At 43.7% G+C, this 57671-nt stretch carries 55 protein-coding genes and 2 tRNA genes (2 of these 57 only partly in view); 36 read left to right on the forward strand and 21 right to left on the reverse strand.

The genetic code is table 11. The features are described from left to right. From HXT44_RS02030 to HXT44_RS02050, 5 genes are all read left to right on the forward strand, one after another. A protein-coding gene (locus HXT44_RS02030) for a cell division protein SepF (RefSeq protein ID WP_004105139.1) crosses the window boundary here: on the forward strand, positions 1 to 299 show its 3' portion. Its footprint begins 160 nt before the window's first position; the window shows 299 of its 459 coding nt (coding positions 161–459); its start codon lies off the left edge, out of view; it ends in the stop codon at positions 297 to 299. A gap of 159 nt (positions 300 to 458) precedes the next feature. Next, complete coding sequence (trmB, locus tag HXT44_RS02035) at positions 459 to 1277, forward strand: tRNA (guanosine(46)-N7)-methyltransferase TrmB (protein WP_064621740.1); 819 nt, start codon at positions 459 to 461, stop codon at positions 1275 to 1277. A gap of 107 nt (positions 1278 to 1384) precedes the next feature. Further along, positions 1385 to 1456, forward strand: a tRNA-Glu gene (locus HXT44_RS02040). A gap of 296 nt (positions 1457 to 1752) precedes the next feature. Further along, complete coding sequence (locus HXT44_RS02045; protein WP_064621671.1) at positions 1753 to 2433, forward strand: ECF transporter S component; 681 nt, start codon at positions 1753 to 1755, stop codon at positions 2431 to 2433. A gap of 287 nt (positions 2434 to 2720) precedes the next feature. Further along, positions 2721 to 2794: transfer RNA gene (locus HXT44_RS02050), tRNA-Ile, on the forward strand. On the opposite strand, the gene HXT44_RS02055 is transcribed toward HXT44_RS02050, so the two are convergent. After that, positions 2754 to 3059, reverse strand: a complete 306-nt coding sequence (locus HXT44_RS02055) for a helix-turn-helix domain-containing protein (protein ID WP_004110512.1) — start codon at positions 3057 to 3059, stop codon at positions 2754 to 2756. The genes HXT44_RS02050 and HXT44_RS02055 overlap by 41 nt on opposite strands. A 59-nt stretch (positions 3060 to 3118) precedes the next feature. Between HXT44_RS02055 and HXT44_RS02060 the strand changes: the two genes are divergently transcribed. The 16 genes from HXT44_RS02060 to HXT44_RS02135 all read left to right on the forward strand — a co-directional run bounded on the left by HXT44_RS02060 (position 3119) and on the right by HXT44_RS02135 (position 22912). Continuing rightward, a complete protein-coding gene (locus HXT44_RS02060) occupies positions 3119 to 3400 on the forward strand; it encodes a helix-turn-helix domain-containing protein (RefSeq protein WP_004110509.1) in 282 nt (93 codons plus the stop codon). Positions 3401 to 3638: 238 nt separating this feature from the next. Continuing rightward, complete coding sequence (locus HXT44_RS02065) at positions 3639 to 5033, forward strand: helix-turn-helix domain-containing protein (protein ID WP_415693303.1); 1395 nt, start codon at positions 3639 to 3641, stop codon at positions 5031 to 5033. Beyond that, positions 5033 to 5551 carry a hypothetical protein gene (locus tag HXT44_RS02070; RefSeq protein WP_004110505.1) on the forward strand — a complete coding sequence of 173 codons (519 nt, stop codon included), beginning with the start codon at positions 5033 to 5035 and terminating at the stop codon, positions 5549 to 5551. The genes HXT44_RS02065 and HXT44_RS02070 overlap by 1 nt, the downstream gene beginning before the upstream one ends. A gap of 141 nt (positions 5552 to 5692) precedes the next feature. Then, on the forward strand, positions 5693 to 6229 hold the full coding sequence (locus HXT44_RS02075) for a ParA family protein (protein ID WP_241760006.1): 537 nt from the start codon (positions 5693 to 5695) through the stop codon (positions 6227 to 6229). Further along, complete coding sequence (locus tag HXT44_RS02080) at positions 6226 to 6450, forward strand: hypothetical protein (RefSeq protein ID WP_157754330.1); 225 nt, start codon at positions 6226 to 6228, stop codon at positions 6448 to 6450. Before HXT44_RS02075 ends, HXT44_RS02080 begins: the two co-directional genes overlap by 4 nt. A 140-nt stretch (positions 6451 to 6590) precedes the next feature. Then, positions 6591 to 7568, forward strand: a complete 978-nt coding sequence (locus HXT44_RS02085) for a hypothetical protein (RefSeq protein ID WP_004110499.1) — start codon at positions 6591 to 6593, stop codon at positions 7566 to 7568. 303 nt (positions 7569 to 7871) lie between these two features. Further along, entirely contained in the window at positions 7872 to 8621 is a 750-nt protein-coding gene (locus HXT44_RS02090) for a YfbU family protein (RefSeq protein WP_004110497.1), read from the forward strand. A 203-nt stretch (positions 8622 to 8824) separates the two neighbouring features. Continuing rightward, positions 8825 to 9520, forward strand: coding sequence for a DUF3800 domain-containing protein (locus HXT44_RS02095; RefSeq protein WP_004110495.1), 696 nt, complete (start codon positions 8825 to 8827; stop codon positions 9518 to 9520). 269 nt (positions 9521 to 9789) lie between these two features. Next, complete coding sequence (locus tag HXT44_RS02100; RefSeq protein ID WP_421783043.1) at positions 9790 to 15144, forward strand: LPXTG cell wall anchor domain-containing protein; 5355 nt, start codon at positions 9790 to 9792, stop codon at positions 15142 to 15144. A gap of 322 nt (positions 15145 to 15466) precedes the next feature. Next, the gene (locus tag HXT44_RS02105; RefSeq protein WP_050770727.1) at positions 15467 to 15733 is read left to right on the forward strand and encodes a hypothetical protein; all 267 of its coding nucleotides are present in this window, start codon (positions 15467 to 15469) and stop codon (positions 15731 to 15733) included. Between the two features lie 11 nt (positions 15734 to 15744). Further along, the gene (locus tag HXT44_RS02110) at positions 15745 to 16584 is read left to right on the forward strand and encodes a type IV secretion system protein (RefSeq protein WP_100066725.1); all 840 of its coding nucleotides are present in this window, start codon (positions 15745 to 15747) and stop codon (positions 16582 to 16584) included. A gap of 11 nt (positions 16585 to 16595) precedes the next feature. After that, complete coding sequence (locus tag HXT44_RS02115) at positions 16596 to 16943, forward strand: PrgI family protein (RefSeq protein WP_033888606.1); 348 nt, start codon at positions 16596 to 16598, stop codon at positions 16941 to 16943. Positions 16944 to 16945: 2 nt separating this feature from the next. Further along, complete coding sequence (locus tag HXT44_RS02120; protein ID WP_004110478.1) at positions 16946 to 19318, forward strand: VirB4-like conjugal transfer ATPase, CD1110 family; 2373 nt, start codon at positions 16946 to 16948, stop codon at positions 19316 to 19318. Then, entirely contained in the window at positions 19315 to 20979 is a 1665-nt protein-coding gene (locus HXT44_RS02125) for a CHAP domain-containing protein (protein ID WP_410311011.1), read from the forward strand. The genes HXT44_RS02120 and HXT44_RS02125 overlap by 4 nt, the downstream gene beginning before the upstream one ends. Positions 20980 to 21138: 159 nt before the next feature. Next, on the forward strand, positions 21139 to 21552 hold the full coding sequence (locus HXT44_RS02130) for a hypothetical protein (RefSeq protein WP_421783046.1): 414 nt from the start codon (positions 21139 to 21141) through the stop codon (positions 21550 to 21552). Positions 21553 to 21559: 7 nt separating this feature from the next. Next, positions 21560 to 22912, forward strand: a complete 1353-nt coding sequence (locus HXT44_RS02135) for a hypothetical protein (RefSeq protein WP_157754331.1) — start codon at positions 21560 to 21562, stop codon at positions 22910 to 22912. On the opposite strand, the gene HXT44_RS02140 is transcribed toward HXT44_RS02135, so the two are convergent. The 6 genes from HXT44_RS02140 to mobC all read right to left on the reverse strand — a co-directional run bounded on the left by HXT44_RS02140 (position 22890) and on the right by mobC (position 30130). Further along, positions 22890 to 24725: a VirD4-like conjugal transfer protein, CD1115 family gene (locus HXT44_RS02140; protein WP_421783048.1), complete on the reverse strand. Its 1836-nt coding sequence runs from the start codon at positions 24723 to 24725 to the stop codon at positions 22890 to 22892. The two genes, HXT44_RS02135 and HXT44_RS02140, sit on opposite strands and share 23 nt — an antisense overlap. 654 nt (positions 24726 to 25379) lie before the next feature. Then, positions 25380 to 26402 (reverse strand): ArdC-like ssDNA-binding domain-containing protein, encoded by a 1023-nt coding sequence (locus tag HXT44_RS02145; protein ID WP_004110469.1) that lies wholly within the window; start codon positions 26400 to 26402, stop codon positions 25380 to 25382. Between the two features lie 17 nt (positions 26403 to 26419). Further along, on the reverse strand, positions 26420 to 27436 hold the full coding sequence (locus HXT44_RS02150) for a hypothetical protein (protein WP_421783051.1): 1017 nt from the start codon (positions 27434 to 27436) through the stop codon (positions 26420 to 26422). Positions 27437 to 27646: 210 nt separating this feature from the next. Next, a complete protein-coding gene (locus HXT44_RS02155) occupies positions 27647 to 28219 on the reverse strand; it encodes a DUF3801 domain-containing protein (protein WP_033888608.1) in 573 nt (190 codons plus the stop codon). A gap of 15 nt (positions 28220 to 28234) precedes the next feature. Further along, complete coding sequence (locus HXT44_RS02160; protein ID WP_421783053.1) at positions 28235 to 29734, reverse strand: relaxase/mobilization nuclease domain-containing protein; 1500 nt, start codon at positions 29732 to 29734, stop codon at positions 28235 to 28237. A gap of 9 nt (positions 29735 to 29743) precedes the next feature. After that, on the reverse strand, positions 29744 to 30130 hold the full coding sequence (mobC, locus tag HXT44_RS02165) for a plasmid mobilization relaxosome protein MobC (protein WP_421783055.1): 387 nt from the start codon (positions 30128 to 30130) through the stop codon (positions 29744 to 29746). A 615-nt stretch (positions 30131 to 30745) separates the two neighbouring features. On the opposite strand from mobC, the gene HXT44_RS02170 reads away from it, so the two are divergent. From HXT44_RS02170 to HXT44_RS02180, 3 genes are read left to right on the forward strand one after another with little or no spacing between them, the layout of a single operon-like run. Continuing rightward, entirely contained in the window at positions 30746 to 31141 is a 396-nt protein-coding gene (locus HXT44_RS02170; RefSeq protein WP_157754332.1) for a hypothetical protein, read from the forward strand. A 55-nt stretch (positions 31142 to 31196) separates the two neighbouring features. Then, positions 31197 to 31436, forward strand: a complete 240-nt coding sequence (locus HXT44_RS02175; protein WP_033888610.1) for a hypothetical protein — start codon at positions 31197 to 31199, stop codon at positions 31434 to 31436. Between the two features lie 48 nt (positions 31437 to 31484). Next, the gene (locus HXT44_RS02180) at positions 31485 to 31940 is read left to right on the forward strand and encodes a hypothetical protein (RefSeq protein WP_421783058.1); all 456 of its coding nucleotides are present in this window, start codon (positions 31485 to 31487) and stop codon (positions 31938 to 31940) included. A gap of 135 nt (positions 31941 to 32075) precedes the next feature. Here HXT44_RS02180 and HXT44_RS02185 read toward each other — a convergent pair whose 3' ends face one another. From HXT44_RS02185 to HXT44_RS02210, 6 genes are all read right to left on the reverse strand, one after another. Then, positions 32076 to 32453 carry a hypothetical protein gene (locus HXT44_RS02185; RefSeq protein ID WP_033888656.1) on the reverse strand — a complete coding sequence of 126 codons (378 nt, stop codon included), beginning with the start codon at positions 32451 to 32453 and terminating at the stop codon, positions 32076 to 32078. Between the two features lie 22 nt (positions 32454 to 32475). Next, the gene (locus HXT44_RS02190; RefSeq protein WP_004110454.1) at positions 32476 to 32898 is read right to left on the reverse strand and encodes a type II toxin-antitoxin system HicB family antitoxin; all 423 of its coding nucleotides are present in this window, start codon (positions 32896 to 32898) and stop codon (positions 32476 to 32478) included. 3 nt (positions 32899 to 32901) lie between these two features. After that, positions 32902 to 33099, reverse strand: coding sequence for a type II toxin-antitoxin system HicA family toxin (locus tag HXT44_RS02195; RefSeq protein WP_004110451.1), 198 nt, complete (start codon positions 33097 to 33099; stop codon positions 32902 to 32904). A 61-nt stretch (positions 33100 to 33160) separates the two neighbouring features. Continuing rightward, positions 33161 to 33598, reverse strand: a complete 438-nt coding sequence (locus HXT44_RS02200) for a tyrosine-type recombinase/integrase (protein WP_421783061.1) — start codon at positions 33596 to 33598, stop codon at positions 33161 to 33163. Positions 33599 to 34176: 578 nt separating this feature from the next. After that, positions 34177 to 35079, reverse strand: coding sequence for a carbohydrate kinase family protein (locus HXT44_RS02205; RefSeq protein ID WP_064621670.1), 903 nt, complete (start codon positions 35077 to 35079; stop codon positions 34177 to 34179). Between the two features lie 285 nt (positions 35080 to 35364). Further along, positions 35365 to 36960, reverse strand: coding sequence for an aminopeptidase P family protein (locus HXT44_RS02210; RefSeq protein ID WP_103013940.1), 1596 nt, complete (start codon positions 36958 to 36960; stop codon positions 35365 to 35367). 278 nt (positions 36961 to 37238) lie between these two features. Here HXT44_RS02210 and HXT44_RS02215 point away from each other — a divergent pair, with 278 nt between their 5' ends. Continuing rightward, positions 37239 to 38696, forward strand: a complete 1458-nt coding sequence (locus HXT44_RS02215) for a bifunctional folylpolyglutamate synthase/dihydrofolate synthase (RefSeq protein ID WP_103013941.1) — start codon at positions 37239 to 37241, stop codon at positions 38694 to 38696. A 17-nt stretch (positions 38697 to 38713) separates the two neighbouring features. Here the strand turns inward: HXT44_RS02215 and HXT44_RS02220 are convergent, their stop codons facing one another. The 4 genes from HXT44_RS02220 to HXT44_RS02235 all read right to left on the reverse strand — a co-directional run bounded on the left by HXT44_RS02220 (position 38714) and on the right by HXT44_RS02235 (position 43455). Then, positions 38714 to 39442 carry an aspartate/glutamate racemase family protein gene (locus tag HXT44_RS02220; RefSeq protein WP_103013942.1) on the reverse strand — a complete coding sequence of 243 codons (729 nt, stop codon included), beginning with the start codon at positions 39440 to 39442 and terminating at the stop codon, positions 38714 to 38716. A gap of 35 nt (positions 39443 to 39477) precedes the next feature. Beyond that, positions 39478 to 40719: a carboxylate--amine ligase gene (locus HXT44_RS02225; RefSeq protein ID WP_421783064.1), complete on the reverse strand. Its 1242-nt coding sequence runs from the start codon at positions 40717 to 40719 to the stop codon at positions 39478 to 39480. A 134-nt stretch (positions 40720 to 40853) separates the two neighbouring features. Then, the gene (locus tag HXT44_RS02230) at positions 40854 to 42650 is read right to left on the reverse strand and encodes a UDP-N-acetylmuramoyl-L-alanyl-D-glutamate--2,6-diaminopimelate ligase (RefSeq protein WP_421783066.1); all 1797 of its coding nucleotides are present in this window, start codon (positions 42648 to 42650) and stop codon (positions 40854 to 40856) included. A 25-nt stretch (positions 42651 to 42675) separates the two neighbouring features. Continuing rightward, positions 42676 to 43455: an exonuclease domain-containing protein gene (locus HXT44_RS02235; protein ID WP_004573910.1), complete on the reverse strand. Its 780-nt coding sequence runs from the start codon at positions 43453 to 43455 to the stop codon at positions 42676 to 42678. 278 nt (positions 43456 to 43733) lie between these two features. On the opposite strand from HXT44_RS02235, the gene HXT44_RS02240 reads away from it, so the two are divergent. After that, positions 43734 to 44282 carry a sigma-70 family RNA polymerase sigma factor gene (locus HXT44_RS02240; protein WP_032835266.1) on the forward strand — a complete coding sequence of 183 codons (549 nt, stop codon included), beginning with the start codon at positions 43734 to 43736 and terminating at the stop codon, positions 44280 to 44282. 68 nt (positions 44283 to 44350) lie between these two features. Here HXT44_RS02240 and HXT44_RS02245 read toward each other — a convergent pair whose 3' ends face one another. From HXT44_RS02245 to HXT44_RS02260, 4 genes are all read right to left on the reverse strand, one after another. After that, positions 44351 to 44425 carry a 50S ribosomal protein bL37 gene (locus HXT44_RS02245; protein WP_369803150.1) on the reverse strand — a complete coding sequence of 25 codons (75 nt, stop codon included), beginning with the start codon at positions 44423 to 44425 and terminating at the stop codon, positions 44351 to 44353. Positions 44426 to 44562: 137 nt separating this feature from the next. After that, positions 44563 to 45063 (reverse strand): Cys-tRNA(Pro) deacylase, encoded by a 501-nt coding sequence (ybaK, locus tag HXT44_RS02250; RefSeq protein WP_004105119.1) that lies wholly within the window; start codon positions 45061 to 45063, stop codon positions 44563 to 44565. 167 nt (positions 45064 to 45230) lie between these two features. Further along, positions 45231 to 46286, reverse strand: a complete 1056-nt coding sequence (gap, locus tag HXT44_RS02255) for a type I glyceraldehyde-3-phosphate dehydrogenase (protein WP_004573912.1) — start codon at positions 46284 to 46286, stop codon at positions 45231 to 45233. A 372-nt stretch (positions 46287 to 46658) separates the two neighbouring features. Continuing rightward, on the reverse strand, positions 46659 to 47456 hold the full coding sequence (locus HXT44_RS02260; protein ID WP_064621400.1) for a thiamine diphosphokinase: 798 nt from the start codon (positions 47454 to 47456) through the stop codon (positions 46659 to 46661). Positions 47457 to 47755: 299 nt separating this feature from the next. Here HXT44_RS02260 and asnB point away from each other — a divergent pair, with 299 nt between their 5' ends. The 10 genes from asnB to HXT44_RS02310 form a co-directional block, all read left to right on the forward strand. After that, complete coding sequence (gene asnB, locus HXT44_RS02265; RefSeq protein WP_119504674.1) at positions 47756 to 49642, forward strand: asparagine synthase (glutamine-hydrolyzing); 1887 nt, start codon at positions 47756 to 47758, stop codon at positions 49640 to 49642. Between the two features lie 229 nt (positions 49643 to 49871). Further along, complete coding sequence (infC, locus tag HXT44_RS02270) at positions 49872 to 50633, forward strand: translation initiation factor IF-3 (RefSeq protein ID WP_012913964.1); 762 nt, start codon at positions 49872 to 49874, stop codon at positions 50631 to 50633. Beyond that, complete coding sequence (gene rpmI / locus HXT44_RS02275) at positions 50614 to 50808, forward strand: 50S ribosomal protein L35 (RefSeq protein ID WP_004128670.1); 195 nt, start codon at positions 50614 to 50616, stop codon at positions 50806 to 50808. The genes infC and rpmI overlap by 20 nt, the downstream gene beginning before the upstream one ends. A gap of 68 nt (positions 50809 to 50876) precedes the next feature. After that, the gene (rplT, locus tag HXT44_RS02280; RefSeq protein WP_004105106.1) at positions 50877 to 51260 is read left to right on the forward strand and encodes a 50S ribosomal protein L20; all 384 of its coding nucleotides are present in this window, start codon (positions 50877 to 50879) and stop codon (positions 51258 to 51260) included. A 94-nt stretch (positions 51261 to 51354) separates the two neighbouring features. After that, positions 51355 to 52314 (forward strand): site-specific tyrosine recombinase XerD, encoded by a 960-nt coding sequence (gene xerD / locus HXT44_RS02285; protein WP_076003142.1) that lies wholly within the window; start codon positions 51355 to 51357, stop codon positions 52312 to 52314. Positions 52315 to 52362: 48 nt separating this feature from the next. Beyond that, the gene (locus HXT44_RS02290; RefSeq protein WP_004110398.1) at positions 52363 to 53202 is read left to right on the forward strand and encodes a ParA family protein; all 840 of its coding nucleotides are present in this window, start codon (positions 52363 to 52365) and stop codon (positions 53200 to 53202) included. Between the two features lie 190 nt (positions 53203 to 53392). Next, positions 53393 to 55318 carry a translational GTPase TypA gene (gene typA / locus HXT44_RS02295; protein ID WP_064621387.1) on the forward strand — a complete coding sequence of 642 codons (1926 nt, stop codon included), beginning with the start codon at positions 53393 to 53395 and terminating at the stop codon, positions 55316 to 55318. 43 nt (positions 55319 to 55361) lie between these two features. Further along, positions 55362 to 55769 (forward strand): hypothetical protein, encoded by a 408-nt coding sequence (locus HXT44_RS02300; RefSeq protein WP_041160476.1) that lies wholly within the window; start codon positions 55362 to 55364, stop codon positions 55767 to 55769. A 137-nt stretch (positions 55770 to 55906) separates the two neighbouring features. Continuing rightward, the gene (locus HXT44_RS02305; protein ID WP_116440547.1) at positions 55907 to 56902 is read left to right on the forward strand and encodes a prephenate dehydratase domain-containing protein; all 996 of its coding nucleotides are present in this window, start codon (positions 55907 to 55909) and stop codon (positions 56900 to 56902) included. Beyond that, on the forward strand, positions 56896 to 57671 hold the 5' portion of the coding sequence (locus HXT44_RS02310) for a prephenate dehydrogenase (RefSeq protein ID WP_116440548.1). It continues 310 nt past the right edge of the window; the window shows 776 of its 1086 coding nt (coding positions 1–776); the start codon lies at positions 56896 to 56898; the stop codon falls past the right edge of the window. Before HXT44_RS02305 ends, HXT44_RS02310 begins: the two co-directional genes overlap by 7 nt.

Here is a 57671-nt window from a genome sequence, read left to right on the forward strand (position 1 = left end):
CTGCTCGTGCGAATGCTAGTCGTATGAGTCGTATTACTACAATTCATCCTAAGTCTTACGATGATGCGCAAATGGTAGGTCGTGCTTTGCGTGACGGTGTTCCAGTGGTTTTAAACCTTACTGGTGTAACTGAATCAGTTGCGTATCGTATTGTTGATTTTTCTGCTGGAGTTGTATTTGGTGTTCGCGGTTCTATTGAGCGTGTGACTCCTAGGGTATTTTTGCTAAGCCCAGCACAAGTGAATATCAAAGTAGAGGATGCTCCGAACGACAATACTGCGCGTGACTTGTTCTCCTAAAAATTGTATTTGCTAAAGAATTAATTGAGCAGCGTTTGTTTAACAACTTTCGCTGCTTTTTTATACTTTTTGGTAGCATAAAAGCGATGCGTACGAGCATGATTAAAATCATGCGAATTTAAACTAAAGGCATATAGCCCAAATAACGAAAGTAATCTCATGAGCATTGAAAATGAAAACGAAAACACTATGCAAGCCAAGCAACGCACTGTATTGTCGTTTGTGCGTCGTTCTGGGCGCTTAGATGCGCGTTTACAGCACGCTCAGGAGCGTTATGCAAGTCAGTACCTGCTAGACGTTACTGAAGCGCCTGGCTCATTTAGATTGCGCGAAAATTTGAACATTACGCATGATTGGATTAGTGATAAGTGGGGGAATGATAATCCGCTTATTGTTGAAATTGGTTCCGGGCAAGGCGAAAACATTGTTGCCGCAGCTGAACGTTTGCCGGAAACTAACTTTTTAGCGCTTGAAGTTTATGATCCAGGCGTTGCTCACACAATGCTTCTTGCTGGAAAGCAAGGTTTGACTAATCTTCGTATTGCGCAAATTAACGCTCCTGATTTCTTCGCTGCGTGCGACTGTGGAGTTTTAGAAGAAGTTTGGACTTTCTTCCCGGATCCATGGCCTAAAATGCGTCACCATAAGCGTCGTATTGTGCAACCAGAGCTTGCCTCTACAATCCATCAGGCGTTGCGTAAAGAGGGCGTTTGGCGCATTGCTACAGATATTGAGGACTATGCTTTGCATGTGCATGAGATTATGGATTCTCGCGAAGATTTTGCAAATATTGGCGAATTAAGCGTAAGTCTTCCAGTTGAGCACGTAGGAAAAGGTACAGCTGGCACCGCTGCAACTCTTCCACACGCAGATTTTAGCGAATCTGAGCGCTTTGCTGGTCGAGTTCTTACGAATTTTGAACGCAAAGGCTTGGAGGCTGGTCGCACGATTCACGACTTCACCTACATAACACAATAATGTTCTGCCGCCGCTGTTCTCGTAGCTTTGCAATTGTACTTAACCTCAACACGCCGTGAGTTGCGTACTGCTTTTTTGAGTGTTAATATCATATGGTTTGGTTCGAAGCCCCCTTCGTCTAACGGTTAGGACACCAGACTTTCAATCTGACAACAAGAGTTCGACTCTCTTAGGGGGTACAAATTACAACGCCGCTGGGTTTTCAGCGGCGTTTTTCGTTTTTTGTATTTCTGATGTTCGTATTTCTATTTTTGCTGCTTACCCTATTTTTCGTATTTTGCGCAGCAATTAGTTTTTCATATATTTTTTCTATAAATCGATATAAGATCTGACAATGTATTAAATATCACAAAAGGTATGTTGTGCTTTTTAGAGGTGATACACTTTCTCATTGGTACTTCTGCCCAGGCTGCGTAGGTCAGGAAGTATTCAATTCAGTAATTTACAATGCGCAGCAGCTTAAAAAGGATTTCCTATGAGCGATATTTTCAATACAAATAATAATGGGTTAGAATCATCTAATTGTGTAACGGATCAAGTGGATAGTAATGCTGCTTCTAGTATTAATAGGGTTGTAAGCATGCGTTGGCGTGTTGCAGATATCGCATTAGGTGCTGCTCTTGCTGCTGTTTTTGGCGTTATCTTGTATGGCTATGGCTTGGTGTTTATTCCTTTGATTCGTACTTTGAATGCAGCTGTTCTTCCTGGTTTTGCAAGCATCACGCATGGTGTTTGGTATTTGTCTGGAACTCTTGCAGTTTTGCTTATTCGTAAGCCAGGTTCTGCAGTGTATGTAAATGTTGTTGCAGCATTTGTACAGGTGCTTCTTGGAACTCCGTTTAATATGCGAGATACGCTTATTTCCGCACTTTTGCAGGGTGTGTTTGCGGAGATTCCGTTCTTAATTTTCCGTTTGCGAAAGTTTAATTTGACTTTAAGTGCTCTTTCTGGTTTGCTTGTGGCTTTTGAGTATGGTGTGTTCTTAAGCTTCACTAAGTATCAGGCTAAAGCTCCTACTTATATTACGATTCATATGATTACAGAGCTTATTAGTGGATTGTTGCTTTCTGGAGTGCTTGTGTGGTTTGTGTATTTGGCTTTGCGCAAAACTGGTGCTCTTGATAACTTCGCATCTGGACGTTCTGACCGAGCTTGAAATCATCGGGATTTCAAGCTCCTTCAGAACGTCGAGCTTGCTCAGGTTGAAAGCACGGTGTGCTTTCAACGCAAGCGAGGTCTGCCTTCGTCGTTATTGACGGAGGCAGATTTTGGTTGGTGTGGTTTTGTGTTGGGTTTTGTTTTTGTTTGTTGGGGTTTTGACCGAGTTTGAAATCATAGGGATTTCAAGCTCAGTAATCCTAAGCAAGGTCAAAAATTCGACTCACTGAGTTGGCGACGTTTATGGGTATGTGCTAATCTAGTCGTTGCTAACTTTGTTAGCGTGGGGCTTTAGCTCAGTCGGTTAGAGCAGCGGACTCATAATCCGTCGGTCCAGGGTTCAAGCCCCTGAGGCCCCACAAGTTGCGAAGAAACCAAGGCTTCAGGCTTCACTTTGAAATAGCTTGAAGCCTTTTCTATATCGTCCATATTCCAGCGTGTTCTACCTGTAAATTTTTGCGATAAGGTTGGAGCAGAAATTTTCATTGCTTCAGCAAGGCCTTTTTGTGTTCGCTGTCTAATCGCAAGCATGACGCGAACATTGTAAGTAACTATGTCCTGTAAGCTTTTTTTGCCATTAGTAAATTTACTCATGTGAAGAATATTAGCATATACCAAAGTCATTTTTCAATTTTTCAACACATAATTTGCAAATGACTAATTCTAGTGATATAACATTAACCATGAGCGAAAAAGATTTGCATCTTCCTAAAATTGCCATGAGGATAAAGGCACAAGCTGCGTTGCGTAATATGAAACAGCTTGATTTAGCGAAATATTTGAAAATAGCGCCAGCTACGATGTCTCAAAAACTTAATGGGAAAATCAGAATTTCTGCTGACGAACTCAATACACTCGCTGACTGTTTCAATGTATCTACCGATTACCTTCTAGGACGACAAACACATCCAGATATAATCCACAGCTCTAATAGTGACCTAATGAGTTTGCCGCTAAAAAATTAAAATGCTCAGTTCTCGACTGTTGTCAAGAACTGAGCGGTGCAAATAACCATGATATGCAACTGACAAAGATTTCCCGATCGCTAATCAGTTTCATATTCACCAAAATTATGAAAGGAGATTCGCACATGTTTTATTATACCAGTTTCTACTGCTATATGACCATGTTGATTCTTTCATCATACAAGAAGTTGAACAGAAAAACTTTAACGAATCAACAATCTTCCAATGATGGTGTCAGATGAGTGTTCAGGCTGTTTCTTGGGTTTTTAGTTTGAGTTTGGGTTCTGCTCCTCAGAAAGCAGTGTTATTGTATTTGGCTGAGCGTGCGCAGGATGATGGTTCTGGTGCGTATCCGAGTGTTCGCAAGATCATGGTTGCTACCGAGCTTTCTGAGCGCACGGTGCGTAAAGCGTTACATGATTTATATGAGCGAGGATTGATCACGCTTGGGGATCAAAGACGCGCGGCGTTAGGGAAGAAGCAGAGTGTTATCCCTCGTAATAGGCGCGCAAATGTATGGGATTTACAAGTCAACACGCCACTTTCTGAGTTGAAGAATGTTCAAGCGGCTAAGGATGTAGAAGCACGGTTGCGCGAGGCTGATGAAACAAAATATGTGGTGCAAGACCAGGGTGAAAAAACTTGGATGCAATCACATGTTCATCAGCAAACCAAGTCTAGTAATCAATCGAGTAGCCAAAACCTTGTGAGTAATGAGAATGAAGAGGTTTATGGTTCTCAACAGTCTCAACCGTGTGTAGTGTCTTCTGAGCAAACCGTAATGTCTACTGATGCTTGTGTTGTTGATGATGATCATGATACCACGAGTGGTTTAGAGGCTGTGGGGTGCAGTAGATGCACCCCAGAACACGTGACTGTGGGGTGCGATAAATGCACCCCAGAATCGGGCTTGGGGTGCAACACGTGCACCTCTAGGGGTGCAGCAGATGCACCCAAACCATCATGTATAACCATACCTCCTAATCCCCCTACGGGGGATATCCCCCCACAGGAATCCGAAACAACAACCGCAACTCCAGCGACAACGAGTGAGCGTGAACGTGTGCAAGGTTCCGCGTGTGATTTGCTCACGGCTTCTGTTGAGACTGATAGCGAAACTTCTGAGTGGATACCAGATGCTCCCATGATGAGTGTTCAAGCGGCTGATATGACACCAACTGGTATAGCGTCTCGTGCGATTGACGCGTTTCAGGCAATGCGGTTGCGTTTGGGATTACAGGCCGGAGGGGTGACAAAAATCGATGAGCGTCGGGTGGAAAAGCTTGTTAAAGGTTTGCTGATGGTGTATGGAGCCTCGCGTGCTGAATGCTTGGTTTTGAACGTGATTCAGTGGATTCCAAGCCAAGTGTTTTGGCTTCGTCGGCTTATGTTTCCTCGTGATTTGGCTGACATGTGGTTACGTGTGTTGAATGATTACCAAGTCGGATGTCTTACACGAAATAGTCAACAGACGTGTTCGACTTGTACGCCTACACCGCCGGTGTATCAGCGTGAAAAGCGTGAATTGTTTGACGTAGAAGCATTCAAGAAAGCGCATGAGGGGCGAACGCCTCGTGAACAAGCCGTGTATGAGGCTTCGTGTGATTCGGTGAGTGTGGTTGCTGGTGTGTGATGGGAAAGCAGGTAGTAGCACCATGTGTGCGTTTAGCGCAAACGAATCCTCGTCTTGCTGATCGCATGTTTTCTACCGTTGAAGACGAACGGGGTAAATACATGGTTGATGCGCTTGCGCGAGCAGAGGGGGTGAAAGTATGTGAATCATGTCCGCTTATATCCGCGTGTTTAGCGAGTTATTTGGTTGATGTGTGGGAGGATAACAATATTATTGGCGGGTTGAATTACGTACAACGATTGCATTTAGCTCACGCGATAGCTGAGGATTTTCACGTGAGTGTGCGACAGTTAGGATCGCTTCCGTTGTCTCGTGTAAAGGCTTGGCTTGAAACTCATCCGGGGTGGCGTGAACATGTCACGAAACGGGTTCGTACTACGTGGCGTGAAACCAAACGGTTACAGCGAGCAATCGGAACAAGCAAGCGTAAGAGTGTGAGCGAAGAAGATAAAACACGAGCGTATCAACCACAATATTTACCTCCAGTTCCTACTGCTGTGCAGTTGACACTTTTCTAACTCATGAACTGTTAAACCGAAAATAGATTTACCGATTTACCGAGAAACCGAAAAATTGGTGATAATCAAGTGAAAGGAATGATAAAGATGATTATTACGATAGCAAACGCGAAGGGAGGGGTCGCGAAAACCACGACCGCAATGTTTCTAGCGGTCGCGTACACGCGGCGTTTTCCTGATCGGTGTGCGCGTGTGTTAGATGCTGATCCTCAGGCTAGTGCGAGTTTGTGGCGTGACATGATTGAAGCAACTGGTGAAACATTGAATAATATCATGGTTGACCCAGCAAACATGTCAACACTACAGCATGTTGACCGTGTTGCTTCGGATGTAGTGATTGTGGACGCGCCACCACAAGGACGTTTACTTGAAATGAGTGTACGAGTAGCGGATATGGTGATTATTCCTACATCGGATAGTCCTCTTGATTTACAGCAAGCGTGGGCTACTTTATCGAGTTTGCCAGACCCAGCGCGTGGTGTGGTGTTATTGACGCGTGTAGAACGTGCAACACGCGCGTATCGGGAAACAGTTCATGCGTTAGACGCGCAGTGTACGCCACGGTTTAGCACGAGTGTAGTGAAACGACAGGAAGTGAAAACGAGTATGGGACATGCTCCCAGCAAACTGTACGAGTATGGGCAAGTGTTACAAGAAATCATGGAGGCAGTAGCGTGAAACACACGAGTATGAGCGCGTTTCAACCAGTAGCGTGCAAGCGTCAAAAGTCGAGTATGGTAAGCGTGTTTACTCAGGATAAACGAGATGTATCAGGTTGGGTGAAAACCAGTGTGAGTTTACGTGATACTACTCGCCGTCGTTTGAAACAGTACGCGCTTGATCATGATCAATGTTTACAAGAAGTCGTAGATGCCGCGCTTGACGCGTATTTACGATAGTGAGCAGATTGATGCTAGTTTTTCGGTAAAAACTAGAAAACTGTTATACCGAAAAACCGACAATTATAGTGAATCATAAAGTAAGTAACGAGTAAAGAAGTATACTAATAGTAAGTAGAAGATAAGAAAGAAGGCTTATCATGACAAGTGATCTTAATAATGATACGAGCATGGTTTCCTCTGAACAATTAGTGTCAGAAACACACAGCAAAGCTGCACAGCCTGTAAAACAGGGTCGTGTTCCACGTTGGCTACTGCCGGTAAGCGTCCTTGTGATTGTAGGTTTAATTCTTGGTGGTGGACTGTGGGCTGTGAGTGTTTTTCGGGAGAAACAAGCGCAAGAACAGTTAGTGTTTGCGCGTACTGAGTGTGTGAAAACACGCAAGCAAGTAGTTAAACTGTTTGATACGTTAAAGCCGTTTAACACGCGGGTTACGAGTATGTGTGAGCGTTTACAATCACTGGTAGAACAGCGTGATAAGAAAGCGGAAGTTTTGGTGAAACAGTTCACGAGTTTGCAACCTGTTCAAGAGACAATGGTTCCTGATTGCCCAGTGGTAAGTGGTAAGCATAAGCCGGGTACGGGAGAGTATCAAACAGTTACTCAAGCGCTTAAACGGCTTGTGAAGAAGTTTACTGAGCAAGGTAAGCAAGTAACCCATTTGTTAAAAGAATCGCAGACTGTGTTGGATGAGTATGCGCTTCGTGAGGCTCGTGAGCTTGCTGAGCAAGCGAAAGGCAAGGTAGCGGATCAGGCGACACTTGACATGTTAAACAAAGCAGTAGAGCGTAAGGATGTGAATAGTTTAACGAATCTTTCACGGAAGGTGCAGGAGAGTATGCAAGCCAAGGTTGAGTCTGATCGTCAGGCTCAAGAAGCCGCACGTCAAGCACAAGCGCGTGCGCGGTCGCAGCGTGTGTATCCGAGGTATCAGTCGTATCAAGGCGCGTATGGTCAAGGTACTACCCCAAGCCAACCATGGACGTTAGTTGATAAAAACGGTAATCCAGAGAAAGATCAGACAAATAGACAGCTTACTTTTGAAGAGATGCAAGCAATGTCGAAACATGGTGATCAATATGATTGTCAGCCTGGTCAGGGTTGTCCGATAGGTTAAACGTTTTTTCGTAGTTTTCTATGAGAAGGGGGTACTCATTCTAGTGGGTACCCCTTTCGGTTTCTTGATTTTTCGGTATGTCGGTAAAGACCGATGTGTTAAATCTAATAAGACCATAATTAATAAGAAATTGTGACTACATGAATCTATGGTCAATTGCTTATTGATGGCTAGTATGAGTGCTCTCATTATAGAAAAGTGGAAGAAAATCAAAACCAATTTGACAATTTTGTATTACAGTATTACAATTATATTCTATAAATACAAAAATCTTATGTGCATTTTGCATGAGAAGGGATTATTATGGCTGTTATTACTGTACGTCTGGATGATGAAATCAAGAGTCGTCTTGAAGATCTAGCGTTTGCGCGACAGGTGAGTGTAAGCTCATTGTTGAAATTGTGGATTGATGAACATATTTATCCGGAGTCTCGTGATAACGAAATTGTTCAACCACGTATGACTCCATTGTCAATAAATACTTTGATGCGCAAGCAATTGGCGCTGTCTCATCGTATTCTTGCGCGACTTGTAAATGAGAATATTGAAGATGGTGATAAAGAATATCAATTGAATTTAGCAAGGATTCTTGAAAAAGGATACACTTTAGAATACGATAATGAGTTTAGTGATATCGAACCTGAATTAACGCGTGATGATTGTCTATTTGTTATGAATATTTTTGACATGTTTCGACATGTTCTTTATTCAATACAATCGTTGAAAGAAAATGGGAAAACTATTGATGCTGGTTTAGCTTATAAGATAGAGTTTGTAGGTTTTGATTTTAACATTTCTCATGAAGCAGCTCTGGCTGATTTTGGTAGGTATCTTATTGATAATAATCGGTGGATTGAATTGAAAGCATTCTATAAAAAGCATGATAATGGTAATTCGCATGCTCCTATGAAACAGACGTACAATCGTATGTTGACACAATGGAACATTATCCGTGATTCCAAACGTCACTGTTCTATGTTAGAGCCTTTAACTATTGATGAATTGCAATTGATAGCAGATGCGTCGATGGGGATTTCTCCACAACACAACTAGTAGTATTGGATTGTTTTTATTTATGATAATTTATAGGCGACACGCGCTTGTGTAAACCATTACAAATGAGTATTCTAACTAGAACAGGCATTTGCGCTGTATACGTGAGCTATCGAATTAACGTTTAAGCGTCGTTTTCCGGCGTCGACCTCACGGCAATAAGGTCGCCTTGATGGCGACCTTATTTACCTTTAGGGATTGATATGGATATTTTCGTGTATGCTGACGAGTCTGGGGTATTTGACCGTTACCATAATGATTATTTTGTATTCGGCGGCGTTATCTTTCTAGGAAAAGAACAGCGCGATATAGCAAGAAGGCGTTATATATCTGTCGAACGGTTACAGCGTTCTCATGGTGCTGCTCAGGGACATAGCGAAATGAAAGCTATTTATCTTAAGAATTCTCAGAAATCTTCCATGTTTCGATCGCTTAACCCCTATCATCGTTTTGGTGTCATCGTTGATCAGAAAATGGTGATATCTCAAATCTTTCAGAATAAAAAAAGTAAGCAGCGGTATCTTGATTTTGCATTTAAACTAGGATTACGTTCTGCATTGGAACAATTGATTCGTGATGGGTTGGTGAACCAATCTGGTGTGAATAATATCTACGTGTTCATGGATGAGCATAGTACGGCTACTGATGGTCGTTATGAGTTGCGGGAAGCACTGGAAGCTGAATTTAAGATCGGGACCTATAACGATAAATGGTCTAAATTCTTTCCTCCGCTTTTTGACAATTTGTGTTCCGTGGAGTTTTGTCTAAAGGATTCAGCTCAAGATGCTTTGATTCGTGCTGCTGACATTACTGCTAATCGATTGTATTATGCAGTTGTGTCAAATCAATTGAATCTTATAGAGAAGAAAATAATTTATCGTCGGCTACCTCATCAGTAATATATTTCTATTACCGTAGAGCCTAGCATGATTTTATATTGAACAATTCTTCATGTTAACCAGTCGATGTCAATTGGTTTTTCGGTAAATACCGATATATTGATATACCGAAAGAGTCGCGCGTTTGCTTGGTTTTATGAGTGTTATTAGCTTCTTTGCGTGTTGTGGATAACTATTTTTTTGTCCAAATTGGGTTCGTGAAAACTGTGCTTATACTCACCATGATTCAACAAATGGTTGAATTGTGTGGTGAGTGAAAGGATAGTATTTTGCGTAATAATACTCATCGTAAACCGCGTGTGAGGAAGTGTGGTGTAAAAACGATTGCGTTGCTTTCTGCAAGCGCGTGTTTACTGTCGTCTACCCCAGTGTTTGCTGATGGTGGTGCGGGAAGCGGCTCGGGTTCTACTTGGGGTGGTGGCTATCATGGTAGTGGTGGTCGCGTTTCCTGGGTGTATCAGGATTCGTTTGGTGGTGCCTCACGTCAGAGTGTGCTTGCTGCTATGGGGTCAATTGGTGTGAAAAGTCTTAATAGTAATGCTGCGTATGCGCCGATTGATCAAGCAGTGAATGAGGCGAATAGTGAGTGTGTGAGTCGTGCATCCTCGCATGGGAATAATAATCCTCAATGTCGTCTGGTAGCCGTTGGTATGGTACATACTCCTGGCAGGACAGGGGATTGGTATACGGGAGCTAACGGCGCATTCAATTCAGGTACGTGGTTTAATGCTTGGAATGCTTCAGGCATCCCCAACGCAACTTATTCACATAATGGAGTTAATTACACGACAGCTACGAAATTTGAAGATGGTCAAACTGATTTGAATAGTTTGGCAAATCGTGAGATGAGTCGTGCTCCGCGTGCGGTGATTGCGATTGTGTTAGCGAATGATGAGCCGCGTGTTTCTCCGGGGGATACTCCGCCTGCGCCTCCTGAGTATACGGTCAGTGCGGTGACAGAAGCGTCGAAGAACACGACGACGGCTGGAGATCAGGAGAGTGTGTCTGATGTGATTAGTTTGACGCGTCAGGGTGATGATGTTGATGAGGATGTTACGGGTACTTCTACGTTGCATTGGCAGGGTGTGGATGGAAGTACGCGTCAAGCGCGTCAATCGTTTACGGTAGCGAATACTGGTAGCACGCGTACGCGTTTTTCTTATACGGATTTGGATTCGTCGTGGAAGAGTTGGCCGTCTGGCCGGTATTGGTTTGATGTGGTTATTCCTTCTCAAGGGTATATGACGAACACGGTTGTGTTAGATGGTCAGTCTGATAGTGCGGAGAAGTGGCATGCTCCTCGTATTCCACTACCGGTGAAACAGTTAACGAATTATGAGGGTAAGCGTGTGGTGTCTCCTGATGATCAGATCGCGTCGGGTAGTTTGTATACGGCTCATGTGCGTGCGCATTCGAGTGCGAGTGAGCATTTCTGGCTGTATGAGACTATTGATGTAAGCCAGCAGAAGGTTGTGATTGGTGGGGTGGATCGTGATGATTTATCGAGGGTTACGGTTACTGATGAGTCAGGAGGCGCGGTTCGCGCTACAGTGAGTGTGGATGATTCGCAGCCTGGTAAAAGGATTGTTAAAGCGCATGTGGTGCATCCTGCTAGTGGTTATTACACGTTGAATGTGCCACAGTCAGCAACTCCTACTGGTAGTGATTATTTGATTCCTGACGGGTCGAAAGCTTGTTATGATGGTGATGGGGATAATTGTCAGACTGGTAATAGTAAACAGGTTGGTAAAGTCACGCCACGACCGGATAAGGTTTGGGTGTTAAACGAGGCTGGTGGTTTGAAAGCCGAGGATCCTACGCATTCTAATAAGCAAGGTTCGGATGATCGCACGTTCGTGACTGGGGATGCTATTGGCGTGGTAGTGAATGGGCGTATTCCAGCGCACTTGTTGAACCCGTTTACTTCGTATTTGCTTACGGATGATTGGACAGATAGTGCGAAGTGGATTGATTGGAATCATCTTGAGCAGGTGAAAGTGTTCGTGGATGGTAAGGATGAAACAAGGAATTTCACAGTTAGTATTGATACTAAGCGTCATACTACTACGGTGAGTGCGAAACCTGGTTTTCTTACTGCTACTGCTTTTGGCGTGTCTGATAGGAAAGTGAAACTCATCATGGGTGGTATTGTTCATTTAACACCAAGCCCGGATGTGGCGTATGTTCCACAGCAGTTAACGAATAAAGCAACAGAAACGTGGAATAATGAGACCAGGCCGACGAATAAGCCGCCAGTGTTTGTCAGGAATCCGAAACCTAATAAGATTTGGAGTAAGAGTCAAACGGATGCTGATAGTGCTGTGGATACTGGTTGGTCGAACACGGTGCATGCTGACAAGCACACGTTTGTGCAACGTGATGATTTCGCGGTCACGGTTAATGGTGTGCTGCCGAAGAATCTCGCGGATAATCTTACTGTGTATGAGTTGGGTGATGATTATCATGAATCTGCGCGTTACGTGGATTTGGATGAGAAAAGTGTAAAAGTCACGATTGATGGGAAGTCTGCTACTGATCTTTTCCAAGTGCATAAAGCTCAGGGGCGTGTTTGGGTCAGTGCAAAACCAGAGTTACTGGCTACTACAGTGAATCGTTCCCAGGATCGTCAGGTACGTCTGACGGCGCGTGGCGTGTTTTTGAAAAACGTGTTGAAGCCAGGGCAGAAAGTAAGCGTGCCTAACTCTGGTTGGGAGACGTGGAATAAACAAACCGTGCCATCGAATACGCCGAAGGTAAAAGAGTGGACACCAAAACCAGATAAATCCTGGATACGGTTAGACAAGCATGGTCAATGGCAGATGGTGATTGACCCAGCGTGGTCGAATACAACTGGTGCTGATACGATGCATGTGCTTGACCATGACAGGCTTGCTAGCGTGGTCAACGGTGTAATCGCGAATGATCTAGTGAAAGTGACGAACATTACGCTTACGGATGATTATAAGAATGCTGATTACATGTGGGATCCTACTAGTAACCTGGGTGAGATCCGCGTATACGAGGCAGACGCGATAACTGATGCTAAGACGAGTGTGGCTGATATTGCACGTTCGGGTAGTGATGTGACTGACCAGTTTACGGTTACTCGTAAGGGCACGGTAATTCAAGCTGAGGCGAAACCAGCGTATGTAGCGAAGCAAGTATTGCTTGCAAAACCAAAACAGTTGACGCTACTGGTTCCAGGTGTAGTTAATTACGCGTATGGTAAAGGTTCTGCGCGTGTTCGCAAGGATTTTGGTAAACAGCCTGGTAGTGAGGTGAGTTTCTGCACAAACCCAGGCAGTAATAAAAAACTCACTAATCGTGCAAGTCAGCGGGTGAATAACGAAACCCAGAAAACCAATGAGCCATACGTGTGCGGGTACGTGCCACCGGTGAAGAAACAAGTGATCGCGGAAGGCTCCCAAGGGGGCGCGAACCAGGACGTGAACCAGAAGGTTGTGTATCGTGGGCAGAAAGTTGAATACCGTTTAATCACGGAGCCTAAACTTCCAGCGGATCTCGTGTATGATATTACGCGTGTTCAAGCCGTGGACGTGTTTGATCAGTATCTTACCCCGGATGAGCAGACGCTCGAGGTTACTGATTTGACAACTGGTAAACAGATGGTGATGCCTGACCCGCAAATGGGTGTGAAAGGCGACTATAGTGTGTCCTGGGATAAGAAGGCTCACTCGTTCACAATCGTGTTTGCTTCTGAGTATGTCGCGAAAAATTGGAAGCGTGCAGTAAAGCCTCGCATACAAATCAGGTTCGAAGGAACTGTTTCGAAGAAAGCTCCTGTGAATAAAATGGTGGATAACCAGTGGACACTGCGATTGAATAACATGCTGACCCCGTCGAACAAGGTAGCGAACAGGCCTCCGAAACACGAGCCGAAGAAGCGTGTTACGCAATCGCGTAAGCAAGGGGATCCTAAGATTACGATTGATGGGAAAATCTTGTTGCAAGGAGACACTGGCTATTATCAAGTATTACTTGATTTGAAGCAGAAGGATAACGCGTACCGCGTGTATAAGGCTGGTATTACGGATGATTACGATGAACGCTACCTGGACGTGAACAGTAAAGATATTCAAGTGTTTGATGATCATGGTAGTGATGTGACCGCTAGGTTTAATGTTCAGGTCAAGGATGGTGTCGCGTACGTGTATGCCAAGACTGTTGACACGTTTATTCCTAAACTTGCTAAGAGTGTGAAGGGGGATCCGCAGCCAGTGGATCTCGCATCGTATGCTGCTTTAGATAAGCATGATCCTTTGAAGGATCCTGCTATTGATCAACAGCTTCTTGGACACGCGTATACGATTATTCTGCCGTTTACGGTTAAAGCGGTGAAGAATCATACAGTCGTGAAGAACACGGCAATTCAGGTGACGAATAATACGCGGAAATCTACGAATCAAGTATCGAATCCGCTTGACCCGTTGAACCCGGCGAAAGACGTAGTGATCAATGTGGGAGATAAGAGTATTAACGCTCGTAGCGTGTACTTGAATTCCACGTTCCTCTATCAGCTTGACTCATCCGTGCTTCCAGCAAACCGCGCGTATTTGAAAGCGGAACATTGGCGGATTGTTGACCCGTTGAACACCACGTATGATAAGTACACGGGACAGTGGGCAGTGTATGCGGCAAGTGACTTATATCAGCATGGTAAACTTTTTGCGCGCAAGGGTAGTATGCTTGCTTCTAACATGTACACGTCACCAGCCGGACGTTTGTTTACGGTAAGCCAGGATGAGCATGGTGTGGTGAGTGTTGAAGCATCGCTTGCATATTTGAAGCTCGTGAGCGCGGAAAATACGCGTCCAGTAGCGTGGCGTGCTTACATTCAATGCCAGCGTGTTAAGGTAGCGGATCGTGTAGAAAACCAGTTTATTGAAGAATATAACGGGAAACGTATTCCGTCGAATAAGGTATACACGCGTACGCCTGATCTTGCTCCAAGTATTCATATTGTTAAGTATGATGTGAAAAGTGGTGAGAAACTGGGGGATCGTAACAAGGTCGTGGAAGCATTAAAGATGCGTGATGATCATATTAAGATCGCGTTTAAAATCACGAACACGAGCAAAGTAGATCCAGAATCCAAGGTTGGTGCCTGGTATCAGGCAAGCAAGCTTAAACTGGATGACGAGACGATTGCCGGCGTGGGCAAGGTTACAGATTTCCAGTATCCAAAGAATTGGGATAGGCTTATTTTGAAACCTGGAGAGTCAGTAATTGTTACTGGCATACTCGCTGGAGTTACACCACAGGCTAAGCATACGAACCGCGCACAGGTTACTGGAATACCATTAGTACCGTGCCCGGTAGTAGACACCACACCATTTGCAGTTAATAAGAAAGCGTTAAAAGCTTCCCAAGGTTTGAATGCTGCTGCACGTCAAAATGTGGTGGAAGTTAAGGATGGTGACAAGACTGTCCGCCTGTGTGTGGATACGCGTGTGAAGAGTAATAAGGATGATTGGAACGCGTATCGTGTGCAAGAATTGACAGCAACCGGTGTAGCAATCATGACCATACTCGTCTGTGCGTTTACTATTGGCGTCACGGGTGTGATAGTCATGCTGGTTAAAAGGCGCAAACTGCGCGTGTGAAGCATAAGCAACTACTAGTTGAGTAGTCTCATTGAATAAGAAAAAGCGAGCAGTTCATTATGTTGAACTGCTCGCCTTTTCTTTGAGCTGGGATAGTTTTGCCTGTAGCACGTGGTTCGTTGTTGGCTTTAGCGGAGACTTGTTGGAGTTTTGTTGGAGTTTTGTTGGAGATCTTCAAAATTTTATGTACCTAGTTATTCGCATGGTGTTTTTCGCATGTGGATAACTATTTTTTTGTCCAAATCGGGTTCGTGAAAACTGTGCTTATACTCACCATGATTCAACAAACGGTTGAATTATGGATGAGTGAAAGGAATTAAGCATGGTAGGAAGTGAATTGTTTACACGGTTGCTTACGCGTCCGGTTGTTCTTGCTGCGCAGGGCGGTGAGGTGATTACACAAGTGTTAGATTTGTTTAGCCGGTTCGCGATGATTGGTGGCGGACTGTGGACTGTGTGGGGGTGTGTTATGTTGGCTGGTGGTTTGAAAGATCAGAATGGGCCGCAGACTCAGTCAGGCGTCTGGCAGGTGGTGGGTGGCGGCCTTATTATTGCTGCCGCTGCATTGTTTAAGACGTTTGCTGTTTAAGGTGGCGTCTATTGGAGCAGTGGCTTGTTGATATGCTCAATCAGATCGGTCAGGGTGTTGCTTTTAAGCAGGTTACCGATCTGTTAACGATGCCTGCTGAATATAATTCAAGACTCTATCAGCTCGCGTTGAATGTTGCGCAAACCGCGGTGAAACCAATCGCGTCGATCGTGCTTGCAGTAATTTTTACGTTAGAGCTTGCGCGTATTAGCAGCAAGGTTGACGGGGATCGTGAGCTTGGTACGAAAATGATTGCCACGCTTATGATTAAATGCGCGTTGATTCTTACTGCAGCACAGCATACGCCACTTTTGTTGCAATGTATTGAACAGTTGGGTGGTCGCGTGTTGAACGGTGTTCTCGTGTCGCATAGTGTGCAGAGCGTGGTTGGAACAACGGGTATTGGTGACCAGTTGCGTCAGCAGATTCATGATAGTGGGATCCCGGGGCAGGCAGCTTGTTGCTTGCTGGTTATTCTCCCGTTTCTGCTTTCGCATGTGGTTTCAATCATGGTAATCGTGGTAATGATGCTTAGGTTTGTGCAAGTGTATTTGTTGGCGGCGTTTAACCCGCTACCGATCGCGTTTTTAGCGCATGAGGAAACGAAGTCGTGGGGTGTGAATTATTTCAAACAGTATGCGATTTACATTTTTCAAGGCGCGAGTATTCTGATCGCGTTACTCATGTATCGAAGTCTTGCACAGGACACGTTAAAGCCTCCAGGTGAGGGTGTGCAGTTAACGGATTGGGTGTTTGGAAATTTTGGCGGTCTGTTTATGAACTCAGTGCTTTTGGGCATGCTGGTGATTGTGGCGAACGGGGTTGCGAAACGCTTGTTCGGTGGAGAATAAGGAGTGTTGCTATGGCGTTGCAAATGCCGGTGTATCGTGAATTGACCACGATTGAGTCGCGCGTGTTTATGGGGATGAGCTGGCGGCAGCTGTTGGCCGCAATCATGCTCACGATTGTGTGTGGAGGAACTTTTATGCTGTTGTGGCTTGAGTTTCAAGTTTCCACGGATCTGGCTATGTATGTGGTGTTTCCTCTGGGTGTTCCTATCGCCTGCTGGGGGTGGGTGCGTCCGAAGGGGTTGAAACCAGAAGAGTATTTACAATACGTGTATCGTCATTACACGCAGCGCAATGTGTATCTTCTTGATGGTCAAGCAAAACCATTGGTGAAAACTAGTAAGCCGAGTGTGAAGGAGTGAGTATGAAAAGAACACGGCAACCGCAGCAAGTAAATAAAGAGCATGCTGGACAGCTAAAGCGTAAGCATACGTTTGCTAAGAGTGTGAAGCAGATGATTGGTTACGATAGTATGCTTAAAAATGGTATCGCTTATCTTGGTGATAATAAGTGGAGTGCTTCCATCATGTTTACTGATATTAACTATCAGTTAAGCGCTGAAAATCATCAAATGGAGCTGGTTGACCGGTGGGCTAAGCTCATCAGCTCGTTTGACGCTGAGCAAATGCTGCAAATTTCCTCGTATACACGTACTCGCGGCATAAGTCAGTTAATGCACGAGATTATGATGCGTGAAGCCTGTGATGGTTTGGACGCGTATCGCAAGGATTACAATCAACTTGCGTCAGCTAAATTGGAAACTGTTTCTCGTAATACGGATACGGTGAAAACGTTGACAGTGACGATTCTTGAATCGGATAAGGACGCGGCTCAAGCGAAGCTTAACGCTCTTATGAACTCGCTGATCGCGCAAATGCGCAGTATTGATGAATGTCATGCGACGCGTCTTGACCGTGTGCACCGTCTGCAGTTGTTGGCGGAAGTGCTCCGTCCTGGTGAACCATTCACGTTTAGTGAAACCCATTTTGCGCGTCAGCCAGGCCGACATAGTACGAAGGATTATGTGTGTCCGTGGAGTATTGATGCGAGGGATGCTTCTCATCTTGTGGTGGAGAGTTTAGACTCGAAGTTTTATCATCGTACCCTGTGGGTCAGTGAGTTTCCGCCAGAATTGTCTGATCAGCTCGTTAATGAGTTAACATTGATACGCGCGCGCGTAAACGTTGCGATCCATTTAGCGCCGATTGACCGTAGTGAAAGCATTAAGATTGTGCGTCGTAAAGCCGCGGAAATTAAAATGCAGACCATGGAAATCGCGCGTAAAAACCGTAAACAGGGATTGGATTCGGATGATCTTCCAGATGATCTTGCTGACCAGCAGGATCAGATAGCAAGTTTGCGTGATGAGCTGATGCAAACGAATCAAAAACTTATACGATCAATTATGGTGATTGGTGTGAGTGCGACTACTTTAGAAGCGTTGGATCTTGCGTGTCAAACGGTGAAGTCAAAAGTGGCCGCGCAATCGTGTAAAGCGGAGAGTTTGAAATTCATGCAGTTGGAAGGGTTAACTGCGGAACTAGCGTTGGGTAATAATCCTCTTCCGATGACGCGAACGCTTACGACAAACTCGGCTGCAATTCTGGTACCGTTTACTACGCAGGAAATATTCGAAGCACATGGCTTGTTCTACGGATCAAACGCGAGGAGTGGTAATCCGATAGTTGCTGACCGGCGCGCACACATGAACTCGAACGGGTTCGTGCTCGGCACGTCTGGTGGTGGCAAAAGTTTCACGGTGAAGCAGGAGATTGCTGGCATGTTCCTGAATAGGGATGATGAAGTGATTATTATTGACCCGGAGCATGAGTATATTCCACTCGCGGAAGCGTTTCATGGTGAGATTATTCGCGTGTCTGCTGGTACGGGTACGCGTATCAACCCGTTAGATATCGTATTGGATGATCAGGATGCGGATCCAGTAAAAGAGAAAACCAATAACGTGGTTGCGATGATTGGTAGTCTCATTGGTGGTAATAGTGGATTGACTGCTATTGAAAAAAGCTTGGTTGACCGTGCAACGATGCAACTGTATGCACAGTATAGGAATACGGGTGGGTTAACACAACCGACGCTTGCTGATTTACAGCAAGCTTTGGAAGATTCTGGTGAAAAAGTAGGGCATAATCTAGCGTTAGCGTTGAACTCGTACACGGCTGGTAGTCTTTCCGGATTCAACGGGCAGACAAACGTGGATTTAACGAACCGGTTTACCGTATTCGATGTGAGTGCCTTGTCGGGTGAGCTACGCACGTTTGGCATGATGGTTGTGATTGACCAGGTGTGGAACAGGGTAGCGAGGAATAAGAAACACGGCAGACGTACCTGGTTGTATGTGGACGAGTTTCACCGGTTTTTTGGTAACCAGTATTCTTCCGCGTGTTTCCGTGATATTTACAAGCGTGCGCGCAAGTATGGGCTTGGTATTACTGGTATTACCCAGAATATTGAAGAACTCCTTCGTGATGAGGATGCGAGCCTGATGCTTGCGAATAGTGATTTTCTGATGCTTTTGAGCCAGAATCCGACAGACGCAGACGCGTTATGTGACTTGTTGAAACTCTCGGATGAGCAACGCCAGTATTTCACAGGCGTGCTTCCTGGACAAGGATTGATGAAAATTGGTCAAGCGTTTATCCCGTTTGACTCGCGTATCCCTCAGGGTGGTTTACTGTATCAACTGTTTACTACCGCTTTTAGTGACCGCTCCTCATGACTCGCGCACATCCATCATCAACTGGTGTCTCCTCTCAGCATATTTATGCAACGCACGCGAGTGTTACGAGTAGACGAGTGAACGTGCAGGGGAATGTAGTTGCGCGTGAGAATCAGCAGTTAAAACAGAAGAATAATCATGCGACGGGTCGTGCACGGAATCAAGCATCGTCTCGTGTAAAGGCTTCTCAGCATACGAGCTTGACGGGTTTACGCTCACCAAGCTTGTTTGCGCGATCGAAACATGGTAGGTTGCATGCTCGGCAGTTCGCAAGGAGCCTGGTGTGTCACAGTGGAAACATAGTAAAACAGGTTGTGCCACGTGTATCGCGCTCTACGTTGTTGGACTTGTTTGACCAGGATGATGAAGATCAGGAAAACACGCTGAGTACACGGCTTGAAGCAGATGTAATGCGCGCGACCAGGTTGACTAGTCGAGTGAGCACGCGTGGCGTGACTAGTAGTGCCCGCTTCCTGTTCCGGCATCGTCATGCGCCGAAAAAACTCATAAAAACTAGTGTGCGTGCTGCTAAGCAGAGTGTTCGTGTGGCGCGCGTGTCTGCACAAATCATACGGCGTATGATTCAAGCGGTAGTGAGTGCTATTGTCAGCGCGGTCAGTGCGATCAGTATGCCGATCATCGCTGTTATTGTGGCGATTCTCGCGGTGATTATGGTGATCATGAGTTTCTTCAGTATCTTCTTCTCCTCACCGCATCACGAAGATGCCACGAGTGTTCCGCAAGAATATGTTAGTGACGTGCGGCGTGCTGGAAACTTGTGTGAACAGATAACGCCAAGTATCATTGCCGCGCAGATTGAGGCGGAAAGCGGTTGGAACTCGCGCGCACAGTCGCCTGCTGGCGCTCAGGGTATTGCTCAGTTTATGCCATTGACGTGGGCAAGTGTTGGTCATGATGGTGACGGGGATAAAATCGCTGACGTGTTGAACGCGCATGATGCGATTTACTCGCAAGGCATTTACATGTGTAGGCTCGCTAATCAGATTGATGAAGTCAAACGAAACGGTCGTCTCACTGGAGACACGGTCGAACTGACTCTGGCAGCATATAATGCTGGGATTGGCAGCGTGTTGCGATATCAAGGTGTGCCACCGTTTTTGGAAACACTTATGTATGTGAACCGGATCATGGGTTTAGCGCAAGACAAGTATGCGAGTGAATCCATGCGCGCAGAAGCGTCAGCAGGCGGCGTGGTGCAGGTCGGTGCTGATGGGACTTTGAATCCACCACTCGTGATGCAAGATGGTATGCACGTGAACATTACGCGTATGGGGTTAGGGTTCTATCCGATTCCTGACTATGACGTGTATCAGTGCACGTGGTGGGCTGCAATGCGACGCAAGCAGATTGGTAAACCGGTTGATAGCCACATGGGTAACGGTGGTCAGTGGGATGATACCGCACATCGTTTGGGTTATCCGGTAAGTAAAACCGCGTTTCCTGGGGATGTGATGGTGTTTGAAGCTGGCGTGCTCGGCAGTTCGCTTGCTTACGGGCATGTAGCCGTGGTAGAGCAGGTAAATCCGGATGGCAGTATTCTTATCAGTCAGTCAGGAACCGGGTGGATGGCAGTGGTGACACAAACCATCAGCCGCGCACAGTTACAAGCGAACGCGCGTGGTATCAGTTTCATTCATTAAATGGAGAGGGAATATATGAGTCGAGTGTCATGGAAAACATGGTGTTTTTTTGCGTTGAGCATGCTGATGATTGTCTTGCTGATCGCTACGAATTTTCTTATCAGTGCACATGTATATGAGTCACATCAGACTCACAATATTACAAGCTCGCGTGTTCCGATGAGCGGTAAATCAACCCGTGAACAAGCTAAGTCTACTGCTGGTATTGATGTTCAAGATGCGAGCGGCTTGTGTGTGCGCTACGCGCCACGCGTGTTGCAAGCCTATACGACTGATACGCCTAATCGTGCAACGTTAATCGCCCAGTATTATACGAAACATGCGAATGGTTTAAGTATTCCGGTGACGCGTATTGCCCGCCAGCCACTCGACGAGTATACGGGGTTCCTCATGACTTCTAGTCAAGGAAGCGTCACATGCAGTGTGGGCACGGGTTTGCAAGCACCATGGATCCTTGAATTTGGCAAGCAGATAAACGGCCGCTGGTTGTGTTCGAGTGTAGCCGGACCGTGGCAAGGCGCATACAACATTGTAGGCGACAAGCTACCAGTAAATCTTGATATGGAAAGGTAGTGTGTCAGTGAGTAAGGAATTTCATCTTCCAAAAAATTTGACGCCGCGTCAACTGTGGATGATGGCGAACGATCCAGACTGGTTTCAATTTCTTGATTTGATTGCTGCGCATCCTCACGCGTATCCAACGCTTATTCAATGGGTGAGTCGTGTGCAGCAAGATGGTATAGTTCAGGCTGGTGGCGCTCCAGAACCAGACGCAGATGTTCAATCGCGTTCGCGTGTGTTTTTCAAGGCTCGTATTCCAATACCGCCTAGTGTACAGGATGCTTGTGTTGATGATGTTCTTGATCCCATGGTAAGGCAGGAGCGTATTGTTCCTAACTCGTATAATGAGGTATTCCAGGAAGAGGCGCAAGATGCGCAGGCTGACAGTCCTGTAATTGATACTACGCGTGATACTCGTGATGTGATTGATGAAGTAACTCGTGTTCATACACAAGACTTGTTTGATAGCGATGATAGTGATGATGTGTTTGATGATGAGGAATCTTCTTCCTCATACACCGGCGGTTTTTTACCATTGCTTACACGTACAGTGAGTAAGCGTGGGGTGCGTGTTGGAATACTGATAGGTGTTCTTCTTCTTATCGTCCTGTTGGCTGCAGGTATGCTGATGGGTAAGACTGCTCGTCACGCAGAGAGTACGAACAGGGACCATCGGCAAGTTAGCCAGCAATTGCAAGCTTATCAAAATTGTAAAACCGTGTACGAGCAGGCAGTCAAGTCGAGGAAAGCTTGGATAAAAATAGTAAACCAGGTAGATGCTGAGCGACAAATCATGGAGGTGATAGGTATAAGCGCAAGTGAACTGGATGCATATAATCAGGCAGTCGCTGATCCTATGATCACGATACGCGCATGCAAGCCAAGCATGACATCGGAAGATTTACGTGTACAAACACGGGAATTACGGTCAACGAGCCGTGTGTATAAGGTTAAAACTGGTAAGCTTACAAAAACAGTGGATCTCATGCGTGAAAGGCAAGTTAAACTTCTTATTGAGGCGCGTAATCTTGCTGAACAGGCGAAAGGCAAGGTAGCGGATCAGGCGACACTTGACCGGTTGAATCACGCTATTACAGAAAAACAGTATGCGCGTCTTTGTTTCCTCATGCGCCAGGTTCATGAGAGTATGCAGAAAGAAGGTAAAACAGATCAACATGCACCGGTTTCACGACCGTTGCAAGCGTCAGGAGAACACCAGGATTCAGTCTCTCAGCAGCCAATGTTGCAGTCTGTACGACCACCAATAACGCCACGAACTCAAACTCCGTACGTGCAGTCTTCTGCTCCTGACTGGCATGTGCCTGATTCTGTTGACCATGAGATGATGCCTAATCGGGATCCAAGCTTATGAGAGTCGCGTGTTTTATATGTGTTACGCTAGTGTTTTTTAGTGTACTTAATGGTGGTTTTATTTTGCTACGATCCCAGAGTTTGCGACTTTTAAACGGGTGCACGCCGCGCAGCATGTAAAGGCATAGATTATTGTCGAGGTGCGCGATTTCCTCAGGAGTGAGTAAGTCTCGACCAGTACGCTGATAGTTGATCGTGTAACTTCCGTTTCTACCTTTAGACGTGCTACTGGTACGCGTGTCAATGGTTTCCTTACCGAGCATTTTCGCGATCCACTCGGTGGTAGAGGGTTCTGCTCCTCCAAGAAACAGGGTATTATCACAGTTTCCGGTCACGGTTTCCCAACTCTTGTCGTACATGGTTTTCAATTGGCTCAATGCTTGCAGAATAATACTGACGCTGACATGTCTAGAACGGATAGTTCCGATGAGTTTATCGAAGTTTGGGATTCGACCAATGTTGGCGAACTCGTCTAAGAAACAATGTAATGGGGTAGCCAGTTGTTGGTTTGGGTAGGTGCGGCATCGTCGGATAATACTATCAAAAAGGCATTGGTAGAAGATCGCAGCGATAAAATTAAATGTAGGATCTTCGTCAGAAAGCGCTAGGAAAATCGCCATTTTAGGAGCATGTGGTGCGCCAAGCTGGTCAATATGCATGGTGTCTGTGCTCAAAATCTGCCTGACGACACTGACCTGGATAGGAGCTAAGCGCACGCCGAGACTAATGATAATGCTTTTCTTCGTTTCACCAGCACCTTGCGTGAAAGGTTTATACTGGGTGAGTGCGAACCGTAATCCTTGCATCAGCTGGTGACGTTCAATGATCACAGGATTCGTAGTGCGAGATTGCATCTGGTCTTCTTTCCAAAGTGTTTCTTCTTCACGGATTGTTTCGCTAATACTTTCCATGAGCATGTCAATCTTACTTTGTTTCGACTCTTCTTGCTCACTGGCTTCCAAACAATTCACGAGATCAGCAACAGTGTTCAACGTGTGGCCAGTGTGTGAACTGGTTAAAGTAGCGAGAAGATCATCGTCTAAATAGTAAACGAGAGCCATCATGCTCGTTAGCAGGCTTCTCTCAGCCTTATCCCAGAAACTATCATTACTGTTGGTTTTCTTCGAGTCTCTAGGATTCGTGTTATCCATAATATTCGTCACCAGGCGCATGATACTCGTGTCGGGCATACTGGGATCAATGTAATTGAGCGGGTTAAACTGTGTGGGGGTAGTAAAGTCTACAAGGTCGAGTTTTTTCACAGTATATCCATGAGTTTCTAATTGCGTGTGGGTTTGCTCGTAGAGTTCACCTTTCGGATCGGTACACGCGTAATTCATGTTCATGGTAAGAATGTTCGGAATCACGTGGGTACGAGTTTTACCACTTCCTGAAGATCCGATTACGAGCGTGTTTAAATTACGTTTCGTTTGGCGTGTGTCAAGCGCTAATCCTTCAGTTTGTGTCATTTGCAGATTCTTACGTGGATCACTACTGGTGTATGGAGCCATGTCTCGAGGTGAAGCCCATCGTGCTGAACCGTATTCGATACCATCACGGTATTTTTTCTGTTGTTGCCCCCACTGGTATATCCAGATAAGCCCTATGATAGCGCTACCAGCAAGTCCGGCGAGAATACTAATACGGTCAACGCCTAAATGCCAGGGAGGTATGAGCGCGGTTTGTATCGATGCAATTGTTTGACTTGCGCTCATATCGTGTGCAAGCGCGTCTTGGATACGGTAGGCGATGAGATTACCGGCTACATGCCCGATTATTAATGTAATGATAAAGGCTAATAGTTTCTTTTTCATGTACGTGCTCGTTTCTCTTCATACTTGGTTTTAATTTGTTGGATTATGTCATTTTTTGATATCAAGATTGGTTTATTACGCTGCTTGCTTGCAACTGGTTTTTGTGTTGCATACTGATGCGTATGTGTGTGTTGTGGATCGTGTTGTGTTTGACAATGATGTTCACTGTTGACTGTGGGCCGTGAAGTGATACGTGTGAAGTCACCATCAAAGACAATCTGACATGGCGGGTTCACTCCTGGCATGAGGCATAAGCGTCTGCCAAGTGGCGAAGAAGCTAGAATCATAGCTTCTTCACCACTTGGCATGCTATAGGTAAGCGTGAAGCAAGACACGTGGTTACTCATCAGAGCCTGTCTTACTATTCGTGCTTACTTGGAAAGCAAGACACTTCACGCGCAGACTGGCTCCTGTAATATCTTGACAAGACAACAGTTCACATTGTGCGACAAGTAAACATTGACTTGTCGCATGGGTTTGAATATTACTCGTATGCTCTTTTGGCGCGTGCATGACCACGCGCTGCGTATCTTCACTAAATCGTACTGCTATGGTTAAGAGCATACTGTTATCGGGAAGAAGGCTCGCTTCTAAGAGTCGACCGAATAACCATATGATAGTAGGAGTATTCAATGTCAGTTAACCTTTCTTTGATTACCGTGTGTGATGAGGTGCTGGCAGTGTTTCCTGTTGTAAAGCAGGTTGGCTAACCGATTGGTTTGCTGCTTGTAGATGTGGTGTGTCTTGCATCATATCGGGAGTTAACTGGTAGCGTTGCGCGAGTGTTTTATTCACATTGGTGATAAGACTGGTACTGGAGGTAACGACTTCGCTGATAAGCTGTTCTTTCTGTTTAATGTCCATTCCGTGAAGGTAACTATCAATATATGCAGCATTAACCTGCATGTCTCCCATACCGTAATAATTGGTAACAATACCGGCAGCAAGCTCCGCCTGATATTCTTGCAATTCACGTGGAAGATGCGTGTTTTTATGGAGGAGCGCGTGAGTTAACTCGTGCACGTACGTTTTTAAGTATTGACGGTTTTCCAGGCTTTGCTTTACCCATAGGCTATTAGCTGATGGGAAGAAGTAGCCGCGTTCGCCACCTTGATGGGCGAGAGGATCGTTAATGAATCCAATGCCTAACTGTTCGCGATACGCGTCAAGCGCGTCCTTGAGCGCATGGAAATGCTCAGTTGATCCTAAGAGGTAGAACTGTTGATAAATTTTTGGATACTGTTCAACCGGGCAGTTTGTTTGTGTCAAGTCAAATACAGGAACAGTTATGTATCCTTTTGATCGTTCACGTACTTCAAGCGCGTGGCTTGTAATCTGTTGTTTCTGTTCTCGTGTCGCATCGCGTAGAGCACACACGTAGTTGCCGTCAAGGCTAAACACTTCTTTAATAGTAGATGGTGCAAACACGCGTATTGCTTTCTCACCTTTACGAACCTGCCAGCCTTGTTTTTGCCACTGCTTATATCCGGCCGTTTGGATCGCTCCAGGATACTGATGTTTTACCAGTATCGTGTTGCGTGTGCTTAATTGGTGAAATTGCAGTTGCCAGCGTGCGAGTTCAAGGATTTGTTCCGGATCCTGCACATACGTTTCAATCGCTTGATGTAACTCGTTACTGAGTTCATTGACACGCTGTTTGATTTGCTCACTGCTCATTGTTTCCCTTTCTTTGCTTATCGTGTCCTGTGTCGGTTGATGAGTTGCGATGAGGGTCTTGTTGGCGCATCATCGTCTGTTTGCTTGATAGTTTGCTTGTTGATCTCGTGGAAGATGGTTTGTTTCACGATTCGTTCAAGAAGGCTGGACGCGGCTGTGAGCCTGACTGATTGCGAGATAGTAAGATCAGTTTCGTGCATACACCCAGGATTGATATGGGTTTGCTCATAGTAGATAAGACACTTGTTGACCAAGCGTCGCACGGTGTGTAATGCTTTGAGTGGATCATACGTGCCGCGAGTCTGATATTCGTGGAGTTTTTTAGCGAGATTCGTGACTTGTTCGGGATACTCTTGCTGAATAAGCATCATAATGTGGTTGGCTTGTTCAACGTCTTGTTGCCGTTGGCTCCGCGCGATTTTGTTACCTTCACGTAACATGTTTGCGAGATCCCATGGTTTGACACGCATGGTTTCCTTACCAGTAGGAGTCGAGTGGAACAGGGTAATGGGCTTGGTTTTATCCAACCAGAGACACACATCTTTTCCTAGGGTTTTGCGTTCCAGGTTTGTTGTTGACATGAAAGCGTCGAACGCCCAGCCTTCTACAGGATTATTGACGATTTGTGTACCGTTTGGCATGATGATGAGCATTTTCTTCCATTCACGACCATGCTTATCGGTGAACGTGTAAGGGCGTACCCATTGGCTTGAACACCATACGCTGATTAAAGTGTTATGCCTGGTAACCGTAAGCGTATCAAGTTGTTTATCGCGTGGATTTGGTGACGTTTGATAATCTTCGTGATAAGGGTTAATCTCAATCGTAGTTTGAGGACGAGTAATCAAGGGTTGTTCGCTCGTATGCCACATAACTGCTTGCTGGCTAATATGCCAAGTAAACGCATCTTTAACGCTTCCAGCATCCTTTTTACGCTGCTGATTATAAGAATCAACAAGCTGGCGTGCTTGCGTAAGAACCGTGGACTGTGACGCATGTTCGCCGAGATCGTATGCGAATTTCACTATGATCATTTCATGCGTATCCTGATGGTACTGCCAGTGGTAAAAATCGCGTACTTGATACTCTCCGCTCGTGGTTTGCTGCCAGGAAACTGTGAATAGGTCAATCCCATTGTCGTCAAGCATCCAACAGCATGGTGGTGTTTGTGCTTGAATTGCTTCCTGTAGTCGCGTTAAGCGTATTGCTTGCTCATCATTCATCGTAGGATCTTTCCTTTCGTGTTATTGTTTACTAATGGTTGGTGTTTGAACAGGTGGTTTCACTGTTTCGTGTTTCGTTTTCATTTTCTGCTTGTATTTGGTTTGAATCGTGTTCATCATGTCCTTCTTTGTTTTCACGTTGTTTGTCTTATGTTTCTCAGGCTTGTTTACTGGCTGATCATGTGTTGCGCGGTTGATTGCACGTTCGACACAGTGAGTGACGTGATCGGTATCTTTCCCAAGAAACATGAGCGTGAACTTGTCTGTACTCGTGTTTTCGATCGCGTAAGGAATCCCAGCCTTATATAAGGATTGTTCCAACTGTTGCAGTACGTTTTGTTGGAAGGTTTGCGTGTGCACGTCGCCAAGTGTTTGAAGATGACGTTCACTGACACGCCCTTGGCTGATCATGGTTTTACTTTTATGCGCCACAGTTTTCACACTTTTGCCTGTGATTTTCATGGTTTGACGCGCGGCTTTTCCTGACATGCGTTGTAAGAGTTGAGTGAGTTTAGCAAGTAAACGCAGTGCGATTCTGACAGTTTCACGCATGTTTTGCCTCATACTGTCGTAAAAATGTTCACCAGCATCCATAATGGGTTCCTTTCGTTAGTGTTTGATATTGTGTGTTGGCTGCTCACGTTGTGTGGTACGTGTTTTTTCCATGGTTACCTCACGCGTGTCACGTGATGTAAGTACGCGTGTAAGCGCGTTGAGTTTACGTGTTAATTCGTCAAGTTCTTGTTCACGTTCTTGTTTCGCGTGGTGTGTTTCGGCAACCAGAGTAGTGTCTGCTTGACTGATTGCTTCTTGTAAGGCGATTACGCAAGCAGATACCTGGCTACGTGCGCGTGCTACTTCCTGTTGAACCTGGCTGATGATTGCTTGTAAGTCACTGTGGGTTTGACTTTGATATTCAAGGATCGTGTTCAATGCGGTGACTTTATCTGATAAAACATCCAGTTTTTGCTGCTGGTATGCGTAGTAACGTTGTTGCGCGAGACTGACACCAATTTTCTCGTGTGGCAGATGCTGCGAAATGTCAACTTGCATATCAAGGGTTTGTGGTTGTTGGAAGTATTGGTAGAGTCCTGCTGCGTGCAGTTGTTTCAAGAATCGTCCTTGCTTGTTTTGTATCATCAGTCGTGTGGCGCGAGGGATAAATACGCGCCAAGTGGTTTCACCTGGTATCGTCCATGTTTTCTTGAAACTGATTTTCTGTGTGCGATGCGTGCCAGGAATCCACACGGTCACGCTCTTACCTGTTTGATTGGTGATCAGTGAAGTATGAAATGACATTTCCAACACGGTTGATTGTGCTAAGCGTGTCATGATCATGCTCGGCGTGTATGCTGCGCCAAGACGCGTATCACGTACCTTAAAACCGGTCGCGTCAACCGTGAAGCTAACGTGTTTACCACGTACGCTTACGCTAATACCAGTATCTTTTAATACGCGTGTGAACTCGGTAAAAGAAGTGACTTGCGCGCATGCTAGTTCGATACGCGCGCGTATGTCTTGTTTGACACTTGTTCCTTTTAACGTAGCGTAGAGTTCTTGCATGCACATCGGGATCGTCCCGTTCGACACGAGCATTGGGGTAATCACGTGTAAGTGTTCACGCTTGCACATGTCATCGGCGATCAGACGCCACTGATTAATAATGGTTTTCTCTGGATGCCATTTCAATCCAGTCATCGTGTTAGCAGCGCAGATAGCAATATGATCATGCAAGTGTGGACGATCTGTGTGAGTTGCGATCACATACTTGTTATTTCCGTGCGTGATACGCTCAGCAAACTCCATGCCTAACTCGTGCACGCGTTCAGGAGTCAGATTGTCTTCAGGAGCAAACGAGAGCTTAACATGATAGATAAGACGTGACGCGCGTTCGCCGCCAACAATTCCATGAGGAGTAGCACGTAAATCATTTTCCATAATCGAGGCAAGCAAACCACTATCATTGGTAGGCGCGGTGAAGTTGGAACTCACCAGAGTACCACCCAATGTTTTATCAGGATTCATAATGTAATCAAGCACACACCTGATACCAATCGTGCTACCAGTCTTTGTTGCTTTCACAATCCTGCCAAGTTTTACTACAGCCATTAGCACGCCTTACTTCACTGTTTGAGCGCGAGTTAATAGCGCGTCGCGATAAAACATTTCCAGTGTTGCTCGTACCTGACTCATCAAGTCGCATACTTGCAGGACTTGCTCACTCGTAATCGTTTTATTCTCGTTCGCCCAATGCGCAATCTGGTTAATGTTCACACCAATCTTCATGAGTTCACGCGCGATAGGCTCCGGATTCGTTAAAGGTTCCATGCGCGTAACTTTCACCACGCCACGTGTTAACAAGACGCGCGCAAAACACGTATACGAACGGTAGATAGCATCACATGTAACTGCATGCGCATACAATGTTTGTGCTTTACTCCACTCCTCAGGAGAAAACGCAATCTCTTTACGAATACGGCGTTGACGATTCTCATTCCAACTCATAACAGTATTTCTTTCTTACGCTTATGAAAATAATGATGATGAATTGCCGCGAAGCGGCTTAGCACACGAGTGTGCTTATAGGGTCTGGGTTTTCCCGAGCAAGCCAAACCAAAGGTTTGAGTAAATGTACGTACATTTGCGTCGCTTGCTACCTCATGCTTACAAGCATGAGGTAGACTGGTTCCTTCATATTTTTATGAGCATGGAAAGCGGGGATAATATTGCATGTTGAGTTCCTTTCTCGCGTGTGTTTGCGATGCTTATTTATAATTTTCGTAGAGATTACATGGAGTTGATTTGGACAAACTCGTTTTTCGTGTTCCAGGAACGATTCTCCTGGACGAGAGTTTGTTGAATGCTTTGAGTGGATAGGTACGCGTGTTTGTTCGTGCGAATAATGTGGTTCTCGCCAGTATTTTTCATGAGCTGTTTATGTATGAATACGTAAAAATTTTCGTAAAGATTGCGCAACATTAAGCAAAAATTCTGTGAGATTTATTTCATTGATTCAAGAAAAATTGTGTGTTTCGTTCAAGTTTTTTCTGTTACGAGCGTGTAACGTGAAGACTACAAGAACAAAATTTTTTCAAAAAATTTTCTCGTGCACGGAAAGGATTGATGAGTATGGTAAGTACGCTTGAACAAGTCAACAAGTTTTATGGAGTAGAAGAAGAACGATTAAAAACGAGTAAGAAAAATTGTGTTGAGTTCGCGAAAACACTGGAGGCTTACCGGCATGCGGTTGAAGTAATGCGTGTGTGTGGCGCGCATCTTGTGGAAGAAAACGCGTTGTCGCAAAAACAAATCACGACCATGTTCTCATTATCACCTGTTGAACGTAACGCGTTATTTAATAATGGCAGCACACGTAAGTGCAAAGTAGAAGTTAAGCAAGCAAAGTCTATCAAGCAACAAGAAAATGATGAAGCAATATCATCGCGTCAAGCATGGAATAATGAACAAGTTCACGCGTTCAATGATGAAACAATGTTTGCCGACCCGCGTGCGTAAACTCGTAAAAAGTCAAGCATGGCGTAGCGCTGGTCATGATAGGAAAGGAAAACCTATGCTCGTACAAGTTATTGGTTTGACCGGTAATGAAGCCACGATCACTGATTACGAGAATAATCAGATACGCGTGCATATTGATCGTGAAGACCATGATCTTATAAAAGCAACACTCGACACGTATGAGGAATGCGTATTTGAATACGATCCTGACACGCGCCAGTTTGTTACTTCAACTCTGCAAGAAGGAGAGTTACTGATGAACCCTGATGATTATCTTGATATCGATCAAGCGTAAAATAGTAAGCAAATGTTCACGTGTTTGGTAATAGTCAAGGGGTAAACAATGCCGTATCTGTTTGTTTTCCTTGTTGTGTCTATTGGGATTGCAGTAATACGGTTAGTGTTTAACGCAGTGTCAATAGTATCGAAGCTTGTTGCGCACCCGTTACTGATAATCTTGTGGATCATTCGATCGATTATTCTAATATTTGCTAGTGCATGCCTTTTGATTTTTGTGTTTGTTGATAAGAGTCATATGCCATCAGCATCTATCTGGGAAATGGTTTGGATTATTGTTAGCTGTCTTGTAATTGCTGGTATGTTACAGCTTGGTATTGAACGACTCGGGCAACACTTAACACGTAAAGAACTCGTGAAGCAAGCTCGACTTATGCGGCAAGCAGAACTTCAAGTCGATCAAGAAATGTTTATGGATGCTCGTTCATCTCATAGTAAGAACGATGATTGTGAAGATGTTGAAGTAATTGACGTGACTGCGATCGACAAAGATGAAAGATAATAAAAGTATCATGAATAAAACAGAAGACTTCAAGGAATAACTTGAAGTCTTCTGTTGGGAGGTGCTCCTACAGAGCACTCATAATTTATGCTATCGTGTAATAGTCCAGAAAAGGAAATGAAAAATTATATTTTATTATAACTTTTCTAACGAGCTAACACGTTGTGGGGTCACACCAATGATTGTTGCGACATCGCGAATTGTTAGGTCTTGATTACGTAAATTTTTCACGGTTTGACGCATTAAGTATGAGGCGTGTTCTTGTATTTTTATTGCTTTGCTCTTAGTCTCAAGCATTGCTTGTAGCATTTGCTCATCCTGCTTGCTTAATTGAGGTTCTACACTTATGTGTTCTATTTGTATATCGAGTAGTTGTGCTACGTCTTTCACCATTGCTTCAACCTGATTAAGCCGACGTGTTTGCGTAAACAAGTCAGGGATTTCGGGAACTTCGATAGCCCACCATTCATCACAACGGCGCGCGGTAGCAGTAGTACTCGTTAGTCTTTTCATGATTGTAGACACAGTTTATAGTTTATGCTGGCATGGTTTGCGCGGCATGTTGATATTGTGCTTCCAACGCATTGCGCAGCATGCCGCTGTAATTTATGCCAGCTTTTTGTGCCCACGTGTCAAGCCATGCGGGAATTGTTACGTTCTTGCGCACAGCTTTGCCGCCGTATTGAGCTGCATATGCATCCATATCAAGTGCAACCATGCTCACCGTGCTTGTAGGATCTTCCATTTTAATGCTACGAGGATCGCTTGGTGCCGGTGCAGGTCTTCCTGCTTCGAGCTCAGTTAATACCCAGCCACTGGCTGCATCTTGCGCCATCAATAATGCTTCGGCAATATTATCGCCGCCAGTTACACAACCCGGCAAATCTGGAACTTCTACCACATAACCACCGTTATGGTCTTCATAGGGCGTAAGAATAATCGGATATGCTAACTTCATTACTTACTTCACTTTCGTTTCGTTGATACCTGCTTGCTTCCAGATAGATTTCACAACCGACGGATGAATATCTCCAGGATGCTTTGGGACGGTAACTTTTCCAGGCTTGGTTGGATGAATGAACTGGCAATGGCTACCACGTTGCGCCAAATATTGCCATCCATCTGCTTTAAGACGTCGTTCAATTTCTTTGAATCTCACACTCTAATAATACGCATAATGCGCATTGGTGTCAATAGTTGAGTTGTCTTTATTTGAAGTATTATTCAATATTTGTTGCGCTAATAATGTTTTGTAACGCGTCAACTGGTAAGGCGACGTATCGTTGTGTTGTTGCCACGCTCTCATGACCAAGTGCTCGTGATACGGCGAAAATATCGTGTGTTTTACAATAGGCAGTTGTTGCAAATCGGTGACGTAGCGAGTGACCGCTCCAACCGTTTGGCAATAGGTCAGAAAGTCGTTTACCTATATAAGATTCTTCAACGTGTGTGTCTGAGTAACGTCCTGGATATAGGTAGCCGTGCTCTGCAATAATGTGCATGGCTATATCGGTGCTAATTGGTAGGCTGCGTTCTTTGTTTCCTTTGCCGTGAATGATAAGTGCATAACCGCCGTATGCGTCATTGATAATATCGTTACTGTGTATTCTACAGATTTCACATCGTCTTAGACCGTAGCCAGCGGCTAAGATAATCATCAGGCGCTCTTTGTTGTTGTGGACTTGTTCAAGTGCGTTGGTGATGTATTGGTCAGGACATGGGTGTGGTAATGGTCTACTGGGTCGTACTGAAGGTAAATCGAATGCTGGATCGTCTGTGCGTATGTGTGTGTGGAAAAGGTAGTTAAAAAATCCTCGTATAGCAGCACGATTGCTTTTTCGTGTTTCGTTAGCCCAATTTTTGTTGGCTAGCCATGTAACTAGTTCTTCATTGGAAACTGTTGTTACATTGAGATCGATTGCCATGCGTACAAGTTGGATGCGTCTGCTTTCGAGTGTTTTCGGTGATTGGCCTGCTGCCTTGAGTGTGAGTATGTAGTTATTGATATAAGTTTCTGCTGGTTCGCCAGCATGTTTCTTATCTTTTCTTTCTTTCTGCACGATTAGCAGATTAGTACAAAGTCTAAGCTTATTGGTATATCATACAAGTAGTATAGTTTTTTGCAACCGTCGGTCCAGGGTTCAAGCCCCTGAGGCCCCACAAGATATTAATAATGCCACTTCATTATGATTTATGAAGTGGCATTTTTGCATCTTATAATTTAAATTTTTTTGTTTTATTTGTTATTTTCTGCCATTGACAAGTAATCTGGTATTTGTTTTGGATACTTAGGCCATGCTCCTTCTTGAGTGCACACAAATGCTGCAGTATTAACAGCTGCGCGATGCGCCTCTTGCAAGCTTTCTCCCTTAAGAATATGCGCTGCAAATGTTCCTGAGAACGAGTCTCCAGCACCAACTGTGTCAAGAACTTCAACGTGTGGAGTTGGGATAGTAGAGCTTTCTCCGGTGTTTGTAGTAATCGTGCTAAAAGTAGAGCCGCCTGTAAGAATCACATAATCTAGTCCGTAACGAGCTTGGAACCACTTGCAAGCTTCCTCGTCTGAAGTGTCGCGAATATTGAACATATCGCGTAATAAGAATAGTTCCGAATCGTTAAGCTTAAATACTGTTGCTTCTTGAAGTAATGTGTCGATAAGATCCTTAGAGTAGTGATCGCTTCTAATGTTAATATCGAAGAACTTCATTGCTCCAGGCTTAGTATGCTTTAACAATTGCAAAATTGTGTCGTGAGTTTCTTGAGAACGTAAGCTTAGAGTGCCAAAGCATACTGCATCTGCTCGTTCTACTAAATCAATGAGTTCTCGAGTGTAAAGAATATGATCCCATGCTATATTTCGCAGAATAGTGTACTCTGGTATTCCATTTTTTAGTGTTACTTCTACAGTGCTTGTTGGCCAAGCGTTGCGTTGAATAATTGAAGCGATGCCAGCTTTGTTCACTTTGTCAATCAGCTCATCGCCGAGTTGGTCTTGACCAACAGCGCTAATCATGCAACTTTGCGCTCCGTGACACTGTGCATGATATGCAAAATTTGCTGGTGCTCCGCCAACACGTTTTCCGTGTGGAAGCAAATCCCATAAAAGTTCGCCGAGTGAAAGAACAATTGGCTTAGTCATAATATTCCTTTCGCACGCGTCAGTGCAGCAAGTTTGTAGAGCTATACTTTTTACTAAATATCTTCTCGCTTCTTCAAAAGCATTTTGATGCAAATTTTGCTTGTAAAAATGCTATACGAACAATTATGGTGCGCCCTTTCGATAAGTAATATGCGCAATGCGTGTTACGTTTCTATAGAGCGCACCATAAGTGCTATATTGTGTACGTTTAACTTAGCTTATGCTGGCGTACTATATTATTATTATTCTTTTTTATTATATTTTTCTATTATTTTGATTTATTGCTTAATGCTGAAAAATATCACTTTTGTGAGCTTGTTCAGCCATCCATGCTTCTACATCATCGATTTGCTTTGGAATGTCAATAGAAAGCCACTCTGGACCGTTTTCAGTCATTAGTACATCATCTTCAATACGAATTCCAATTCCGCGCATTTCTTCCGGTAGCATCAAATCGTTAGCTGCAAAGTATAATCCTGGCTCAATAGTGAATATCATTCCTGGAGTAATTTTTGCGCTCTGATAAGACTCGTAGCGTGCTTGTGCGCAATCGTGCACATCCAAACCAAGATGATGAGCAACGCCGCAAGCGTGCCAACGACGATGTTGTTGACCTTCTGGCGAAAGTGATTCTTCAACGCTTACTTTCAAAATTCCCCATTCGTGCAAGTGTTCAGCTAGAACGCGCATGCAAGCATGGTGAATATCGGAGTAGGTTGCACCTGGCTTAGCAGCCTCAAAACCGGCTTGCTGAGCGTCAAGAACGCACTGGTAAAGCTTCTTTTGCAAGTCAGTGAATTTGCCGTTCGTTGGGAAAGTTCGTGTAATGTCAGCAGTGTAGAGGCTGTTAACTTCAACGCCGGCATCAATAAGTAGCAATTCTCCGCTGGAAACAACGCCAGTATTGCGCATCCAGTGCAAAATTGGCGCGTGCTTGCCGGAAGCAACAATCGTGTCGTAGCCAACTTCGTTGCCTTCTTCGCGAGCAACAGAATTAAAAGCACCCTCAATCATGCGCTCGGAATGCTCATGACCCAAAGCATTAGGCAAACGCGTAAGCATGCGGTCAAAACCAAGTTTTGTGGCGGCAATAGCTTTGCGCATTTCGCGAATTTCGTAGTCGTCCTTAAGCATTCGTGCTTCTGCAGCGAATTCGTGCAATTTGTCGTCTGCGCAAGTGTTTGCATCTTCATCAGTAAATCCACTTGCTTCTCGCATTGTTTCAACTTTTGCAGTAAGCTCAGGATCGGTTTCTCGAACAATTCGCACGCGAATGCCTTCACCATTAGCATCGTCGCTTACGTTCTTTGCAATAGCGTCATCAAGTTCTGCAATATCGCGCGTTTCAATGCCAGTCATTGCTTTAAGTTCTTTTAAGCCTGCGCGAGGACCAACCCAATATTCTCCGTAGTGAGGATCCTTGTAAAATGCTGAAGTGCTGTTATCTGCGCGTGGAGCTACAAAAAGCTCAGGTACATGCGTTTTTCCAGCCTTAGCTTCTTCGCTGTCTTCGCTGACTGGCTCCATAACAAGCACAGCACCAGCCTCATAGTCTTGTCCTAAGCCAGTGTAGTAAGCAAATGTAGTGTCTGGACGGAAAGCATAATCGCAGTCGTTATTACGCACCTTTGGTTGTCCTGCAGGAATAACTAAACGTTCACCTGGGAAACGCTTTGAAAGAGCCTCTAAACGAGCTGGAATGTACTTGCTAGATTCAAGAGCTTTAACTTCTGGCTCCTGGTTATCCCAGTTATTCGTCATAAAATCTTTAAAAGAATCACTGTTTGGACGAAGTGAACGGTTATTTACGCGATCTTCTGCCTTTTGCGTGCCGTCAGCTTTTAGCTCTTCGCCGTGCTCAGTTGGCGTATATTCTGCCATTATGAGACTCCTTAATTTTTGCTTGTTAATTTTTGCTTGCGCAAATTATACAAATAGTAAATAAACAGTCAATAAACTAACATAGTCTTATTTAGTGTTTTATGCGAGTTTTTTAGTGCAAAATAGCAAGATTTTATACGCAATTTACAAAGTGCGTATAAAACGCTTTTGCTATGTGAATATTGTCACAACATATTTATATGCGTGTGTTGTTGGTATCAACTAATCTAGATTGTTGGAAAATGAGTAAGCGAGCGTAAAAATTAGGGGGAGTAGTTATGTCTATTGAAAATCCAAATCGCAATAATGAGCGAATTGTTGATATCGAACGCAATATTATGAGTCGAGCTCCAGAACACAATAAAACTAATCTCGACTTGGATCGCATGCGTCTTATTCTCGATATTTTAGGTCATCCAGAGCAGTCTATGCGTGTTATTCACATAACTGGTACGAACGGCAAAGGTTCTACTGCTCGAATGGCTGAGTCAATTTGTCGAGCATACGGTTTGCGAACCGGATTATATACTTCTCCACATTTGGAGCGCGTAAACGAGCGCATTATGATTGACGGACAGGAAATTAGTGACAATCAGTTCGTTGATGTGTGGGATCAAATGAAAGACATTATCGACATGGTTGACGCTCGCATGGAAGCTGACGGTAAGCCAAAAATGAGCTTTTTTGAAGTGCTTACAGCCATGGCAATTTGGGCTTTTGCGGACGCTCCTGTTGATGTTGCTGTTATGGAAGTTGGCATGGGTGGCGAATGGGATGCCACTAATGTTATGAATGCTGATGCTGCAATTATTGGGCCGGTTGATATGGATCACATGCAATGGCTTGGAAACACTGTTGAAGAGATTGCTCGCACGAAGGCTGGTATTATTAAGCCAAATTGCACTGTTATTTTGGGTCCTCAGCCGCATGAAGCTAAGGTTTTGCCAATTATTAAGGAAGTTGCAGAGCGCAACCATGCTACATTATTGCGCGATTCTTCTTATGGCGATGGCGAACTTGAAGTTGTGTCTCGTACTCCTGCAGTTGGTGGACAGGTTGTTACTTTGCGTACACCTCTTGGCACTTATGAGGATGTTCCGGTTGACAAGTTTGGCAAGCATCAGGCTCATAATGCTTTGGCAGCTCTTGCCGCTGCAGAGGTTGTGCTGCCTGTAAGTGGTGCTTTGGATGGCGATTTAGTTGCAGAGGCTTTAAGTCAGGTTAAGGTTCCTGGGCGTATTGAGCAGGTTCGTACTTCGCCGACAATCATTATTGATGGTGGACATAACGTGAATGCTGCCGAGTCTCTTCGTGAAACTATTGAAGAAAACTATCATTTTGAGCAGCTTATTGGCGTTGTGGCAATGATGGCAGATAAGCAAGTTGAAGAATACTTGGGTGTTCTTGAACCTATTTTGACGAAGATTATTGTTACGCGTAATTCTTGGCGGGACCGTGTAATGGATCCGGAAGATCTTGAAAAGGTTGCTGTAGGCGTGTTTGGCAGGGATCGTGTGATTCGCGTTGACGAGCTTCCGGATGCTATTCAAACGGCTGTGAATCTTGTTGATGAAGACGATGAGCTTGGCGTGGGCTACGGTCACGGCGTGCTTATTTGCGGAAGCTTTGTTACGGCAGGAGATGCTCGCACAATGCTTGTTGAGCATGTGAATCCGGATTTAAAAAAGCCTAAAGATCAGCGCGTTGCAATTCACCCGAATATTGACGAGTCCTGAAAATTAAGCTATTTCTGCTACTTCATTCGCAAAGATTTAGCTTTTTCTACAGTATTTTTTACAAGTACTGCTTGAGCGTCAACTAACGGTATTTGCGGAAGAGGAAAAGCTTCATTAAGTACGCTTAATTCTGTGCAACCCAAAATAAGTGCGTCGCAACGGCACGCTCCTGCAGGGTCAAGCATGTCGCTTAAAACGGACTCGTAACGGCGTAAATTAAGATTACCTGTGCCTTTTACATCATCATAAATAAGTGATGTAATGCGTTTTTGTAAATCGTCGTCGGGTGCTACGAATGTGTATCCTGCTTCTTCTATAGCGCGCTGATACACTCCAGCTTTACGCGACCCTGCAGTACCTAAGAATCCAATACGGTTACATTTAGACTTTGGGTAACGTTTAGAAACTTCAGCTACAGCACCACGCGGCATATGTATAATTGGCACGTCGGTAAGTGCTTGGAACTTATCGTAAAAGTAATGCGCAGTATTGCACGTGAGCACAATAAATGAAGCACCCATCGCAGTTGCTTTAGCTATGTCGTCTGCAAGAGTAGGGAATGGGCTTTCGGATGATTCGCCAACAATATATGCTGTTCTATCTGGCACAGAAGCATCATTGAATACCACATAATCTAAAAACTCTTGATCGTTATGTGCATGCGTTTCTTTATTAAGTAAACGAATATAGCTTTCTGTTGCAAGTGTGCCCATGCCGCCAAGTACAGCAAAAAACGGACGTTTCATTGTCTCATATTCCCTTCAAAGTTACGTAATAATTTTCACGCTTTATTGCGGAAAAATTCTGCGTAACGCCTTGTGTAAATTGAAAACATATGACGAATCATCAACCAGCGTAGCAGATTCATATCTTTTTTATATTCTAGCGTAGTGCCCCAATCGCCGCGACGAATCATATTAAGACCGCGCTTCTTTTCATCGCCTTCTGCTACATAATTGCAAAATATCGATCGCGGAATCTCCATCCACAACTTTTCTCCACGACCGAACACAGTATTTCCGTCAAAAGGCTTATGGTCAATTAAATCTTCAACAAAATATTTAGCAATATTAAATCCGTTTAAAGTGACGAAATAGCTTGAACGGCCTTGGCGTAAATTGATTTCAAAAAGCTTATATTTTCCGTCTCTCTCATCGTATTTCATATCAAAATTAGCTACGCCAACGTAATGTATATCTTCCAAAAATGCTTTAATATTTTGGAAAACTTCTTCATTGTAGTCTGGAATAATAGCTGCATAATTGCCAATCGCTTCTGGAGTTGGATCCTCCAGCAGAGGGTGTCCTAGAAACATCATGCGCACATGATGATCGCTATCAACGTAAGCATTTAGCACACGCATGCGGCTGTCGTCTCCAGGAATAAAGTCTTGCAAAATCATTTCGTCATCGTAGCCAGCTTTGTACGACCGTTGAATAAGAGTATCAAGTTCTTGCGGAGTATTGATAATAAAAGCTTTTTTACGTCCCTCAAAATCAATATCAAGCCATTTAGTGCTATTCGCTGGTTTCATAGCAATAGGGAAGCTGAATGGCAAATCTTCATAAGCGTGCGCTGCTACTTCTTGAGCGTTTACAACTTTAGTTTTTGGATGAGGAAGATTGTATTTTTCACAAGTTTTATAGAATGAGCTTTTAAGGCTAAGCTGGCGATTGAGCGAATTTGGCAATGTGTGGAAAGCAAAATATTCGTGCAATTCATCACCGCATTGGCTTAGAAGGTTCGCATATACGTCGCCGCAAGGAATAAGCAGAAGCTTGGTATTAGGATGCTCTTGATGCCATGATTTAGCAAAATTAAGCATTGTATTGCGGAATGTAGGAAGTTCTCCAAAGCCTGGAACAATTCTCACATCGACAATTTTGCTAAATTTCGTAGGTGAAAGTTGGAAGTGCGCAAAAGCAATTGAAGTAATGCCATATTCTTCATGGAATGCTCGAGCCATGCCATATGCGTTTATATCGCTACCGAGTAACACAGGTTGGAATTGTTGATTATTCATTTGTATCTTCTTCATTTGTTTTAATTTGTTATTTAACTTGTTTGTTATTTAGTTTGTTAGCTAGCTTGTTATTTAGTTTATGTAGTAATTGCGTTTATTTTATTCGTATATTTTCATACTTTCGCATAAGCGTATTACAGACCAAAAAGACGCTTTATTACGAATGAATCACCCTCATACGGCACATGCTTTCGTTTGTTTTTAATCCAACGTTCATCGCCCTTACCAATAGCAAGAAGAATGTTTAATCTTCCATTTTTTTGTTCGCTGTTTGCAGCATCGTTGTAAGCGTATTCTATTGCTTCAGCTCTGTCGATAATAATGCGTGAAGAAACATTTGGGTCCGTAACATAACTTTGCATATCCTCGCAAATATGCATTACGTCTTCAGTATCAGTATCTTCAGTAGTGAAAATAAACTGTTCTATGCGGTTTTGCGCTGCTTCAACAATTTCTTTACGACGGTCGACAGCTTTATCTCCTGTGGAACCAGTTATTAGCGTAATTCGAGGATTAAATTTGCCGTAGCGCTCTTCTACAAAGTCAAGAACTGATTTTGTAGAAATGTAGTTATGCGCATAGTCGACAACTGCAATCATATTTGAGTGCGTGTCTTTGAAAACTTCCATGCGTCCAGAAATTTTCACGTTCTCAATAGCGTGTAATGCGTGTAAATCAGTATCTTGATTAATTCCCAATTCTCCTGCAATAGCGATTGCAGCTAAAGCATTTTCGTAGTTAAAATCTCCTGCAATAGACAATGCGAATTCGTCAATAGGGCAGTAGTGCACGTCTTCTTCGTAGTCGTTATCTTCATAGTCGTCGTCTTCGCTTGAGTCTCGCATAGCGATGCAGTGTGATTCACTATTTTCTACTGGCATTGCAATGTAGTCAGGAGTAAGTAATTCTGTGTAGTCATCATCGTTAGCAGGAGCGCAATAATTTATGCGATCGTCGTCAATATCATCGAAATTGTCATTTTCGCAAGTATCGCCTTCTATTTCATCTTTTTTAATGCGAGCAAAAGTTGTTACGAGCACATTGTTGCGTTCTGCATCTTGTAAAAGAAGATCTGCGTGATCTGTATCAGAATTTAGTACTAAACGCTTAGTATTTGCAATAATTTGTCGTTTGCAATACAAGTAATCTTCAAAAGTTGGGTGTTCAATAGGGCTAATGTGGTCTGGGCTAATGTTTAAGAATGCTGCAACATCGAATTTAAGACCATATACGCGATTCACCTTATAAGCTTGTGAAGAAACTTCCATAACAAGATACTTCATGCCGTTATCTACAGCTTCGCGCATCATTTTGAAAGCATCAAAACTTTCAGGAGTAGTTAAATTAGATTCAACGTAATTTTTTCCGTCTACGCAATTATCTACTGAAGAAAACAGTGCTGCTTTACCGTGCGAATGGGAGTTTAGAATAGCGTGAGTAAAGTAGGCTGTAGTTGTTTTGCCTTTAGTTCCAGTAATTCCAACAATAGTGAGTTTTTCTTGTGGATTTCCAAAGAATGCTGCTGCAAGCACGCTCATTGCTTTTTTAGCATCCGTAACAATTAAACCAACAGCTTTTGTGTATTGTGCGTAGCTTTGTTCAGCAACATATGCAGCAAGTCCTTTGTTGTCTGCATTTAAAAGATATTCCGACTGAAAATTGCCTTTAATAAACAGAAGTGTCCCAGGTGTAATATCGCGAGTATCGTAAGTTGCGTTAGTAAAGCACTCATCTGCATCAATATTTGGGAAATAATACGGATTTAAAGACCATATTTCATTGCGAGAATGAGTAGAGTCTACAGTTTTTTCTTTAGTATTAGCACTATTAGTATCTTCTGCTTTACAATATTGAATCATTTCGCGTAACAAACCATAGTGTTGCAAAATTTCACTTGCGTTTGCTAGTGACAACGTGTTATGCATGATCATAATTTACTTCTTTTCGCCAAATGTTTTATAGCCATGTTCCAGTAATAGGCTCACGTCCGTGAGATTGCAGCCATTGATTGAAGCTATCTCGCCAATTAATATAAGCTTCGCGCTGCCAATCCATCATAGTATTCAGCCTCATGCAACTTACTGACTCATATAGTTTGCTCATTGGAGCAATCAAATCAAGAGCTGCAACTGTGTCTGCTGTAGCATCGTGGAAATCTCCGATTGGTTCAACTCCATAAAATTGAGATGTAATAGTGAGAGTACGCTTGCCGGATCTTCTAGAAACAGCTCTATCGATAACAAGAGGATCAACAGTAAGAATGTCATTAGCGTTTAGTGCATGTATTGAACAAGTTGCGCGTTCTTCTAGCGCAGTAAGATGCCAACGCTTCAAGTCGTGACGTAACATTGAAATATCAAATGGAGCGTTATAAGCAAGTAGTGGAATATTCTTAGCTTGAGCCATGCTTACTGCGCGTGCAAGGAATTCAAGTTCTTCTTCAGGCTCTCCGCCGTGTTCTTGAAGGTATTCGTCTGTGAAACCATTTACTTCGCTTGCCTTAGGATTCATAGGCTGATGAGGGTTAATTAACCAAGTTGATACCACATCTCCATCGTGAGCTAGTTCAGGATTGCGTAATACTAGAGTTGCAGAAACAATGGCATCTTTACCAATATTTGCACCTGTAGTTTCAGTGTCGAAACCAAGTAACCATGATTCAGCAAGTAATGTATTCTCAGCTTGCTTAGGTGCTAAATCTAAAGCATTTAACAATTCTTGAATATGAGTTGGCATAGTCACAATACTACCGCAATGTCACGCAATGTCACACTATGCCGCGCTGCGTTATTGTGCTGCGCTGTGTTATCATCTCGCTCTGCGCTACACTATGCAACACGATAAATCAGTAGCGATATGTGCAAAGTAAAAGTATTATTGACTATATGGGTGAGCAAATCGAGAAGACAAATGTTATGTGCTCTAAAAGCGTAAGAGCTAAAAAACAAAGTGCAAAAAATCGTAATGCTCGCTTATTTAGTGATCGTTTAGTAGATACTAAGCAAAGTTCTGCAATGGAAAGTCGACGCAAAAGATTTGAACAACTTGTATCTACTTGCGTTGATCCTTTGTACACTCAAGCTATGCGTCTTACGCAAAATGCGCAGGATGCGCAAGATTTAGTGCAAGATACTTTTGAGCGTGCTCTTAAATCTTTTGAAACTTTTCAGCCTGGCACAAATTTTGCTGCCTGGATTAACAGGATTGAACGAAATTTGTATTTTAATCAGTACGCGAAAGCAAAACGAAGCCCTAAACGTGCTAACGATGAAACTGGCGACTACAATGATTGGGATATTTATGAGGCTTCTAATCATTGCGCAAAAGGAATGCTTTCTGCTGAACAAGAATATTTAGAAGGGTTTGCTCCACAAGAGATTATTGCTGCGCTTAGTAAGTTGCCGCCTGAGCGTAGAAAAGTTTTTATTGAAGTCGCTATTCGAGGTAAATCTTATAAACAAATTGCCCAAGAAGAAGGCGTAAAAATAGGAACTGTTATGAGCAGACTTAACCGCGCTCGCATGCAACTTAAACGTGAGCTTTCTGATTATTGTGGTGAATAAAAGTATGCTAAAACGAAAAAGCCCACGATTGACGTGGGCTTTACAGTATGTATAAGCGAATTTATAGCTTAAGCATTTGGCCTTTTGCCATGATTCGCTGCTTTTTTACGACGCGCCTTGCGCTTGCGGCCACGCATACCCATAATGCACTCCTTAACGATTAATGAACAACCTTAGGGATTATCGCACGTTGCCAAGACGTTATATTTGTCAACGTACTAATCTCGTGCGAGTAATCACTTGTTAGTAACAATATTTGCAGTAATAAAGCTTATGTTGCTTATGCTGCTATATCAGCTACAGTTGCGTTTAATAATGTTACGATATCTTGAGGATTAAGAACTACGTCCAATCCTCGTTTTCCTCCAGAAACAAGAATCTCATCAAATTGCATTACGCTACTATCTAGTACTGTTTCATGGTGCGTTTTTTGTCCGAATGGTGAAATTCCGCCAACTACGTAGCCGCTTTCTCGTTGCGCAACTTCTGGGCTTGTCATACTTGCTTTCTTTGCGTGTACGGCTCCTGCAATTGCTTTCATATTGAGACGTCCGTTTACTGGAACAATTCCAACTACTCGCTTTTCACCAGTGTCAACCATGAGAGTTTTGCAAACTTGAGCTGCGCTTACGCCTAGCTTTTCAGCAGCCTCAATTCCGTAGCCGTCGTCCATGTGATCAGCGTCATGCTCGTATTGCGCTATGCGGAAGGTGATGCCTGCGTTTTCGAGTTGCGCAATAGCAGGAGTTGCTTTTCCGGTTTCTGCATGTTTTTTACTCATTTTGTTACCGTGCCTTATACTCAGCCATCAAATTCTGTTACATGATATGCTATACCGACTGTTGACTTAACATATAAACCCCTTGTGTAGCTTAGAAAGCAGCACAAGGGGTTTTGATACATTAAATATTCGCACAACCAGCTATTGCTGATTGATGCTTAGCGAAATTACTCGGAGATTTCAGCGAAGTAAAGAAGGGTGCGAATCATGTTGGAGGTGAAGCCGTACTCGTTGTCGTAGAAGGTAACGGTACGAGCCAAAGTTACACCGTCAACAGTGTTCACGTCGGTCTGAGTTGGATCGAAAACGCCACCGTGGGTGTCGCCGATGATGTCAGAAGACACGATGCTGTCTGCATTGTAACCGAAGTACTCGCAGTTTTCGAAAGCCTTCTTGAAAGCGTCGTTAATTTCTTCAGTGGTTGCTGGCTTCTCAAGAACAGTAGTCAACTCGGTAACAGAGCCGTCTGGAACTTGAATGCGCTGTGCGTGACCCTGGAGCTTGCCGTTAACTTCTGGCACAACCTTGCCGATTGCCTTAGCAGCGCCGGTGGAGTGCTCAATGGTGTTGCAAGCTGCGGAACGGTTGTTGCGTGGCTTGGAGCCGCGTGGGCCGTCGAGAATCATCTGAGTGCCGGTGTAGGCGTGAATTGTGGTCATGAAGCCGGACTTGATTCCCCAGTTGTCTTGAAGCAACTTCACCATTGCGGCCATGGAGTTGGTGGTGCAAGAACCAGCGGAAACAATGTTGTCAGAAGCCTTCAAGATTTCGTGGTTAACGCCGAACACAACTGTTGGAGTGGTTTCGTCCTTAGCAGGAGCAGAAATAAGAACCTTCTTAGCACCTGCGTTCAAGTGAGCCTGGGACTTTTCTGCAGAAGTGTAGAAACCGGTGCATTCGAGAACGAATTCAACGCCGTCGTTCTTAACCCATGGAATGTTATTTGCGTCTTTTTCGGCGTAAACCTTATAAGTCTTGCCATCTACAACGATTGCGTCTTCGGTGGAGGTTACCTCAACTGGGGTGCCGTCATCGTGGCGGAATGTGCCGTGGGTGCTGTCATACTTGAGTAAGTAGGCGAGCATCGAAGGGGTGGTCAGATCGTTGATGGCTGCGACTTCGATGTCACCTGCTTGACCGCCGCGAGCTTGAAGCTCAAAAATACGACGGAATGCGAGACGACCGATACGACCGAAACCATTAATACCAATCTTGACTGTCATGTGGTTCTCCCTTGAGTGAGACCTCGTGCGCAACGTTTTAAGTCGCGCTATTTTCGCGATGAAAACTCACGCATTTAGGTCATCGTTATTTGAATTAACGGTGTTCATTTTAGTGTGCGGTATGTACGAAGAGTTGTAATATAGCTCACTTTTATTGCAATAATGCATTGTGAGAACAGTGAGCGTTAACATGCTGTGTTTTATGAGTGTTTTTGTGAATTTTTTGATAGTTTCCAGTTGCGTTTTTGCATAACATTTTACGAATCAATATTGTTCAATTGAACAACGCATGTAATGTTAAAAAGAAAAAGGCTGACGAGTTTTTCAAGTAAAAGAACCTCGTCAGCCATTTGCACAAACTAAAGTTTGCGCCTATTCGTTATACGTCATTGCTTCAGCAGCTGCAGTAGTCGAATATGTTGGAGTAGTTTCGCTTTCAAGAGGAACTGCTAATGCCTCAGATATAGAAGTATCGACTTCGCCTAAATCTCCAATTGGTCTTTTAAACCAGCTCACCTGTGGTAATGGAGCATTAATAGGGAAGGTTACAATAAGTGTTCCTTCATGAACGTCAATATGAGCAGGCGTATCATTTAATAATTCGTTACTTAAACCTTGTACTGCATCTCCATGCATGGTTGCGTGTTTAAGCTGATACTTTAATCCAACTTCATTTACATCATTAGAAACTGGAGTATGAGAAAAAACGGAAACTATGCGCAAATCATTTCCAGATGATGCTGGAAAATCAAGAGATCCATCATGTATTGCTGTAACAATTTGACCGTCGCCGTACAAGAATCCAATTCCACCGCGACGCGCTAAACGAACCATAAGTTGAATATTGGAAATAGTATGGTCGACTCGACCACCTAATCCTCCGAAAATATGAAATTCTCGAGAGCCTTTAGCCCAACCGACTTTCAACGCAGAAAGTAAGTCCGGATCATCTTTTTCTGCAGGCAATCTAGTAATAACTGCATCAGTAGGGAGCTTTAATCTAACAGAGTCAAAATCGCCGATGAGCGCATCTACATGCAAACCTAATTTACATGCATGATCCCAGCCTCCATCAGCTGCAATTGTTAAAGCGCGATCTGGCACATGCTCACGCGTATGATCGTAATAATCTCCTGCTGCTAATACTACGCAGCGTTGCAAAGGTTCCATAGCAACATAATAACGCTGCATTTGTACTGATACCATACATTTACAACAAGAGTTTATAAGCGTAGTTGTTAACCAACATTTGACTATGTTTTATGCCATTTTTGGATTTGATATTAACGTATTTTATTGCTTTTATTCCGGCAAATACAGGAATTTTTAGACTAATACTCGCTTAACATAAAGTGCTTGGTGTAATATTGCATGGCAAGTTAGATTTTCCAAGTTATTATGGATTTTCGTTAATTATTTGCTAGTAGACTAACGTAATGCTGTGTTGTATATTCTACGAGGAGAAATAAATGTGCGGAATTGCAGGGTTCATTAATGACACCCCAATTAACGTCAAAAGCCAAATTGTAAAAGATATGACAGATGTGATTGCGCATCGTGGTCCTGACGAGTATGGAACTATGATTGACGAACACGCAGCACTTGGTTTTCGTCGACTTAGCATTATAGATCTTCACGGTGGATCCCAACCTATGTACAACGAGGATGGGAATCTTGCAGTTACTTTTAATGGTGAGATTTATAACTACAAGCCACTTCGCGAAGAACTTATTAAAGCTGGTCACACTTTCCATACTGATTGCGATACAGAAGTATTAGTGCACGGATACGAAGAGTGGGGTAAAGGCTTACTTAATCGTTTACGCGGAATGTTTGCATTTGTTATTTGGAACAAGAGTACTCAAGAATTGTTTGGCGCTCGCGACCATTTCGGTATTAAGCCTTTTTATTATGCGCAAATGAATGGTACTTTTATGTACGGATCCGAAATTAAATCTTTACTGCGCCATCCAGATTTTAAGAAGGAACTTAACGAAAATGCGCTTAAGCCGTTTATGACATTCCAATATCCTGCAATTAACGAAACTTTCTTCAAGGGCGTTTTTAAGCTGCGTGAAGGTAATTGCTTTACGTATAAGAATGGCGAAATGAAGATTGAGCAATATTACGATCCTAATTTCAAAGAAACAAAGCAACGCTTGAATGAATTAGTTGATTCTATTGATAAAACAGTTTGTGATTCTGTTCAAGCTCACCAAATTGCGGATGTTGAAGTTGGTTCGTTCCTTTCTTCTGGAGTTGATTCAAGTTATGTTGCCGCTGTTGCGCGCCCTGAACACACATATTCTATTGGTTTTGCTGGTGGAAGATACAATGAATCCAAACAAGCAAGCGAATTGGCAAAAATTATTGGCTTAAACAATAAATCTGAAATTATTGACGCTGCTGACGCATTCCGTTATTTCCCACAAATTCAGTGGTATTTGGACGAACCTGATTCTAATTTCTCTTGCGTCCCATTATTCTTCCTTGCAAAATTAGCTTCGCAAGATTTACGCGTTGTGCTAAGCGGTGAGGGAGCAGATGAATTATTTGCAGGATACATTGATTATGGTGTTCATACGCGTTCTAAACTTATTAAAGTTGTGACTCGCATGCTTGCAAAGTTGCCAAAAAAGTTGCGTTACGCGATTGGTCGAGCTGCAAAGGGTAAGCATTTCCATGGAGCGTGGCATTTGTACGCTAATTTGGCTCCAGCTGAGGAGCATTTTATCGGTCAGTCAAAGGTTTTCAATGAGGAAGATGCTGTAAAACTTTTGAAGCCTGAGTATCGCAAGGGTCCTAGCGTTCGCAGCATTGTTGATGCTATTTACAATAGAATTGCTGGTAAGGGACTTTCTGAAGTGAAGAAAAAGCAATATCTTGATATGCATCAATGGATGCCAGGAGATATTTTGCTTAAGGCAGATAAAATGACTATGGCACATTCTTTGGAGCTTCGCGTGCCTTTGCTTGATCGTGTTCTTATGGATGTTGCAGAAAAAGTTCCTACTAAATATTTAATTACTGATGAAAATACGAAGTTTGCTTTCCGAAAAGCTGCGTCCCGTCATTTGCCAAAAGCTTGGTATGACAGAGAAAAGCTTGGTTTCCCTGTGCCAGTTAAGGATTGGTTGCGTGAGGAACGTTTTTATAAGATTGTCCGTAAGACGTTTGAAAGTGACGATGCTGCTAAATTCTTCGATAGAGATGCTTTACTTCGTATGATTGACGATAATTATGCAAAGAAAAATGACGATCGTCGTAAGATTTGGACAGTTTACACATTCCTGACTTGGTATGATGTGTACTTTAATCATGATGGATTGAAGCCTGAGCCAATGCAGTTAGCGTAGAAATCGCATAGTTCTAGCTTTGATTTGTGGCAGTCAAAACGCGTTTCGTGTGTTGGCTGCTTTTTTGTCAAGGCTTCTAGTAAAATGAATATTCGGCTTGAGTAATCAAGAAAGTGGGATGTCCCCACCTGGAAGCCTACTGTGGTTTCGGGTTCATGACTTCGGTCACGCAAGTTAGCTCTTGTGCTGCTTGCTGCGCTGTTATATAGCGTTTTATTGATATGAAGTGGTGAATCTTAAGCTCTTGGACTTCTTGGTGTATTACATCTTACAAGTATTTAGAAGGATTGGAGTCATCATTAGCGACGAACCACGCATTAACGAGGAAATTCGAGTCCCTCAGGTGCGCCTTATTGGTCCAAAGGGCGAGCAAGTGGGAGTTATCGCAACCTCTGTCGCGTTAAACCTTGCAAGGGAAGCTAACCTCGATCTTGTCGAAGTTGCACCTACTGCTAAGCCTCCAGTAGCCAAGCTTATTGACTACGGTAAGTACAAGTACAACGAAAAGATTAAGGCTCGTGAAGCACGTCGTAATCAGACCGTCGCAGAGGTTAAGGAAATTCGTTTCCGTCTCAAGATCGACGATCATGATTTCGATGTGAAGAAAGGTCATGTGCTTCGTTTCTTGAACGGCGGAGACAAGGTAAAAGTAACTATTATGTTGCGTGGCCGTGAGCAATCTCGTCCGGTTGGTGGCGTTGAATTGTTGCGCCGACTTGCAGATGAGGTCTCTGAAAGTGGCACAGTAGAGTTTGCGCCAAAGCAAGAAGGTCGAAATATTATTATGACTCTTGCTCCAAAAGGCAAGAAAATTCATACACAGTCTGAGCAACGTCGTCGTGGCGCTGAATCTCGCGCTGAGCGTCAAGCTCGTCAGGCTGCTCGTCTTGCAGCTAAGCAAGAGGTTCAGTCACAAGCTGCAGCTGCAGTAAATGCTATGCAATCCGATCAACATCACAAGGAGGGCAGCAATGCCGAAGATGAAAACTAATTCCGCAGCGTCCAAGCGCGTTCGTCTTACCGGTACCGGTAAGGTGATGCACGATGGTAGCGCCATGCGCCACAACTTGGAGCACAAGTCGGCTCGTAAGCGTCGTGCTCTTTCTGAAGATAAAGTATTGGCTACTGCGCAGAGCAAGAAGCTTAAGGGCTTGCTCGTTAAGTAAGTAACAAGTAAGAATTGCTTGTAAACGAATACGCAATCGAAAATTTTTAAGAAAGCTGAGGAATACTTATGGCACGAGTAAAGCGCGCAGTAAACGCTCACAAGAAGCGTCGCGTTGTTCTTGAGAGGGCTTCTGGTTACCGCGGTCAGCGCTCCCGTCTTTATCGCAAGGCAAAGGAACAGCTGCTCCACTCATTTACTTATAACTTCCGCGACCGCAAGGCTCGCAAGGGTGATTTCCGCAAGTTGTGGATTCAGCGCATTAACGCAGCAGTTCGCGCTGAAGGCATCACTTACAATCGCTTCATTCAGGGCTTGCACTTGGCAGGCATCGAATTGGATCGTCGCGCTCTTGCTGAGCTCGCAGTTTCCGATATTGAAGCTTTCAAGGCTGTTGTCGAAGCTGCTAAGGCTGCATTGCCAGCTGATGTAAACGCTCCAGTTGAAGCCTGATTTTGCTTTAATAGAGTTTTATTTTAAGCCCACCAATTTAGGTGGGCTTTTTCTTTTAAATCAACAAATTTATTTATTAGCTATAATTATTTTTATGCGCTCAAATCTTGATTCTGACAATAGGGAAAATAATATTCCTGAAGAGTTTGCACTTCATATTCAACGCTTTATTGCGCATATTGATATTGAGCGTGGTCTTTCTAAAAAAACAGTATCTGCGTACGCTTCAGATTTGCAAGATTACACATGCTGGCTTTGCGACGAACGAAAAATAAAAGATATTACTACTATTTCTCAATTAGATATTGAATCATACATTCGAACTTTGAATGAATTAGGGTTGGGGACTAGGACAGTTGCGCGTCGACTTGCAAGTATTCACGAATGGCACCGCTTTATGCTTGCTCATGGTGACATACAAGCTGACGTTTCAGCGCAAGTAAAAGCTCCAAAACAAGCAGACTACTTGCCGGATGTTTTAAGTATTGAAGAAGTAAATAGAGTTATTGAAGCTGCAGGAAATTTTGGAAGTTCCGATGCTATTTCGATTAGAGATACTGCTCTTCTCGAATTTTTATACGCTACTGGAGCGCGAATTTCGGAAGCAGTTGGCGTAAAATTCGAAGATATTGATTTAAACGAATCTGTTGTAAAACTTACAGGTAAAGGCTCTAAGCAGCGTTTAGTCCCGATTGGTGGTTGTGCTGTTCGTGCTCTTCGTAACTATATGGAGAAATCTCGCCCAGAATTAACGTTAAAGGGCAAACGTGAATTGCACACAATTTTCTTAAATAAGAGAGGTAATGCACTTTCTCGCCAATCAGCATGGGCAATAGTAACGCAAGCTGGCGAGCGTGCAAAACTTGACAAACCATTGCATCCGCATACGCTGCGTCATTCTCTTGCCACGCATCTTATTGCAGGTGGTGCTGATGTGCGCACAGTTCAAGAGTTGCTTGGACATGCTTCAGTTACAACAACTCAAATTTATACGCATATTAGTCCCGACGCATTAGTTGAAGCTTACGTAATGAGCCATCCTCGAGCTAAATAATTTTATGCTCAGAGTTTCGTGAGTATACCTGTTGATAAAGTGGGGAACATGCCTACTGATTTACTTGGACGCGAATACGAAACTTTTCATGCACCAGAGCCGTTAACTTCACATGGTCCTGCTCGCATTATTGCAATGTGCAACCAGAAAGGTGGAGTTGGTAAAACTACAAGTTCCATTAATATTGCTGGCGCGCTAAGTCAGTATGGTCGTCGCGTTTTGATTGTTGATTTCGATCCGCAAGGTGCAGCAACAGTTGGACTTGGAATTAACGCAAATGCGCTTGATAATACAGTTTATACGGCATTATTTGATTCGTCTGTAGATGTTCACGACGTAATTCGTCATACTGAAACAGAAAATATTGATATTATTCCTGCAAATATTGATTTATCTGCAGCTGAAGTTCAGTTAGTAACCGAAGTAGGACGAGAGCAGATATTAGCAGGTGTATTGCGCAAAGTGCGCGACGAATACGATGTTATTATAGTCGATTGTCAGCCTTCTCTCGGCTTGCTTACTGTAAACGCGTTAACGGCAGCTGATGGTGTGATTATTCCACTTGCTGCAGAGTTTTTTGCTCTTCGAGGCGTGGCTCTTCTTATGCAATCAATTGAGAAGGTACAATCTCGTATTAATCCAAATCTTAAAGTATTTGGAGTTCTTGTCACTATGTACACTCGCACACTTCATAGTGAGGAAGTGTTGCAGCGCATTTATGAAGCTTTCCAAGATCGCGTTTTGCACTCTGTGATTTCGCGTTCTATTAAGCTGCCAGATTCTACAGTTGCTGCAGTTCCTATCACTATTTTTGCTCCTGAACACAAGACTGCAAAAGAGTACCGCGAAGTTGCGCGTGAGCTTATTGCTAAAGGTGTTGTTGCGTAAGTTCTTGTTGTTCTGCGTTAGTGTGGATTAAAAGCTGTCTGCGCTCACTAGTAAAATCGGTGCGGTTTGGCAGTTTACCTATTTGGGTGCTTGTCAATAATGTATATAGCTACTGTTTCAGCCGATATTTATAGCTTAAGCGGTTGCATGTTAATAATTACTTAAACGCGAAGAATGGAAGAGGTTTGTGATGACTGTTCGCGGTGATATTCGAAATGTGGCAATTGTGGCGCACGTAGACCACGGTAAGACCACTCTGGTAAACGCCATGCTTCAGCAGTCGCACGTATTTTCTGAGCGTGAAGAAGTTCCAGATCGCGTTATGGATTCCAATGATTTGGAACGCGAAAAGGGCATTACTATTCTTGCTAAGAACACTGCTGTGCAGTACACAGGTCCATTAGCTGAAAAGTATGGTCATCCAGAAGGTATCACTATTAACGTTATTGATACTCCAGGTCACGCTGATTTCGGTGGTGAGGTCGAGCGTGGTATCTCTATGGTTGACGGCGTTGTTTTGTTGGTTGACGCTTCTGAAGGTCCTCTTCCACAGACTCGCTTTGTGCTTCGTAAAGCTTTGGAAGCTAAGCTTCCTGTTATTTTGTGCGTAAATAAGGTAGATCGTCCAGATGCTCGTATTGAAGAAGTTGTTGGCGAATCTACAGATTTGCTTCTTGGCTTGGCTCAGGATGTTGTCGAGGAAGGTATTGACCTCGATCTCGACGCTTTGCTTGATTTGCCAGTAATTTATTGCGCTGCTAAAGCTGGTTATGCTTCTGTTAATCAGCCTGAAAATGGTGGTTTGCCAGATAACGATAATTTGGAGCCATTGTTTGATTCTATTATTTCGAACATTCCAGCTCCTGAATACGAAGAAGGTGCTCCTCTTCAAGCTCATGTTGCAAACATTGATTCCTCTGACTTCTTGGGTCGTCTCGGTTTAGTGCGAATTTACAACGGAACTTTGGAAAAGGGCAAGACTTACGGTCTTTCTCGCGTCGACGGTTCCATTGAAAACTTCCGTGTTTCTGAGCTTCTTCGCACTCAAGGTTTGGAGCGCACTCCTGTAGCTTCTGCAGGTCCTGGCGACATTGTTGCTGTTGCTGGCGTAAACGACATTATGATTGGCGAAACTATCGTTGACCAAAACGATCCAAAGCCGCTTCCATTAATTCATGTCGACGATCCTGCAATTTCTATGACTTTCGGAGTAAACGATTCTCCTCTTGCTGGAACTGAAGGCAAGGATCATAAGCTTACTGCTCGTATGATTAAGGATCGTTTGGATCGCGAGCTTATTGGTAACGTTTCTATTAAGGTTATTCCAACTGAGCGTCCAGATGCTTGGGAAGTTCAAGGTCGTGGCGAGCTTGCTTTGGCTGTGCTAGCTGAGCAGATGCGTCGCGAAGGCTACGAGCTTACAGTTGGTCGTCCTCAGGTTGTTACCAAGACTATTGATGGTCAAATTAATGAGCCTATGGAAAGCACTACGATTGACGTCCCAGAAGAGTACATGGGTACCGTCACTCAGCTTATGGCTGATCGCAAGGGTCGCATGGATTCTATGAGCAACCACGGTTCTGGTTGGGTTCGTTTGCAATTTACTGTTCCTTCGCGTGGTCTTATCGGTTTCCGCACTGCTTTGCTTTCTGCTACTCGCGGAACTGGTATTGCAAGCTCTATTTCCGCCGGTTATGCTCCATGGGCTGGTCAGATTGTGACTCGTCAGAATGGTTCCATGGTTTGTGACCGCAAGGGTGTTGCAACTCCTTATGCTATGCAGCGTTTGCAAGCTCGTGGCGTATTCTTCGTTGATCCACAAAGCCCAGTTTACGAAGGACAAATCGTTGGTATTAACAACAAGCCAGATGAGCTGGATGTAAACATTACGCTTGCTAAGCACATGACTAACATGCGTTCTTCAACCGCTGATGTTCTCGAGACCTTGACTCCGCCAATCAAGATGAGCTTGGAAGAGTCTCTTGACTTTGCTAACGAAGACGAATGCGTGGAAGTTACACCTGAAGCAATTCGCGTGCGCAAGATTATTTTGAGCCGTGACGAATGGTATAAGTGGCGTGCTAAGCAGCGTCGTCAAAACAACAACGCTGCATGATAATCGCAATATACCAATTAGTAATGGAACGTTAGGTTTTATTATGTCGTCGAAACCGTGGTCGCATCGCTTGCCTTCGTGGGGCAGGTATGCGACCACGTGTGTTTCTGCAGTAATATGCGCGTTGATTGGTACTTTTGCTCATCGCTGCGGTGCAATGGATAACATTCCTTACGGATTCGTATTATCTATGCTTTTGCTGTTTTTGTCTGCTTGGTGTGCAAGATCTCGTAGTGGTTGGAGTGGATTACTTATTCACGCAATAGTTTTCTCCGCGTTTGCTTGGATTCTCGCATTAGATTTTATTGGCAGTGCAATTCTAGTACCTGTTGGTTTCACAATACCGTTGCCATGGTGTTCGCAATATGTTGGATATTTTTGGCTTTACGGCGTTCTTGTTGCTCACTTAGTCTTGCTTTGTATGCCTCAGCGTTGGTTTGTTATTGAATAGTGAAATGAGCAAAGAATTTGCAATAATTTAAGCGTGACTTCGCTGTGAATTTTGCATACAAAGAAGTATTAAGCAGTATTTTTTACAGTAGTCTTGATTACAATATTCTTAACTGCAACAGTTTTTAAGGAATACTTATGAATAGTAGTAACAGTAAGTTCTCACGTAAATTATGCTATTTAGGGCCGGAAGGTTCTTTTACTCATCAAGCAGCTTTAAAAGTTCAGCAGCAGTTACAATCATTTGAGAATTTGCGACTTATTCCAATTGCTTGCGAGAATGTTCTTAGTATTGCTAGTGAAATTGAAGAGCATAACAATTGGGGTGTTATTGCGTGGGAAAACAATATTGAGGGCGTTGTAATACCTAATTTAGATTTACTAATTGATGCAAAGAATATGGTTGGTATTGCTCGCGTAGGAGTCGATATTAGTTTTGATGCTGTTATTTGCAAGTCAGATTCAATCGATAACTGTTCTACTATTGTTGCTCATCCGCATGCGTTGGCACAATGTCGTAAGTTTGCTCAAGAGCGTGGATTGAAAGAAAAAACTGCGTCTTCAAATGCTGCTGCTTGTAGGGATTTAGTTCCTGGAGAAGTTGCTTTATGCCCTAAAATTTGTGCTGATTTATACAATAGGCAGATTGTGAGTGAAGCAGTTGAAGATTTTTCTGGCGCGCGAACTGAGTTTTTAGTGCTAGCTCCTCGAGATCAGGCTTTAGATTTTGTTAATGTGCAGCGAGAAAACTTTTCATCATTTTCCTCAATTATTGCATTTATTCCGCGTTGCACAGGTGCTGGCGTGTTAGCAAATTTGCTTGATGTTGTGCGTGATCATGGTCTTAATATGACTTCCTTTATGTCTAGACCGATTAAAGGGCGAGGCGGTTTATACAGTTTTATTGCAACTGTTGATTCTGCTCCTTGGGATTCTATGTGTAAAGATATGATTCAAGAGGTTGTTGAACATGGTGATTGGGTTCGAGTTTTAGCAGTGTATTCTTCTGATAAACGCAAGAATCCGGTGATGGATGATTGGATGCTACCTCATGGTGGAGTGTGCGTTGAACCTTCAGTTGATGCTTTACGTAATTTGAACGTAATGCGTGCAGAAAGAGAATTATTATGGTAGACGATGCTGAATTTTCTCAAAATTTTTCTGTTGGTATTGTAGGTCTTGGTCTTATTGGTGGATCTCTTGCAAAACGACTTGCTAAACTGGCAAATTGCAACGTATATGCATGGAATCGTCATAATGAGCCTTATGACGAAGCTAAAAGTTTAGGAATTACTTGCGTAGACAATGTGCAAGATTTAGCTAAACTTCGTCCAAATGTTTTGATTTTATGCAATGCTTTAGCCGCTATGCCAAGTATTTTGCATGAAGTTGCACCTTATATTGACAAATCTTGCACAACTATTAGCGATGTTGGTAGCGTAAAAACTTTAGTTAGAAATCAGGTTGCTGCAGCAGGTTTGCAAGATTGCTACGTTGGTGCGCATCCGATGGCTGGTAGTGAATTTACTGGTTGGAAAGCTTCTAGTGGTGAGCTTTTAAATGGTGCTTTGTGGGCTTTAACTGTTGATGATTCTACTGAGTTTTGGCGAGTTAGAAATATTTTGCAAATGATTGTTTCGCTATGCAAGAATCGCGCAATAGTTTTGGATGATGCAACGCACGATAATTCTGCAGCTCTTATTTCTCATATGCCTCATGTTGTTGCAACAGCTCTTGCAAACGTATTATGTGAACAATCTAATCGTGCTATTGCTTTACAACTATCTGCAGGTTCCTGGCGAGATATGACACGAGTTGCTCTTACTGATCCTCAACGCACTCGTGCTATGGTAAGTGAAAATCGGCATAATACTGCGAAATTATTGCGTTCCGTAATTTCTGA

The sequence above is a fragment of the Gardnerella sp. DNF01198P genome (assembly GCF_049244165.1).
In the GTDB taxonomy this organism is placed as follows: Bacteria; Actinomycetota; Actinomycetes; order Actinomycetales; family Bifidobacteriaceae; genus Bifidobacterium; species Bifidobacterium swidsinskii.

What these genes read in the sequence shown, in the direction of transcription:
- trmB (WP_064621740.1), top strand. Translation starts at nt 459, where the DNA reads ATGAGCATTGAAAATGAAAACGAAAACACTATGCAAGCCAAGCAACGC.
- HXT44_RS02045 (WP_064621671.1), top strand. Translation starts at nt 1,753, where the DNA reads ATGAGCGATATTTTCAATACAAATAATAATGGGTTAGAATCATCTAAT.
- HXT44_RS02055 (WP_004110512.1), bottom strand. Translation starts at nt 3,059, where the DNA reads ATGACTTTGGTATATGCTAATATTCTTCACATGAGTAAATTTACTAAT.
- HXT44_RS02060 (WP_004110509.1), top strand. Translation starts at nt 3,119, where the DNA reads ATGAGCGAAAAAGATTTGCATCTTCCTAAAATTGCCATGAGGATAAAG.
- HXT44_RS02065 (WP_415693303.1), top strand. Translation starts at nt 3,639, where the DNA reads ATGAGTGTTCAGGCTGTTTCTTGGGTTTTTAGTTTGAGTTTGGGTTCT.
- HXT44_RS02070 (WP_004110505.1), top strand. Translation starts at nt 5,033, where the DNA reads ATGGGAAAGCAGGTAGTAGCACCATGTGTGCGTTTAGCGCAAACGAAT.
- HXT44_RS02075 (WP_241760006.1), top strand. Translation starts at nt 5,693, where the DNA reads ATGTTTCTAGCGGTCGCGTACACGCGGCGTTTTCCTGATCGGTGTGCG.
- HXT44_RS02085 (WP_004110499.1), top strand. Translation starts at nt 6,591, where the DNA reads ATGACAAGTGATCTTAATAATGATACGAGCATGGTTTCCTCTGAACAA.
- HXT44_RS02090 (WP_004110497.1), top strand. Translation starts at nt 7,872, where the DNA reads ATGGCTGTTATTACTGTACGTCTGGATGATGAAATCAAGAGTCGTCTT.
- HXT44_RS02095 (WP_004110495.1), top strand. Translation starts at nt 8,825, where the DNA reads ATGGATATTTTCGTGTATGCTGACGAGTCTGGGGTATTTGACCGTTAC.
- HXT44_RS02105 (WP_050770727.1), top strand. Translation starts at nt 15,467, where the DNA reads ATGGTAGGAAGTGAATTGTTTACACGGTTGCTTACGCGTCCGGTTGTT.
- HXT44_RS02115 (WP_033888606.1), top strand. Translation starts at nt 16,596, where the DNA reads ATGGCGTTGCAAATGCCGGTGTATCGTGAATTGACCACGATTGAGTCG.
- HXT44_RS02120 (WP_004110478.1), top strand. Translation starts at nt 16,946, where the DNA reads ATGAAAAGAACACGGCAACCGCAGCAAGTAAATAAAGAGCATGCTGGA.
- HXT44_RS02125 (WP_410311011.1), top strand. Translation starts at nt 19,315, where the DNA reads ATGACTCGCGCACATCCATCATCAACTGGTGTCTCCTCTCAGCATATT.
- HXT44_RS02130 (WP_421783046.1), top strand. Translation starts at nt 21,139, where the DNA reads ATGAGCGGTAAATCAACCCGTGAACAAGCTAAGTCTACTGCTGGTATT.
- HXT44_RS02140 (WP_421783048.1), bottom strand. Translation starts at nt 24,725, where the DNA reads ATGAAAAAGAAACTATTAGCCTTTATCATTACATTAATAATCGGGCAT.
- HXT44_RS02145 (WP_004110469.1), bottom strand. Translation starts at nt 26,402, where the DNA reads ATGAGCAGTGAGCAAATCAAACAGCGTGTCAATGAACTCAGTAACGAG.
- HXT44_RS02150 (WP_421783051.1), bottom strand. Translation starts at nt 27,436, where the DNA reads ATGATCATAGTGAAATTCGCATACGATCTCGGCGAACATGCGTCACAG.
- HXT44_RS02155 (WP_033888608.1), bottom strand. Translation starts at nt 28,219, where the DNA reads ATGGATGCTGGTGAACATTTTTACGACAGTATGAGGCAAAACATGCGT.
- HXT44_RS02160 (WP_421783053.1), bottom strand. Translation starts at nt 29,734, where the DNA reads ATGGCTGTAGTAAAACTTGGCAGGATTGTGAAAGCAACAAAGACTGGT.
- mobC (WP_421783055.1), bottom strand. Translation starts at nt 30,130, where the DNA reads ATGAGTTGGAATGAGAATCGTCAACGCCGTATTCGTAAAGAGATTGCG.
- HXT44_RS02175 (WP_033888610.1), top strand. Translation starts at nt 31,197, where the DNA reads ATGCTCGTACAAGTTATTGGTTTGACCGGTAATGAAGCCACGATCACT.
- HXT44_RS02180 (WP_421783058.1), top strand. Translation starts at nt 31,485, where the DNA reads ATGCCGTATCTGTTTGTTTTCCTTGTTGTGTCTATTGGGATTGCAGTA.
- HXT44_RS02185 (WP_033888656.1), bottom strand. Translation starts at nt 32,453, where the DNA reads ATGAAAAGACTAACGAGTACTACTGCTACCGCGCGCCGTTGTGATGAA.
- HXT44_RS02190 (WP_004110454.1), bottom strand. Translation starts at nt 32,898, where the DNA reads ATGAAGTTAGCATATCCGATTATTCTTACGCCCTATGAAGACCATAAC.
- HXT44_RS02200 (WP_421783061.1), bottom strand. Translation starts at nt 33,598, where the DNA reads ATGATTATCTTAGCCGCTGGCTACGGTCTAAGACGATGTGAAATCTGT.
- HXT44_RS02205 (WP_064621670.1), bottom strand. Translation starts at nt 35,079, where the DNA reads ATGACTAAGCCAATTGTTCTTTCACTCGGCGAACTTTTATGGGATTTG.
- HXT44_RS02210 (WP_103013940.1), bottom strand. Translation starts at nt 36,960, where the DNA reads ATGGCAGAATATACGCCAACTGAGCACGGCGAAGAGCTAAAAGCTGAC.
- HXT44_RS02215 (WP_103013941.1), top strand. Translation starts at nt 37,239, where the DNA reads ATGTCTATTGAAAATCCAAATCGCAATAATGAGCGAATTGTTGATATC.
- HXT44_RS02220 (WP_103013942.1), bottom strand. Translation starts at nt 39,442, where the DNA reads ATGAAACGTCCGTTTTTTGCTGTACTTGGCGGCATGGGCACACTTGCA.
- HXT44_RS02225 (WP_421783064.1), bottom strand. Translation starts at nt 40,719, where the DNA reads ATGAATAATCAACAATTCCAACCTGTGTTACTCGGTAGCGATATAAAC.
- HXT44_RS02230 (WP_421783066.1), bottom strand. Translation starts at nt 42,650, where the DNA reads ATGATCATGCATAACACGTTGTCACTAGCAAACGCAAGTGAAATTTTG.
- HXT44_RS02235 (WP_004573910.1), bottom strand. Translation starts at nt 43,455, where the DNA reads ATGCCAACTCATATTCAAGAATTGTTAAATGCTTTAGATTTAGCACCT.
- HXT44_RS02240 (WP_032835266.1), top strand. Translation starts at nt 43,734, where the DNA reads ATGGAAAGTCGACGCAAAAGATTTGAACAACTTGTATCTACTTGCGTT.
- ybaK (WP_004105119.1), bottom strand. Translation starts at nt 45,063, where the DNA reads ATGAGTAAAAAACATGCAGAAACCGGAAAAGCAACTCCTGCTATTGCG.
- gap (WP_004573912.1), bottom strand. Translation starts at nt 46,286, where the DNA reads ATGACAGTCAAGATTGGTATTAATGGTTTCGGTCGTATCGGTCGTCTC.
- HXT44_RS02260 (WP_064621400.1), bottom strand. Translation starts at nt 47,456, where the DNA reads ATGGAACCTTTGCAACGCTGCGTAGTATTAGCAGCAGGAGATTATTAC.
- asnB (WP_119504674.1), top strand. Translation starts at nt 47,756, where the DNA reads ATGTGCGGAATTGCAGGGTTCATTAATGACACCCCAATTAACGTCAAA.
- rpmI (WP_004128670.1), top strand. Translation starts at nt 50,614, where the DNA reads ATGCCGAAGATGAAAACTAATTCCGCAGCGTCCAAGCGCGTTCGTCTT.
- rplT (WP_004105106.1), top strand. Translation starts at nt 50,877, where the DNA reads ATGGCACGAGTAAAGCGCGCAGTAAACGCTCACAAGAAGCGTCGCGTT.
- xerD (WP_076003142.1), top strand. Translation starts at nt 51,355, where the DNA reads ATGCGCTCAAATCTTGATTCTGACAATAGGGAAAATAATATTCCTGAA.
- HXT44_RS02290 (WP_004110398.1), top strand. Translation starts at nt 52,363, where the DNA reads ATGCCTACTGATTTACTTGGACGCGAATACGAAACTTTTCATGCACCA.
- typA (WP_064621387.1), top strand. Translation starts at nt 53,393, where the DNA reads ATGACTGTTCGCGGTGATATTCGAAATGTGGCAATTGTGGCGCACGTA.
- HXT44_RS02300 (WP_041160476.1), top strand. Translation starts at nt 55,362, where the DNA reads ATGTCGTCGAAACCGTGGTCGCATCGCTTGCCTTCGTGGGGCAGGTAT.
- HXT44_RS02305 (WP_116440547.1), top strand. Translation starts at nt 55,907, where the DNA reads ATGAATAGTAGTAACAGTAAGTTCTCACGTAAATTATGCTATTTAGGG.